This is a genomic window from Klebsiella electrica, assembly GCF_006711645.1.
GTDB classification, from domain to species: Bacteria; Pseudomonadota; Gammaproteobacteria; order Enterobacterales; family Enterobacteriaceae; genus Klebsiella; species Klebsiella electrica.
The window spans coordinates 1379602-1437272 of the sequence record NZ_CP041247.1 but is presented as its reverse complement, the minus strand read 5'-3'; the positions used below and the strand labels follow the sequence as shown (position 1 = coordinate 1437272).

Sequence of the window (57671 nt, the reverse complement as noted above, 5' to 3'; positions counted from 1 at the left end):
ACCTTCCTTATGCAACACACCTTTGAGACGGGTCTGCAGGAACTGGGCGATACGCCCGGAATCGGCGTTGAGGTATTTAGCCAGCAGTGGCAGGGAGACGTCGCTGCTGGACTCGTTGAACGGATAGCGCCCGCCAAATGCAGCGTTCCACTCAGCAACCACCGTCTGCTGCCACTGGGCATTGAGACTGTCTGCCGCCGGTGTCAGCACCTGCTGCCAGGCCTGCTCCATCGGGTTCACGAAAACGGTGCGACCAAAACCACTCCACTCCTGCCCCAGGCCGGCGGCAATCAGGCTGCCGTAGTCACGGGTTTCGGTCAGATCAACAGCCTTGCCCTGGAATACAGTCTGGGCAATGGTCTGGGTCATGGCCTGCGGGTCGGCGGCATTGGTCACCTGCTGCAGGCGCAGACGCACCTGCGTCACACGGGTCAGGAACGACTGCAGACTCTGCTCCTGTGCACCTGTACGGCTCTTGTCCATCAGTGCCAGCACCGGGGCAAAGGTCGCATCCAGCGGCCCGTGCGTACCAGCGTTCTGGTCAATGGCATCCTGGTTATCACCACCCAGCAGATTCTTCGCTGACTTGACCAGGGAATCCGAAATAGCGTCCCCGGTTTGTCCGGTGCGTCCCTGCACATTGAGGGTGTTCATCAGCGCCACCAGTGGTGACTGGCGCACGTCTGCCATCAGAGTCAACTGGTCAATGGAATCGGACAGCGTGGTGGCCTGGCGAAGCCGCAGGCTGTTGAGGAACGTCAGCCAGGCGCCGCCAAAGTCGGCGAAGTAACGCTCCGTCAGGCGCTTTTGCAGCGCTTCCGGAGACATTTCATCCTGCGTATTAGCCTGTTGCCTGCTGTCCGTGAGCACCCAGTCGAGCTCGTCCCGGCGCGCCTTCACCACCTTTTCAATGGCTGGCTGCACAGTCTGCTCCCAGGCCTGACGGGTGAACATCCCCGGCACGACCTCTGTGGTACTGAACAGGCGGGAGACATCGGTATCGCCGGTCATATCTTCCAGGCGCATATCGACATACAGGTGCGCCACCTGAGAGAGCATATTCTGGTAGAGGGTTGATTCGCTGTTACGTAAGCCCATCAGGCGAACCAGCAGGGAACGCGCCTGGCTGACCATGCTCTCATCACCTCGCAATTTCCACTCCGGGTGCGTGACCAGCTGCGCGCCATAGAAGGACAGCAGTGACGGGGCCACGCCCTGCCAGACGCCGTCTTTCACGCCATCACGCTTCGGCCAGTCGCGCAACAGTGCCGAACTGAACCAGTTGGCGTCCATATGTTCCGGACGGGTCAGCATCAGGTACAGTTTGAGCTGGTCATAGGTATTTTTTGCCATCTGCTCACGCAGCGGGCTGCCCGGCGGCAGCGCATTAAAGGCACTGACCTGTTTCTGCAGATGGTCAGCGGCCGCATCCCGCAACAGCGGCAGGGCGCTGTCCTGATAGCGTGGCCAGAGTGCGGCCAGCAGGGCATTATTCTGGCTAAGCCCGGCCTGCTCGTACCACGGTACACCATGCTCAGCGCGGTACTGCAGACGGGCCAGGGTTTTCTGCAGTTCAGACAGCGCGTGCAGGCGCTGTTCCAGCGGCTGATTCTGTCGGGCAGCAAGTGCGGCCTGGGCATTCGCACCGTCAATCTGGCTGCGGTTGGTGACATACGCGATGCTCATCCACGCCGCCCATGCCACCATCGTCAGGGCGACAGCCGATGCCATCACCCTGCGCCACGGAATGCCCGGTTTGCGCGGACGCAGTCCGGCAGGAAGCGTCCGGACGGACTCAGGCAAAACATCCCAGCGCTTATCCATGCCCCAGTGGTGCGGCACGGCACGTTCAGCATCGGCAGAAGGCTGGCTGAACACCACCCCTGCCAGCGGTAGCGGGCGGTACGGATTGAGCATCACCGACAGCGGAGCGGTCACGCTCTGTGGTTCGCGAATAAGCTGGTCGGCAAGTGTCAGTAAGAAGTGATGTTTAACCTCGCCGCAGGTCTGCTGCAGACCTTGCGAGGTCAGCCCGGACGTCAGGGCTGCAAACTGTTCAGCCAGCGTTTCAGGACTGCATCCAGCAGGCAGCAAACAGCCAGTGGCCTGCACAATCCGGCCTTCCGGCTTTCCGGAGCGTGGATGCAGGGACCAGACATACAGGGGAAGTTTCCAGCCCAGTTCATCCATACGCGCACTGATGGCATGAGACAGGGAATCCATGGTGCTTTCAGACGGTACCGGCAGCGGCTGCTTCAGTCCTGGCGCTGAGAGCTGGTCAAAAGCCGAGGTAACCCATACCAGACCATCCACTGGACGGCGGCGCAGTTTGCGCAATGCGGTCAGCCAGTCGCTGTCTGCTGGCGTATTGAGGTCACCGCCCCATAGCAACAGCGTGCCGCGATCTTCCTGCCAGAGCTGGTCTGTCAGGCCAGGGGTCAGTTGCTCAACCTCAGCGACGGTGCCGGTTATCAGCAGGATGCGTGTTTTACTGCCCCAGCGCCGACCGTAGAGGTTGCGCATGGCGAGGCGGATAGTGTCGACGGTGATATTGCGTGGTGCGGTCTGCTTGACGCGCCCCTCATCGGCAGGCAGGACACTTTTACGTTTCGCCTGAAAACGAGACCACTGTTGTTTAATTGCTAGGCTAATGGTTTTGCTATGACGGATAAGCAACAGAAGGATTATCGCTGCCACAAATCCCAGCAACTTTAGTCCATTGCTGGTAAGTCCGAATGCATCACCCTTTTTCCAGATGGCCAATCCGATCGCGGCAGTAATGAGTACGGTAATACTGAGGCGTCCCCAGTTACCACGCCACACTGAACTATCCTTCGCCATTTATCTGATTCCCTGTAGTTACGGTATTTATAAAACGCAGCTCTTTGTCACCCGAAAGCATCAGGCAATCTTCTTTTGTCAGCGCAGCAATATCGCTGACGACAGCAGCCATGATCCAGGGTGAGAAAGGGCCGCTAAGTCCGGCATACTTTTCCAGCCAGTGGCACTGTTGAGGTTTCCAATTACCTTCATATTGTTTTGCACTGGCCAGAAGAGTGGAAAAATCACCACCCCACTTCATGCTGTCGCCCACTATTGCATGCGCAGCAATAACCTGTGACTGGGTTGAGAAAAAGGTAGCGAGCTCTTCACTCAGCATTTGGGCTGATTCAAGCGACATAGGCCGAAGCAGGCGAGCGTGATGGTTTAGCTGATACTTCGTTGCTACATCATCAGAGGTCAACATTAAAGCCGAGAGCGAATCACTGTACTCATTCCCTCCCTGAGTCTGGTGAACCAACAGAAGCTCAACATCCAGAATAGGGGCTTTTAGGCGATCGCCCACCCAATCGAAGGCCCGGTCTTTAAGAATCGTCAGTAATGGTACGGGATACGCCTGTCCAACTAACTGGAGCCAGCATGCTGAAAATTCTCTCTGCAATGTCTCATCAGGATCGTGTGAATCAGTCAGTAAGGTTGCGTGGAAAGGGAGGTCAGATAAGCGCTGTAATTCTGATATATCCAGGCCCCCAATCAATACTGAAAAAACATCTTCGCCTGCAGGTAACGTTATTCCCCGACTAAAAGAACTACCCTGCTCTCGATCTTTGGGAGCCTGCAGAAATATGGATGGCGTCAATTCATCAGGCAGGATAACCCGACTATACATAACTGCCAGGTAACGTCCAGCCCAGGAAATCCATTGCTGCTGAACATAATCTGCCTCATCGGATTCAAACTGATGACGGTCCATTGCATGGTTATACATCCAGCCACGAAGACAAATCGTAATGAACCAGATTAAAATAGGACTCCCAGAAACAATCCAGAGGTTGAATTTTTGCAATTCACCCAGAAACTGATTGGCATGGAGGACAAAGAGCAGCACTCCAGCAATTACAGCAACAAGACCTGCAATCAGCCAGATGACCAGAGACGGTTCTTCTGGCTCTGTAGTAATTGTGGCTTTCTGACGCTCCCAGCTCATAACTTATCCTACTGAACAATCCGGCGCACTTGAGATAACATGGCAACCACATTCACATTCGCAGCCATCCACAACAACAGACTTGCCATCAGAGATCCATTCTGGTGATCCTTCAATAATGGCATTAACACCATGCCCTTCAACAGGGCAATTAATTTCGTCGCCAACAAGAGCTACTTTCTTTCCGTTCACAATCATGGTCGAAGATGCAGATATAACCTCACCACCGTGAGTAGTTTTATCTCCTAGCAATACAAATCCTTTGGACATAATATCCCCTAGAATATTTAACTGGTCGAAAGATCAAGCTCAAGAAGCAGAAGTTTCATTGAATTTTTTCAAAAAGAATTCGCCCTTCTTTTATTTGCCGAACATTGTCATCATTAAGCAATAGGCCGCAAATTCCTGAATCGGTTGCAAATATATTTGTATTGTATGAAATATCATCCTCCGTGTAATCAGGGAGTCCATTTTCATAATAACCATTTATCTTTAAATATTTTTTGCAATCTACGCTAAAGGCATCAGGCCTTTCAACCTTGAAAGGAATAATTTCCTTTTGGGCGGGAGAAGTGTCCCTCCCTGAAAAATCATAATTGATATAGAATTTCCCAGGTGGAACCTTACCATCAAAGAAAGTATTTGATATATTGTTTTTTATGCTGAAGACACCATCCAAAATATCGACATCACCACGACCGATTGTCACAACGCCCCCATCATCATTCACTTGCCTGTAATATATATTTACAGTATCATCCGATACTCGTAGATAAATTTCATCACCAATTATTGACGCATTATCTGGAAGTAAGTACACCCCATTTTTATCGCGATTAAATTTATTAGACAGTATTGGATACACTTTTTCCATATTGTTTTCTGAGTAAACCCATTTAGAATAATAAACTCCATTTGTTAAAATATTTGCATTAACATAAAAAGGGAACTGAGTTACAATAAAAACAAGCATGAGTCTTATATTCATTGTCTCACCTCCAAATGGAAAACGGGCTCACCGTTATAAGCATAAGGACTTATATAATAGATATCATCATTATTTTTCATGTACGCTTTAACTGCTTTATCAAAGGGTTTCGCGAGTTTATTCATCCTTGACTTGCTAATGTCGACCACATTTCTTTGCGCATATATTTCCTCACTAACGCAATGTCTTGATACTACTTGCCCGTCACTCATAAGAGTATTAATTTCATCAACCATTGCCTGAATGGCTTTATTGCGATCTTCTATGCCTGCAGCCACACCTGCCTGAATTACTTTCCAGCCAGCTGGTTTGTAATGATGCTGAGAATCCACACCTAAATTTTTAGCATTAGAATACATCGCCTGCGCTTGTTCCAAAGGTGTCCTTAGAGTACTGGTAATGTGAACCTTGTGAATCCCTGCACTTTTAGCTATGTTTATTAAAATTTCTTTAGTTTTACTGCTTACTCTGTTTTTATCACTATTGCCTTTATCAAAAATCAGTACTGGTACGAAATCAGCATTTGTTTCAATTTTTTTAGATGTTCCCTGCGTATCTGTTTGATGTTTCTCAGGCTCTTTTCCAGTTCTACTATTAACAGATTTATCGGTTGTCGTAGTTTTAATGTGAATTACATTGTCTTTTTTTTCTGAGTCCGCAGATTTACTTCCTTTAGGCAACACGATATGACTTCTTGAATACTCTATGGCCGCTTTAGCATTAGCATTTTCAACTCCAACATTTTTGAGAATCTCTTTTTTGGTTTGTTCAGAAACATAGCGGCTAACATACCCATGATTTTGATTACCTCCAGGTATTTCCCTAAGCTATAGGCACCATCATGATGCAACAAATAAAGCCATTCCCAATATTCACTTTGATCTGATGTGTAACTCTCCATTACCTTAGACTTGTTGAGTAAAAATGAATAAATTACCGCATAACATCCTTTCTCAGCATCAAAAACTTCTTCATTACGAAGATCTAGCTGAAAACCAAGAATGTCTTCAGATTGTGTCAATGCATCTTTGATAAAACCAACTGTTCCTTGTGCTAAACCAGCTGCACTAGTAGTCCCTGCTGCCGCATCGGGGTTAAACCCGGACTCGACTTTAGTTGTTAATAAAATATATGATATCTCTTTATAACTTAATCTATAGCGGGCAGCTATGGTAATAATCATATCTATAATAGCATCCTGAACATCTTTATCAGCATCTCCTGTTGTACGGCTGTTACCTCTTAGCTTTCGGGATGTATCTATATCCGGATAGAGTGAGATTAGCGAAAATGGCTTAATCTGATCATCAAAATATGCTTTTCCCTTCTTGGCATTTAAATACTCATATAAATCAGACATACCATACCTCAGCGATTGCTAATAAAGTCTATATTCGTATTGTCATATGGTTTTTTTATCTCTCGAGATCTAAGCTCAGAAAGCTTGTTACCTGTAATAAAGTTACCTGAAAGATCAATAAATGGGGCGTCAATATAGGACAACAATGAACCCTTTACGCTCTCCTCTTCATCCAACCCTAGATGGTATCCGATCACAATGTTTTCATTATCATAGCATTTCATTGTGGAGGGGACCCAATCACCAGGCTTAACTACATCATTAAAGGAATAACCCTGTCCTTCCAGGAGGACTTTTTGGCTATTCGGGATGTATGGCAAAGAAAAGTCTTTATTATTCGTGCCGTTTTTTATTTCCAACTGGTAATTTTTGCATATATTCTCCGTTGGGCTTTTCTGATTCACCTGGCATTCAGCACTGACTTTTACCAAAGCTGAGCCACATTGCATTTGTGCTGATTTAGCATTCCATGTGCCACTTGCAAAAGAAAAAAATGGAGCCGGCAACATGCATAACAATAATTTAAACTTTAAAGTCATATCACGCACTTTTATTTCCCTCACAATCACTGCATTGACAACCATCATCCTGGAATGACATATCTGAAAATGATGAACAATGTACTCTATCCACAATATTCTCACTATCGTACCAATAATCACTTTGAATCATTTCAAGTTCAAAAGGCTCATTCGGGTTTGATGAGTAAACTGGGACTGTTTCACCGTTCTCGTCTGTTCTACCAAATAATTTCTGCCCATTACTCGATGTCAACATATATGCCGCAGCTGCAACTGGAACACCTGCATCAGACGATGCCGTGAATTTCCCACTATATCCAGATGGAAACTGGGGCATAACACTACTCATGCTTACACTACCCATTTTCTGCGCATTGGCACATTTCCACAGAATATTACCTTCACAACCCAAAATAATGTTTTTACCTTGTAGCTGAATGAAAGACCCATCCAGATTTTTCAGCACAACATCTTTCGCCGCTGTGATTTCGACCCGCCCTTCCGTGCTGGTTACGGTCACATCCTTTTTGGCTATCGCATCAAGCGCATCATCCTGAGCCTGAATTTCTACTTTGCCCTTAGCAGCAAAGAGTTTCATCCCAGCCTTACGGGCCAGCATACTCACGGCTTCACCCGCAGCTACCGTAAAACGCTTAAGTGCACTGATGTCAGTGTTTTGTTGTGACATAATCCCGACGCTGGCGCTTCCCGAGGCCATACGCACTGCCTGCGGACTGGTGATACTCACGCCTTCTGGTGCATTCAACACCATGCCTGGCTGCACCAGATCTTTGAGGGCATCACTCAACTTCACCTGGCTCTGTATATCTGCAGGAAGTGCCTGCGCGGTTTCAGCTGCATCTGACATGCTTCGGGCAATACTCAGTGCATTCTCAAGCTGGGCTATCGCCTCCTGCATGGAAAGCATCTTGTCCCCGGCAAACGGCTGTTTATCTGCAGTGATAAACACCCCGGCACCACCCCGGATAGAAACGTGTCGGTCAGTACGAAGCTCAGCACCTTCGCCGCGAAGTTTCCTGGAAGCGTCTACATTGTGCCCTAAATTAAGTTGGGTCTTACCCCCATACTCTGTGCTGAGCTTAACGTGCTCTTCGCCGCGCTTGTCCTCCATCCGCAGCTTGCTCAGGCCAGCTGTGCGGATAACGTTACGCGTGCTGTTCAGTTCAGTGACATGGTCAACGTGACGGGAGTCGTGCAGGGCGTGGGCGATATACGGACGATCCGGATCGCCTTCATGGAACGCGATGGCGACTTCAGTGCCCTGTATCAACGGGAAGTGGAAGCCGTACTTGTCACCACCGTAAGGTTTGGCAAAACGTACCGGCATACTTTCCATGCCCTGTCGTTTATCGTCGCGATCAGCATCAAATTTCACCCGGTACATGCCTGATGCATCCTGCCAGGCGTAGATGTCGTTATCTTTGGCGCTGGTCACTCGTGCCGTCAGGGTGCCGCTGACCACCGGGCGCTTTTTAGCAGCAGGACGCCAGCAGCGGTTCTCGTAGTACGGCATGGCCGCCCATTCCACCTTCAGCGCGTTCTGACGGCTGGCGGAGTAACCGGCGCTGATGATGACAAGACCGTTTTCGGTTTCACGCGGCAGCGTCGGGGGGATAGCCGTTTCAGTGATAGTCAGCACCTGAGCCGGGCCCAGGGTATGGTCGGTACTGCTGCCAGTTACAGTGGTCTGAGTGGAAAGGTAGCGTTCATGCTCCAGGCGTGCCCAGAAGTTACCTGTTTCTGCCGTCGGCGTGATTTTGTCGCCACGTTCAAGGTGACGCGGGCGATAATGGTACACATCGCCGTAGGTATTCCCTTCCCCGTCACCGCGGGTCATATCCGCCGGAACGGACGTCAGGACGTTCTGGGCTTCGCGGTGGTTATAGTCGCTGGCAGTGACTGAACGTTCCACCACGTTATGCCAGACATGCACGTCCCACACCGAATCCGCCGCATTGTCATTCGCCCCTGACGGGCTGTTCAGCGGGAGCTTTTTACCAAACGTCCACGCGCTCTGCTTGTCCGCAAAGTGCACCACTTCGGTCTGGGTGTCGGGCTGCAGGGTGAAGAAGTAAAAAATCCCCACCTCCGCCAGCAGACGTTCTATGAAGGCGAGGTCGTTTTCCTGGTACTGGTTAATCTGCTCACGCTTTGGATAGTCGGCTTTGAGCGTGAACTCATACTCCCAGCCTTTCAGGCCATGCTCCGTGAGCACCTCTGCAACCACTTCTGGTACTGACTTGTTGACGAAAAAGCGGTGAGTGCGGAACTGATTGCCCAGCAGCGCCAGAAACGGCTCCAGCACAATGCAGTACTGCGCTTCATCTGCAGAACCTCCGGTACGCTCGAAATGCGTCACCACCCCGTGAACCACCTTGCGATCCGCCAGGGAAAGCAGATTGCCGGCCCCCATGGTCAGTGTCGCAGGCTTACTCATCATCTGGCGGGCATCAATGTTCTTGTCGGCACTGGTGAAGTTGATGGTGTAGCTGTAAAGCTCGCTCATCGCTTCTGAACCACTAAAGTCCTCCACGTCGATATCGGCCGTACAGGAAGGGATATCGAGGCGGTAGCGGTTCAGGGCTTTTCCGGTGACGGTGGTCACCATCGTGTTCAGGGTATCCGTCAGGCTCATGGCGTTGACTCCATTGTGTATTCGGTTATTCCGTCAGGGCTGGCGCGGGCCAGCATTTGGCACAGGAAGTGAGAAAGAGATTATTTTTTTTGGTGATTTTTCATCCAGAAAAGCAGCTTCATCAGGAGGAACGCCCCGGCAGCACACAACGATGTTTTAATCACGATGATATGCATCTCAAAGCTGTCCATCGCTTCTTCTCCGTCACCACTAATCGGGATATGGGCTTTCACAAAACCCGCAATCCATGCATCGGGAATGAAGTGGATCCCGCCCCAGAACAGCACAATAAACAGCAGGATTTTCATTCGACATTCTCCGCTCGCTTTTTCAGAGCCTGCTGTGTCCGGCGTTTCTCAGCCTCTTTTCTTTCTTCGGTCTCTTTATCGCACTGGTTGTAGTCCGGGGTGCCACGCACATCGATACGGGCATAGGCCTTCAGACCATTGCCGCCAGGAACCGGGAAGGTTCCTCTCTGCAGTAGCAGACGTCGCAGATGCTGAAAATCACTGAACCGGCGCAGGGTGATACAGCCCCAGGATTCACCTGAACCATCGCTGTTCAAAGGATGAAGACGAAATCCTGTACGGTTCAGGCCATTCACCATGATGCCGTCTCTTTTAGTTTTATCGCTGAAAAGGGCAAACCATTCGGAATGATGATTTCGGTAACCATGCCAGGCATCAATCGCCTCTGCCCGGACTCGGTTGTACAAGCTGCCGGCAGGCCGGTCGGTGACCCAGTATGTCCCCGGCGGGATAGCAGCATTTTCATGGTCGGCACAGTCAGGATTATTGATATAAAAATCCACGCCCGTCAGCACTTCAAACGTCCCGATGCCGTAGCATTTCAGGTACGCCGTTTTGCCATCCGCCGACAGGTTGCCGTAATCCATCATGCAAATCTGCATTTCAGCCTCCGTGTGCCTCATTAAACACCAGCCCAATCCCCTCTTCCTCACTCCACCCCAGCGTCAAAGATTGCGGCTTTTGCTTCGCCGCCATATGGGCCAGCAACTGCTGGCTCAGCACCGGCAGAATTTGCTGGTTGAGCAGACTGTCGACGTTACGCGCACCGGTGTCTGGCAGCAGGCAGGCGGCGGTCAGCGCATCGAACAGGCTCTCGTCGATATGCGTGGTCAGACCGTAATGACGGTGCAGACGCTTGCTGACCTGACCGAGTTTCATTTCGACGATAGTGCGCATCGCTGCTTCCGCCAGCGGGCGATAGATCACCGTCTGGAAACGCGCCAGCAGTGCAGGCTGGAAGTGGTCCCTCAGAATGGGTCGCATTAATTCGTGCAAATCGCCTTCGGTGGCGTCCGGCTGTTCATCAAGCAGCTGCATCAGAGGGGCGCTGCCGAGATTCGAGGTCATCAGAATCACGGTATTGCGGAAGTCGATTTCACGGCCTTCACCGTCGCGCATAAAGCCGCGATCGAAGACCTGATAGAACAAATTCATCACATCGCGGTGCGCTTTCTCTACTTCATCCAGCAGCACCACGCTGTACGGACGCTTGCGCACGGCTTCGGTGAGAATGCCGCCCTGACCATAACCGACATAGCCCGGCGGTGAGCCTTTCAGCTGCGACACCGTGTGCGGTTCCTGGTATTCCGACAGATTGATGGTAATCAGCGATTTTTTGCCGCCGTACATCACGTCTGCCAGCGCCAGCGCGGTTTCGGTTTTCCCGACACCACTCGGCCCGACCAGCAGGAACACACCCTGTGGGCCATTCTCGGACGTGAGGCCGGTTTTCGCTGCACGCAGGCGTTGCGCGATGGCTTCCAGCGCCACATCCTGCCCGACCACGCGCTTGCTGATTTCATTTTCCAGGGTCAGCAGCCCGGTCTGTTCATCTTTCAGCAGCGACGACAGCGGCACGCCGGTCCAGTCGGCAATCACGGTAGCCACAGTACGCACGTCGACATCAACAGAGAGCAGCGGGTTGCTTTGCTGCAAACCATTCAGTTCCTGTTGTAACGCATGAGTCTCACTCTGACGGGAGATATCCTGGCGGATTTCCAGCAGCCGTCCGGTAAGTTTCAGCGCCTGGCCGTACTGAGTTTCCAGTTCGTCAAGCTCAACGATAAGGGCGTTTTCTTCCTGCCCGATGGCGCTCAGGCGCTCACCGCGGCTCTGATTGCCGACGGCAATGTCTTCCAGCAGCGCCTGCTTCTCCATTTCAAGTGCGGTAATCTGCGAACGGATGCGAGTCAGCGGTTCCGGTACGGTGTCGAGACTCATGCGCACGCGGGCGCTGGCGGTATCCAGCAAATCGACGGCTTTATCCGGCAACTGGCGGCCCGTCAGATAACGGCGGGAGAGTGTGACGGCAGCACGCACTGCATCATCGGTAATGTGCACGTTGTGGTGCTCAGCATAGCGGGACTTCAGGCCGCGCAGCATCAGGCAGGCGGCGTCATCGTCCGGCTCGTCCACTTTGACCATCTGAAAGCGGCGCTCCAGCGCGGCGTCACGCTCGAAGTATTGTTTGTACTCAGACCAGGTGGTGGCGGCAATGGTACGCAGTTCGCCACGTGCCAGCGCGGGCTTCAGCAGGTTGGCGGCATCTGCGCCGCCCGCCTGGTTGCCCGCGCCAATAATAGTGTGTGCTTCATCGATAAACAGCAAAACTGGTACCGGTGACTGCTGCACGGCGTCAATCACGTTTTTCAGACGCTGCTCGAATTCGCCCTTCACGCCTGCGCCCGCTTGCAACAAGCCGAGGTCGAGAGTGCGCAGCACCACAGGCTTGAGGGATTCCGGGACGTTGCCTTCAGCGATGCGCAATGCAAGGCCTTCCACCAGCGCGGTTTTGCCCACGCCCGGCTCACCGACCAGAATCGGGTTGTTCTTACGGCGACGGGAGAGAATATCCACCATCTGGCGGATTTCGGTATCGCGGCCAAACACCGGGTCGATTTTGCCTTGCTTCGCTCTGGCGGTGACGTCGAGAGTGAATTTATCCAGCGCATTCTGTCGTGCCGGGCTCAGTTCGCCCTCTTTTACCTGCGCGCCGACAGGACGCCCGACAAACGCCACATCGCCGCCATGACTCTGCGCCAGTTCAGCTTCCTGCTGCACTTCCGGACGTTCGTCAGACTGTGCATCAAGCAATGGACGCAGGCGAGCCAGCTGACTCTGACTCAGCGTCAGCAGTGGCCACAGTCCGTCACAGCGGGCCAGTCCAGGCTTACCGACCAGCGCCATCAGCAGATGTACACTACGGATTTGCTCTTCACCATTCAGGGAGGCAATCAGCCAGGCTTCCTGCATCAGCGTCTGAATGCTGTCTGAAAGCTGCGGGCGACTGCGAACAGAGCGGGGAAGTGTATCAAGCCAGCCGAGCAACTCCTGCCACAGCGCATCCATATCCCACTCGTAGCGGCGCGCCAGTACCGTCAGGTCTCCCTCCCCCTGCTCAAGCAGTTTCAGTAGCCAGTGTTCTGGCAGAATTTCCGCATGCGCGCGGGTCTGGCAGAGCGAGGCCGCCCCTTCCATGGCGCGGGCACAGTAAGGGTTCAGACGTCGCAGCAGGATGGCTGGATTTTCCATGAGTCTCTCTCTTTGTCGGTTCCTGGACACGCTACCGCCCCTCGCTGTTTCCCGTGAAGGGGACCAAAGCGCATACGGTCGGCTGGCAGATTGTGAGTTCTTTGCTGAAAGCCCGTGCCAGCAGACGTTCGGCAAAAATTGCGGACAGGGATCCCTGCCCGCATCAGGTTTATGCAGTGGCGCGTTCATTCCAGGAATCGGAATGAATGATGTTGCCGTCTTTGTAGGTCCAGGTGATTTTTTCGTAGCGCAACTCGATCTGCTCGAGGTGGTTGTGCTTCTCGTAAGCAGGATCCTTGATGTCGTGCATCAGTGGGTTCACTTTCACCACTTTCACGTTTTCGAGTCTGGTGTTGAAGTACTCCACTTCCTGGCCCGCGTCGTTGATTTTGTACCACTTGAATTCCGCAGACTTGAGGGTCTGACCGGTGGTCACCGCCTTGTACAGATACGGGCTGGACGAATCGATTTCCTTGGTGAACAGGAACGGCGTATGGATACGGGTACCGGTCAGCTTGCCGGTGTTGTTATCGGTCGGGATGTACAGGTTATGCTTCTGCGCCACCACTTCGATGCTGCCTTCACGGTCCTGAACGTCGACAGACCCTTTGATGTCCGCGCCGCCGTCATCTTTCAGCCAAAGATAAACAGGAATTGCCATAGCATTACTCTCCATTGTGTAGTGATGCGCCATCATCCTGCGATGACGCCTGGGTTTTGCCCGGTATCTGGCAGGCACTGGCCTGCGGTACCAGACTGATTTCGACACGGCGGTTGAGCGCGCGCCCCTCCGGGGTGTCGTTGGTTGCAGCAGGACGGCTTGCGCCATAACCCTGAACCGCAAAACAGCTTTCCGGCACGTCGCCGGTGTCCCGCATCCAGTCGCGCACCGCCTCGGCACGTTTCTGAGAAAGCGGCTGGTTCAGTTGCGGGGTGCCTGTGTTATCCGTATGGCCGGCGACCACAATCAGCCAGCCCGGCTTTGCCTTGACGCCCACCAGTGAGTTGACCAGCATTCTGGTAGAGCCGGTTTTCAGCACGGACTGCCCGGAGTCGAACAGCGACATGCTGTCGAGACGGAGTGTCTTCGGCCCCTGTACGATTTTTTTGATAACCGGCGGTGGCGGCAATGGCGGAGCCCAGTCATTCACGGCCGCTTCAACAGCAGGCACCAGACGCAGCCCCTGATACAGCCCGAGGCGATAGCGCACAGGCTCACCCCGACGCTGCCAGCCATCCAGCAGTGCGCCGTCGGCGCGCAGCCGCTGCTGAGCACGGAGTTTCGGCTCAACCGGTGTCCCGGTAAGATGGTGGTACAAGGCAAGATGGTCGCCGACATTGCGGATCAAACGCTGGTTGTTCATCCATGACGCCAGCATGGCGAGTGCCAGGAAAATCCCCCCCAGCAGCCCGACATAACGCCAGAACACCATCCGGCGGCTGACGCCGCGACGGCGTGGCAACGCTGGCAGAAGGAGCTCAGGCAGCGGCAAAGGCCCCCCGTTATCAGTCGCATCGGGCGGCAGCACAGTGACAGTGGCGATGTGCTGCTGCCAGAGGTTACCGGCAACCCCCTTCACAGGTACCATGCACAACCCCTGCACGCAGGTTTTCAGGGCAGGTAATTCCCCCTGACGTACTGACAGCAAGCTGTTGACAGCGTTGTTCAGCCAGGTGAGTCCACTGTCAAGCCACAGCCCCTGGCTCAGGCGGGAAAGTCGCTCGCCCGCCGCCGTTTCCCGGATCCAGTCCATGAGTGACAGATTGCCCTGACCGGGCTGATACACCTGGATCCCTGCCCGCTGACTGACCGTGGTAAACCAGACCGGCTCCGCATCAGCACAGGCGGCTGGCGGTGACACCCAGGTCACAATCCACAGCGGCGGAAGTCGGCCAGAAGCGGTACGACTCTGCACCACCGCACGCTGCCAGACGCGCAGGCTCTGGGTAAAGTCGACGTCGGAGGTATGTCGTTCAGGCAATACCGCCAGCAACACCGAGATTTGTGACACCAGCGCCGGGCGGATCTGACTAAGATGTTGGGCGAGCAAGGGCAGATGTTCTGCGTCTTTTATCCGCAAATACCAGCCCTGACGGGTTTCACGATGCTGTGCAGACTCAGCGAACAGCGCGCTGTTATCACCACACACCAGAATGACCGCCCCCTGAAAATCTTCCGGAGGCAGACTCTCGTCCACAATCTCTCTGAGCGCCTGAGCCCACAGCTGTAATGCCCGGTGCTGACGCCAGAGCATCGCCCCGCACACCAGAACAACCAGCAGGACGAGCGCCACGCGGCTCCCGACCGACAGCGGCCAGAAACCCAGGATGAGCCACAGCGCCAGTATGCCCGTCAGGACAATTAACAGACTCCGGTAAACATCACGCATCCTTTACCCCGGTCTGACCGTCTGGCTCACCAGTTCGGTGAGGGAGGAAGAGAGAAAGAACCACAGCGCAGCCAGTACTGCCGCCCCGAGGATCCAGGAAATCCAGTACAGACGACGGCCGCTGCGCAAGCGAGACGCTCTGATAACGAGCGGCGCATCCTGGGCAAGCGTAAAAGCGGGCACCCGTTCACCCAGCGCACGTACCACGTCTTCACGGCGCTCGTCATCCTGCGCCCGGTACTGGCCGACAAATCCCAGCTGCAGGGTCCGGTACATGCAGGTCAGTACGGCCGTGTCCGGTGCGGACTCTTTCAGCAGGTTGCGGATACGCTCCCACAGTTCCTCCCCGGCGTTCAGGGTACCGAAGAAATGCGCCTGCAGCGGGTCGCGGCGCCAGGTCAGATAGCCATCGTCGGTGGTACCCCGGTTCAGGACACTCTCATCCAGCAGAGCACACAGGGCGTAAACCATGTGATCCCGGCTGATTTCGCTGTAACCTGCATCCGAGAGCAACGTACGCGCTTCCTGAACCAGACGGCAGGCCCGGCGATAGAGCACTTCTCCGTCCCGGACTACCTGTCCGCCGCGCAGCTGGCTGGCCATCAACCAGCCCGGATAAAAAATCTGTTCGATTTGACTGTGACCGGATTTATTCATGAGCGCAGCACCGCAAAGAGTTCAAGTTTCACATCCCCCAGTGAGCGCGGGGTGTAGAAGGTGCAGCTTCCCATTTCCAGCATGCTACGGGCCGCTTCCGAGCTCAGATCCAGGGAGAAGTACTGGTTCTCAAGACGCAAAGGGATCGCCGCCGGCACATGCGTCAGCGGTTTGATCACCATTCCGCTCAGGGCCACGTTCACCACATCCGAGACATCTTCAAAGCTACCCGCCTTACACAACAGCGGGAATTTCGTTTGCAGCTCGTGATTCGGCATGGAAGAGCGCACGGAGAGGTAGAAATCGGCCCCTTCACGCAGGCGCGCATCGTGAAGGGCGCCTTTCCAGATCTGTTCCTGCCGCTCAAGCTGAATGCTGACCACGCGTGATGGCAGGCTGGCTTCCAGCAGCTTATCAAGCAGCGTCAGCAACGGCGGGAACACATGTTCAGGCACATCATGCTGATAAGCAGGAATCTCCCCGGCATCGTGCTCCAGTGAAAACGTCAGCAGGCTGCCCGCCAGGCGAGCCAGTTCACGGTAGAGCAACTCAGGGTGACGCCCCGGGGTCTGCAGCAGTTCGGCCAGCACAGGCTCCGCGCTGTTGATGGCATTGAGCAACCAGAACAGGGAGACATCCGCCACAGCAAAATCCGCCATACGCTCGTTGCTTTCACGGCGCATCGCCATCAGACGCTTACGTCGTGCCTGCAGGCGCACCAGCAGGTCACCCAGTTCAGTCACAAGCAAAGGGCTTGCCGCAACCGAGAGCATCGGTGGGATAAAGGACGTATCACGACTCCACAGCCCCTGCGCATTACGTGCCAGGCGGGCCACAGGGCAGGTCAGGTAAGCGGTATTTTCCTGCGTGGACAAACGAAGGGTGATGGCATTACGCAGAATGGCCAGCTCACCGCTTTCATACCCGGCCAGCTCCTGAACCACCACGCGCTCGGCTTTCCAGCGCTTAGGACGCTCGCTGTCCTGACCGTTATCCAGATTGCCGCCACTGGCACTCAGCAGCGGCAGTGCCACAACCACGTCGACGGACTCTCTGCCAGCGGCAGAGGATAAATCACAGACCGGCGGAAGATTATCAGCCAGGCTCGTATCAACCAGAGTACCATCCTGAAAGCGCACCACCAGACGGGTGGCATTCAGGCGCGACAACGCCAGAGCGGCGTCATCAAATTCGGCACTCGCCACGCCCCAGAGATGGGAAATCCCCATCCCCGCGACCGTATCGGCAATGTGTGCATTCCAGCGGGCTTGCTGCTGGAACTGTTGCGGGGCCAGAACTGCCCCGTCCTCCCAAAGTGGGCGAAAAATTTTCATCCCTGATTTCCCCTGACCTTACGCTTTGGCCTTCGGCATACGGGAGACCAGCGACAGGTTGACGTCCATCCCTTCCACCTGGAAGTGCGGGATCGCGTACAGCTTCACGCGGAAGAAGCCCGGATTATCCTCGATGTCTTCCACCACCACTTTCGCATCGCGCAGCGGGTGTGATGCCTGCAGCTCATCGCCCGGATCGGTCATTTCGGTGACCAGGCCACGCACCCAGGTGTTCAGCTCCAGCTCCAGCAGACGGCGGTCTTTGGTGGTGCCGATATTTTCGCGCTGAATCAGCTTCAGGTAGTGGGCGATGCGCGACAGCAGGAAAATGTACGGCAAACGTGAGTTAATGCGGCTGTTGGCCGTGGCATCGGCTGTGTCATACAGGGCGGGTTTCTGGGCGGAGTTCGCAGAGAAGAAGCACGCGTAGTCGCGGTTTTTGTAGTATGACAGCGGAATGAAGCCGAGGCTGGAGAACTCAAACTCGCGGGTTTCCGGGATCATCACTTCGGACGGAATTTTCACCTGATTGCCGGTACCGAGGTCATACAGATGGATCGGCAGGTCTTTCACTGCGCCACCGGCCTGCGGGCCGCGAATTTGCACGCACCAGCCATTATTGATGAAGCTTTTCACCATATTGGCCGCAAAGGCGAAAGACGCATGAGTCCACAGGTATTTATTGTGATCCGGGCCTTTCACTTCTTCAACATAGTTGAAACTGCGTACCGGTACGGTGTCCGGACCATACGGCAGGCGACCGAGCACGCGCGGCATCACCAGGCCGATATAGCGTGAATCGTCCGTCTCGCGGAAGGATTTCCACTTGATGTACTCGGCGCGGTCGAAGTAGTTGCTGATATCTTTGATGGCCGCCACCTCTTCCATCGACTCTTTGAGGAAGAATTTCGGCCCCGCAGAGCCAATAAAAGGCATGTGCGCGGCGGCGGAGACTTTTGCAATATTACGCATCAGCGCCACGTCCTGCGCGGTGGCATCAAACTCATAAGCTGAAATCACCGCCGCAATCGGCTCACCGCCCGGGGTGTCGTATTCAGCGATGTAGGTCTGTTTGTACAGGCCGCTCTGGACAATTTCCGGAGAATCTTCGAAATCCTGCCGCAATTCTTCTTTGGACAGATCGAGGATTTCCAGCTTCACGTTCTGGCGAAAGTCAGTCTTGCTCACCAGGGACTGAAGGCCACGCCACACGGACTCCACTTTCTGGAACGCGTCATGGTGCATGACTTCATCAAGCTGACGGCTGATCTGGAAATCCAGTTCAGCGATATGGTGGTCCAGTAATGTCTTATCGAGCTTCTCGACCTTCTGACCAGACTTGTGCAGACACTGCATGAAAACCTGAACAGCGGCGGTAACACGTTCATCGGCGGAGGTTTCCGCCATTACGGTATTATCTTCAAATCCATTCAGGTCACCCATTTCAGCGACCGGAGTTAAATTAATTTTGTCGAACAGTGAGGCATATACACCGTTCTGCGGCAGCATTTTTTCAACTGTCGCTGCCCTTCCCTCATTCTGGATTTCGTTATTTACTGACATCAGCATTTTTCTCGTTAATATTCCGTTAAAGTTCCAGACATTAATCCTGGGCCGGAGCAAGCGCATTCAATTCACTGCGCAGCTCATCGGAAAGAGCAGGGTCTTTTAAAATGATTTCCAGTTCTTTCCTGAAAGTAACGTTGTCCAGCAGATTGGATTTCAAATCACGTAACAAATTACGCATAGCAAGCATCACACGCAGCTGTGGAATTTGCCGCGCTACCGCCTCAGGTTCAAAATCCTTCATATCCTGAAAGGCCAGTTTCACATTCTCTTCGGACCCATCGTTGGCGAGGGTATTTTTAACAGTGAGACAAACTTCGGGATGGAGATCCGCGAGGACGCTGTTGAAATTACTCATAGTGATATTGATTTTTTCGCGCTCTGAAAGCGTCCCTTGCGCCTTGCCATTGCTGAAGTCACCAACGCTCAGGAGCTTCAACGGCAGCTCAATTTTCTTCTTATCGCCACCCGTCACCAGATCCAGTTTTATATTTACACGTGCACGAGGTATCTCATTCTGAAATGATTCAGACATATATATTTATCTCCTGAATAAATTAGTCCCTTTTCCGGACAGAGCATTGCCATATAAAAGACAGGGTTTTTATTTTAACCAGTAATTTGCGTTAAGGTAAAGCAGGCAAAAAAAGAGTGATACATTCAGGGCCATCGTAAAATATTTAACAATGGTGTAAACACCGCGCCATTACTGTATTTTCAGATTAAATCGCTCAACTATTCGAAAAATTCAAAACAACAATCTCATCAAAATAAGAATATCCTTCATATATTGAGAGAAAAAATCTTACTTTTAAAAAACTGAGTTATATAAAACCGGCTATATCTTTGTCATAATACAATTCATAAAATGAATAAGTTGTATTATGACACCGCTGACATACGATAATAATCATTCGAGTTTATGGAAGGCGTCATATATATCAAGGAGCCTGCTATGGTCTACCCTGTTCCAGGAGGTCATCGAAAGGTCAATGCCGTCAGCGTGTTGAACTGGCCACGCGATATAGCGCCTGATGAAACCGAAAAACAGTGTGCGCCGGCCAGGGGAATGGATACAATGCGGCGACCGGGTTTCTGCCACACAGTGCAGAGCTCATCTACGGTAGCGAAACCATTCGCAATCTCAGACCTCACGTCAGGCGGCTAAATGAAATACATCACTTTCAGTGACATGCAACAGCAGAGCGAAGCGGCAGCGCGTTCACCTCGTTTACGCGCTCATCGTAATTTTCACCCGGAATTAACCGATCCCGTACAACGTCTGGCGATCGCGATGGAACCGGGAACCTATATTCGCCCTCACCGTCATCCGCACACCTTTGAACTGCTGCTGGCTCTCAGCGGCCGTTTTGTGGTGCTGACTTTTGATGACCTCGGTTTCGTCACTCGCCGCATCGTATTAGGTGAAGAGTGTACGGCGTTAGAGATGGATGCCGGGACCTGGCATGCGGTTCTGTCGCTGGATGCCGGCGGCGTCATTTTTGAGGTCAAACACGGCGGTTATCAGCCTGTTGCTGCCGGAGATTATGTGTCGTGGGCGCCAGCGGAGGGTGAAGAAGGAACGCTGGAACTGATGGAATGGTATCGTCACGCCGAAGTGGGCGATGGTGGACACATTCGCTCACTCTGACCTGATCGCGGCGGTTAAAACGAGCCCGCCGCAAGGAAGCGGCCGGTAACAGCATACATGCCAAAATCAAGCCGCTATCGCCGAAAGGCCGCTACGGCGAAAACCGTCGCCAGAATGGAATTTATTACCGAATGAAATTAATGTGTCGCCGAATCACGACACTCGTAAGTAGCTAAAAATTAATAAAAAAATGCCTCTTGTTTCCCTCATTTTTTAGGCGTACATTAGCGCCATCTGGAGCAGTTATCGCACAGAATTTCGACCTGCCGCGGCCGTTATAATCATCAGCTTTTACTGCGACAGATCAGAATCAACAATGAAGATTAAATTCATTTAGGCGTTTCGCCGAGAACGCGGAGTGATGAGTCGTGAAATACTTTATTATGGGCGTATCTTTTATGGTCATCGTTTGGGCCGGTACTTTTGCCCTGATGATTTAAGCACCGCCAGAGTCAAAAAAACGGGAGCCAGCGGCTCCCGTTTTTTGTTGGTGCTGTTCCTGGCTTCGCCGTTATTCGAGGCTTTCCCCGGCTGACTTACCCAATGCAGGCAACAGCCCGTCGGCGCGAAACATCGATTTGATCCCGCGAATGGCCTGGCGGATACGATCGCGGTTTTCGATAAGCGCAAAGCGCACGTGGGTATCACCGTAATCGCCGAAGCCGATACCCGGCGAAACGCATACTTTCGCATCCTGCAGCAGCTTTTTCGCAAACTCCAGCGAGCCCAGCGCCGCATACTGATCGGGGATCTTCGCCCAAACGTACATCGATGCCTTCGGACACTCGACCATCCAGCCCGCTTCATGCAGCCCTTTAACCAGCACATCGCGACGGCGCTTGTACTGTTCGGCGATATCACGAACGCACTGCTGGTCGCCTTCCAGCGCCGCAATTGCCGCGACCTGCAAGGGGGTGAAGGTGCCATAATCGTGATAGCTTTTAATACGCGCCAATGCATTGACCAGCGTTTTATTACCGACCATAAAGCCGATACGCCAGCCGGCCATGTTGTAGCTTTTGGAGAGGGTAAAGAACTCCACGGCCACATCACGCGCGCCGGGAACTTCCATAATTGAAGGGGCCTTCCAGCCATCATAAACGATGTCGGCGTAGGCCAGATCGTGTACCACCAGCACATCGTAACGCTTCGCCAGCGCGACCACTTTTTCAAAAAATTCCAGTTCGACGCACTGTGCGGTCGGGTTGGACGGGAAACCGAGGATCATCATTTTCGGTTTTGGGTAGCTTTCGCGAATCGCCCGCTCCAGCTCGTTGAAGAAATCAACGCCTTCCACCAGCGGCACGGAACGCACCTGCGCACCGGCAATCACCGCGCCGTAGATGTGGATCGGGTAGCTGGGGTTAGGCACCAGCACCGTGTCGCCATGATCCAGCGTCGCCAGCATCAGATGCGCCAGCCCCTCTTTTGAACCAATGGTGACAATCGCTTCCGATTCCGGATCGATCTCAACGTTGTAGCGATCCTGATACCAGCGCGAAATGGCGCGGCGCAGGCGAGGAATACCGCGGGAGGTGGAGTAACCGTGCGTATCAGGACGCTGGGCAACGGTGCAAAGTTTTTCAACGATATGCGGCGGCGTCGCGCCGTCCGGGTTGCCCATGCTGAAATCGATAATATCTTCACCGCGCCGACGCGCAGCCATTTTCAGCTCAGCTGTAATATTAAAAACGTAAGGGGGCAGACGATCGATACGTGTAAAACGGCGTTCAGGACTGGATGCAGTCATAGATTCCTCAGAGTAACGTTAGCGCCCGGACCGTCCGAGCGACGCTGTCGCGTTTGCGACGAGCTTAGAAAATAACCCGAAAAAAATGATGCTGTCGAGAGGGTGAGAAAAAAATAATCGCCGGCGAAAAATGCGGGCATCAGGCTAATGACATCCGACGGTGGACATCCTCGATTTAGCCGCCACGAAAATTAGGTGCAACATATTAATATCTATTAATTTACCTGTTTTTATCATTTATCTCCCGCTCATCATGTCGGCGCTGGCCCGGCTATCAATCCCCTTTTTTTCGTGTGACTTTTCTCTGTTCGACGCTTCGCTGGCCTTCTGTCGCCAGGTTTTTTATGATGTTGCTTTCCCGCGATAGACACGGCGCACCCATGCACGAAATATTTACAATGCTGCTGGCGGTTTTCGACCGCGCGGCACTCATGCTGATTTGCCTTTTTTTCCTAATCCGTCTGCGCCTGTTTCGCGAGCTACTGCATAAATCTGCGCATACACCGAAAGAGCTGCTGGCGGTTATCGCCATTTTTTCCCTGTTTGCCCTGTTCAGCACCTGGTCTGGCGTGCCGGTAGAGGGTTCTCTGGTCAACGTGCGGATTATCGCAGTGATGTCCGGGGGGATTTTGTTTGGCCCCTGGGTCGGAGCTATCGTTGGGGCCATTGCCGGTGTACATCGCTACCTTATTGATATTGATGGTGTAACCGCTATCCCCTGCTTTATCACCAGCATTGTTGCCGGGTTGCTGTCAGGGCTGATTAATCGCAAAGTGCCGAAGGCTCAGCGCTGGAAGATCGGGATTCTCGCCGGGATGCTCTGCGAAACGTTAACCATGATCCTCGTGGTCTTTTGGGCGCCGTCGTTTTCGCTGGGCCTCGATATCGTCTCCAAAATCGGGATCCCGATGATCCTTGGCAGCGTCTGTATCGGTTTTATCGTGCTGCTGGTCCAGAGCGTCGAGGGTGAAAAGGAGGCCAGCGCCGCGCGCCAGGCAAAACTGGCGCTAGATATCGCCAACAAAACGCTGCCGCTCTTCCGTCATGTCAACAGCGAATCCCTGCGCCAGGTGTGCGACATCATTCGCCGCGATATCAACGCCGACGCGGTGGCCATCACCACCACCGATCGGGTTCTGGCCTACGTCGGATTTGGCGAAAGCAACTATCACGATAGTGATAATGACATCAGTCCCACCACGCGCCAGGCGATCGAAAGCGGAAAAATCATTATTAAAAACAATGATGAAGCTTACAGAACGCCGGAGATTCACTCCATGCTGGTCATTCCGCTACGGGAGAAAGGCGTGGTGACCGGCACGCTGAAAATTTATTACTGCCACGCCCACCGCATCACCTCGTCCCTGCAGGAGATGGCCGTCGGTCTGTCGCAAATCATCTCCACTCAGCTGGAGGTCTCACGGGCGGAACAGCTGCGGGAAATGGCCAACAAAGCCGAACTGCGCGCCCTCCAGAGCAAAATCAACCCGCACTTTCTCTTTAACGCCCTCAATGCGATTTCATCCTCGATCCGCATGAATCCGGATACCGCCCGTCAGCTTATTTTTAATTTGTCGCGCTATTTACGCTATAACATTGAATTAAAAGACGACGAACAGATTGATATCAAAAGAGAGCTGTACCAAATCAAGGATTATATTGCCATCGAACAGGCGCGCTTCGGCGATAAGCTCACCGTTATCTACGACATCGACGATGAGGTCAGCTGCGTGATACCGAGCCTGCTGATTCAGCCGCTGGTGGAAAATGCCATTGTCCACGGGATCCAGCCGTGCAAAGGCAAAGGCGTCGTCACCCTCGGCATCAACGAGTGCGGTAATCGGGTGCGGATTAGCGTTCGCGATACCGGAAATGGCATCGATCCTGCCGTGGTCGCGCGGGTAGAGGCGGATGAAATGCCGGGGAATAAAATCGGTCTGCTCAACGTGCACCATCGGGTAAAATTACTGTATGGCGAAGGGCTGCACATCCGCCGCATGAATCCGGGAACCGAGATTGCGTTCTACGTGCCTAACAAGCTTGTCTCCCAGACCACTGCGGTGTCTCTGTTGCCATGAACGGAGAAAAAATGAAAGTCATCATAGTTGAAGACGAGTTCCCGGCGCAGCAGGAGCTCACGTGGTTAATTAACACCCACAGCCAGATGGAGATTGTCGGGACGTTCGACGACGGGCTGGACGTGCTGAAGTTCCTGCAGCACAACAAGGTTGATGCCATTTTTCTCGACATCAACATCCCTTCGCTGGACGGCGTCCTGCTGGCGCAGAATATCAGCCAGTTCGCGCATAAACCGTTTATTGTGTTTATCACCGCCTGGAAAGAGCACGCGGTGGAGGCCTTTGAACTGGAAGCGTTCGACTACATTCTGAAGCCGTACCAGGAATCACGCATCATTAACATGCTGCAAAAGCTGACCAGCGCCTGGCAGCTACAGCAGCAGACAGGCAGCCAGACCGGGACGACGACCAATCCGCAGCGGGAAAATGACACGATCAATCTCATAAAAGATGAGCGAATTATCGTGACCAGTATTCACGATATTTACTATGCGGAAGCCCACGAAAAAATGACCTTTGTCTATACCCGGCGGGAATCATTCGTGATGCCAATGAACATTACGGAGTTTTGCGGCAAGCTGCCGCCAGCGCACTTCTTCCGCTGCCACCGCTCATACTGCGTGAACCTGAATAAAATTCGCGAAATTGAGCCCTGGTTCAACAATACCTATATTCTGCGCTTACGCGATCTGGAGTTTCAGGTGCCGGTCAGCCGCAGCAAGGTCAAAGAATTTCGCCAGCTTATGCATCTGTAGCAGGGGTATGCAGAAGAGAGTCGCCCGCGCACGGCTACGCCGGAACGGGCTGACGATGACAAGGTTAGAGAATCTGCCCAAGCGTCTGGCGCAGATGCGCCCCGGAACCCAGCAGGCCCGGATTATCGTGCACGATCAGGTAGACCGGAATATCCTGGACGAAGGCTTTAAAGCGCCCTTTGTCTTCAAACCCGCCGCGGAAACCGGAAGCTTTAAAGAACTCCAGGAAACGCGGGACGATGCCGCCAGCAATATACACGCCGCCGAAGGTGGCCAACGTCAGCGCCAGGTTGCCGCCAAAGCGCCCCATAATCACGCAGAACAACGACAGCGCGCGACGGCAATCGATGCAGCTGTCGGCGAGCGCGCGTTCGGTCACATCTTTCGGCTGGAGATTTTCCGGCAGGCGGCCATCTGATTTCACTATCGCCCGATACAGATAAACCAGCCCCGGACCGGATAGCACGCGCTCGGCAGAGACATGCCCCAGCTCTGCGCGCAGCTCTTCGAGGATAATCCCCTCTTCTTCGCTGTTCGGCGCGAAATCAACGTGTCCCCCTTCGCCCGGCAGACTCACCCAGCGTTTGTCGACATGCACCAGGTGCGCAACGCCCAGGCCGGTTCCTGCGCCGTAAACGGCGATAGGTTTTCCTTCCACCGGCGTTGTACCACCAAACTGAATCAGGTGCTCAGCCTTCAGCATCGGGATCGCCATCGATACTGCGGTAAAATCGTTGATGATCTCCAGATGGGAAAAACCGAGGTTCTTTTTCATCTCGGCGATGGAAAAGGCCCACGTGTGGTTGGTCATCGCCACCCAGTCACCGGTGATCGGACAGGCAATCGCGATGCAACCGTCTTCAACCTCAACGCCCTGCTCGTCAAGGTAGACGCGGACAACGGCTTCAAGACTGGGGTAATCGAGCCCGGAATAGGTTTTTGCCCGGGAAATCTCCCCGTTTGCAATATCGCATAATGCCAGGCGGGCATTGGTTCCGCCGACGTCTCCTACTAAAGCAAATTTTGTCATTCCGTTACGGCTCCACTAAAGTCAAAATGATTCTTTTGGCACACTGTAAATTCATGATGCCTTAACAACAACGACCAACATATAAGTGCCCACAATTTAGCGACCTATATCACATTTGAGTTGTAACCTGTGCAAAATGATGCTCAACGCACGGTAAGATCGTCAGGCATAACCGTCCGTTTCTCGTTTCAGCATCATTTGCATCGACGCCCCGCAGGGGTACAGACAAAATCGGGCTTCACGACCTTTAAAAGGAAATATTTCATGCTGCATCCGCGCGCCAGAACGATGCTGTTGTTATCGATACCCGCCGTGATTATCGGTATCGCTTCCAGTCTGGTATTGATTGTGACGATGAAGATTGCAGCCATATTGCAGCATGTTATCTGGTCCAGCGTGCCGACGGGTTTAGGCATTGAAGCCAGCGGGCCGTTATGGACTATCGCCGTACTCACGCTGACCGGTATTGCCGTGGGTCTGGTGGTCCGTTTTAGCCCCGGGCATGCCGGGCCGGACCCGGCCACCGAATCGTTAATTGGCGCCCCCATCAGCACCGGCGCGCTACCGGGCCTGGTCGCCGCGCTGGTATTAGGTCTCGCTGGCGGAGTCAGCCTCGGGCCTGAGCATCCGGTCATGGTAATGAATATCGCCCTTGCCGTCGCGATCGGCTCTCACCTGTTCCCCCGCGTCAGTTCGCTGGACTGGACCATTCTTGCCGCCTCCGGTACTATCGGCGCGCTGTTTGGCACCCCGGTGGCCGCCGCGTTAATTTTTTCGCAAACCCTCAACGGCAGTCACGATGTGCCGCTGTGGGACCGGTTGTTCGCTCCCCTGCTGGCGGCGGCGGCGGGCGCCCTGACCACCGATCTGTTCTTCCATCCCCGTTTCTCGCTGCCCATCCCCGTTTATCCGCAAATGCACGTCGTTGATATCTTCAGCGGCGCTATCGTGACGCTTATCGCCATTGCCGTAGGAATGGTGGCCGTCTGGTGCCTGCCGCGACTGCATGCGTTGATGAACCGCCTGAAAAATCCGGTGCTGACGTTAGGCCTCGGTGGCCTGCTGCTGGGGATTCTCGGCGCCGCAGGCGGACATATTACGTTGTTTAAAGGGCTGGAGGAGATGCAGCAAATCGCCGTGGACCAGACCCTGACGGCCGGCGACTTTTTGCTGATAGCGCTGGTGAAGCTGGCAGCGCTGGTCATCGCCGCCGCCAGTGGTTTTCGCGGCGGGCGCATTTTCCCCGCGGTTTTCGTCGGCGTGGCGCTCGGTTTAATGCTGCACGCGCACGTTGATACGGTTCCGGCCGCCATCACGGTCTCTTGCGCCATTCTGGGCATGATGCTGGTCGTCACCCGCGATGGCTGGCTCAGCCTGTTTATGGCGGCGGTCGTCGTCCCGGATACGACGCTGCTGCCGCTGCTGTGTATTGTGATGCTCCCGGCCTGGCTGCTGTTGGCCGGAAAGCCGATGATGATAGCCAGGCGACGAAACGACTAAACGCGGCTGTTTCGCTCCTCCAGAGCCTGGGTTACCGCGCGCAGGAAGTCGGGTATATCCATTTTGGGCAGCATGACCTCCACCAGCGTCAGCTTATCGGATCCAATACTGCTGGCCATCGCCTCCGCAAGCTCTTCCGTGTGCGTCACGCGCCAGCATCGGGAAGGGACATCAGGGGCGAAGGCTCCCGGCAAGCGGTTCCAGTCCCACAGCGCAATATCGTTATACCGCTGCTCGGGGCCGTGAATCGCTCGTTCAACCGTATAACCTTCGTTATTAAGCAACAGGATCAGCGGGTGCTGTTTATCGCGTAGCATCGACCCCAGCTCCTGAATCGTCAGCTGGGCTGCCCCGTCGCCCACGATCAGCACCACCCGTCTGCCCGGCGCTGCGGTTTGTGCGCCATAGGCCGCCGGTAAGGTAAATCCTATCGATCCCCACAGCGGCTGGACCAGCAGGGTGGCGTCTGAGGGAAGCCTGAGCGCCGCAACGCCAAAAGCCGCGGTTCCCTGATCGGCAAGAATGATATCCCCGGGACGCAGCTGCTCTTGTACGGTACTCCAGAAACTCCCCTGCGTGAGGTTGCCGCCCGTCATGCTTTCCACCTTCGGCGCAGAGCAGTCTGGCAGCTTCCACTCTGCTGACAGGCTGGCGGACAGAATCATTAACTCATTAAGGGCTTGATCCATCGGGATGCGGCTAAACCAGTGGTCGCCCACTCTGACGGCAAAGGGCTGAATTTCAATCGTGCGTTCAAGGGGTAAATGTTGGGTAAATCCGGCGGTAATGGTGTCGGTGAAGCGGGTTCCTACACAGATGATGGTATCGGCATTTTCAATGGCCGCACGCGTTTGCGGCGCGCTGGCGATCCCGCTATAGGTGCCGACAAAACCAGGCTGCTGCTCATCAAATAACCCTTTTCCCATCAGCATCGTGGCACAGGCAATCGGCGTTTTCGCCACCCACATCCGTAGCGTATTCTGCAGGCCATAGCGCTGGGCGAGGAAATCCGCCAGCAACGATACCTGACGGCTGCTGCGCAGCATCTGCCCGGCATGTTCACGAAACCCGGCCAGCTGATTCTCATCGGCAGGCGGCCCTTCGATCGCCAGACGACGAGCGGGCGGCGTCGCTTTTGCTTTCGCTACATCGGCGGGTAACATCAAATAACCGGGACGATGGTGGGTGAGCATCTCGCTCAGCACGCGATCGATTTCGTGGCAAGCATTCCCCGCCGTCAGCGTAGCCTGGGTGCAGGTGATCTGTTCGCTCATCCGCGCAAAGTGCGTGAAGTCGCCATCTCCCAGCGTATGGTGCAGGAGTTCTCCGCGCTGCTGGGCCCCGGAGCCAGGCGCCCCGACAATATGTAGTACCGGAATATGTTCCGCATAGCTGCCGGCCACGCCGTTAAGCGCACTCAGCTCACCGACGCCGTAGGTCGTCAACAGCGCCCCGGCGCCTTTGATGCGCGCATACCCGTCGGCGGCATAGGCCGCATTCAGCTCATTCGCGCAGCCAACCCATCCCAACGCCTGGTGCGCGATAACACGGTCGAGGAATTGTAAATTGTAATCGCCAGGTACGCCAAACAAGCGGTCTATGCCGCAATCTACCAGACGATCCAGCAGATAATCGCCAATGGTGTAAGTCGGTTGCATCTCCATACTCCTCTTCCCGTTGCAGGTGATCTGAGTATTGAATAAGCGATCCAACTGTCCAGATAGCGGTCGATAATCGGGGTGGAAAGCAAAATTTACGCCTTTGAAGTGTGTACTCCGCGCTGAATATTCTTTAGTGTAACCGTATACACAACCTGTCCTGTCTGCGGAGGAAGTATGGTTTATCAGGCAAATGCGGCACGATATCAGACGATGGAATACCGCCGTTGTGGCCGGAGCGGATTAAAGCTACCGGCCATTTCCCTCGGCCTCTGGCACAATTTTGGCGACGAAACGCGGGTGGAAACCAGCCGTCAACTGCTGCGACACGCCTTCGATCTTGGCATAACCCATTTTGATTTAGCCAACAATTACGGGCCGCCTCCGGGCTCGGCGGAAAGCCATTTTGGCCGGATCCTGCGGGAGGACTTTTTACCCTGGCGCGATGAACTGATTATCTCCAGTAAAGCCGGTTACACCATGTGGGACGGCCCCTATGGCGACTGGGGATCGCGTAAATACCTGGTAGCCAGCCTCGATCAAAGCCTGAAGCGTATGGGGCTGGAGTACGTTGATATCTTCTATCATCACCGCCCGGATCCCGAAACACCGTTACAGGAAACCATGCGCGCGCTGGACCATCTCGTGCGCCAGGGCAAAGCGCTGTATGTCGGGCTTTCCAACTATCCGCTCGCGCAGGCAGCCGAAGCGGTGCGCATTCTCAATGACCTAGGGACGCCGTGTCTGATTCATCAGCCTAAATATTCCATGCTCGAACGCTGGGTTGAGGATGGACTACTCGATTTTCTGCAGGCTGAAGGCGTGGGCAGCATCGCGTTTTCACCGCTGGCTGGCGGTCAACTCACCGACCGCTATCTGCACGGCATTCCGGCAGACTCCCGCGCCGCCAGCAGCAGCCGTTTCCTGCAAGCGGAACAGTTAACCGAGGCGAAGCTCGAGAAGGTTCGTCGGCTGAACGCGCTGGCTGAGGCCCGTGGGCAAAAGCTCTCCCAGATGGCGCTGGCCTGGGTTTTACGCGCGGAGAAAGTGACTTCAGTTCTGATTGGTGCCAGCAAAACCGCACAGCTTGATGATGCCGTGGGCATGCTCGCTCATCGTCATTTCAGCGCAGAAGAGTGTGCGGCAATCGACGCAATCCTTGCGGCGTAAACACCATTTCGCTTTAGCAAAAAGTGCTCTTATCCGCGATTTAGGAGTCCATCCAATGCGGCGGGGCTTTACCGCCTCGTAATATCACGTTAACAGGCCCAATGAGCGCCACTATCATCCGGCGCTCAGGTCCCGATCGTGAAGGAGAAGAGTATGTTCAGGTCACTGATTCTGGCTGCGGTGCTTATGGTCTCAGCACCACTGGTCGCAAATGCCAGAGAGATCACCCTGCTGCCATCTGTAAAATTACAAATAGGCGATCGTGATAATTACGGTAACTACTGGGACGGTGGCGGCTGGCGCGACCGTGATTACTGGCGTCGTCACTATGAATGGCGTGATAACCGCTGGCGACGTCACGATAACGGCTGGCATCGCGGCTGGGATAAACGTAAAGCCTACGAACGCGGCTATCGCGAAGGCTGGAATGACCGCGACGACCGACGCGGCGACTGGGGTCGCGGACCGGGTGGTTGGGAACGTGGACCGGGCGGTTGGGGACGCGGGCCGGGCGGCGGTCCCGGCCACGGTCATGGCCATCATTAATCAAATCGGGGAGCCAGTTGGCTCCCCTTTTTCATGGCTGTCGACGTGATTACAGCCCGAAGATCGTGCCGACCAGTAGCCAGCCATTGAGCAATACCACGATGCCGACAATCACCCACCCCGTGCGCTTCACCCACGGGGTATTGACCAAATCCCCCATCAGTTGTGAATTACTGGTGAAAATCAGCAGCGGGACCAGCGCCAGGGCGATACCAAAACTCAGCAGCACCTGGCTCATCACCAGAATTCTCGTCGGGTCCAGCCCCATCATAATGACAATAAACGAAGGCAGCATCGTGACCGCACGACGAAACCACAGCGGAATATGGAAGCGAATAAAGCCCTGCATAACGACCTGTCCTGCCAGCGTTCCCACCACCGTCGATGACAAACCAGCGGCCACCAGACTCAGGCCAAAGATAGTCGCAGCCGCGTGACTTAACAGCGGTTCCAGCGTCAAATATGCCTGATCGAGGTCGGCAATCCCGGTGTGGCCGTTAAAGTGAAATGCCGCAGCGGCGGTGGCCATCATCGCCAGGTTAACAAACCCGGCAATGGTCATCGCAATCGCAACGTCCCAACGGGTGGCGTGATAACGCTCTTTGCGCGTACCATCGTGCAGATTCTGCGTTAACGACGAGTGTAAATAGATGACGTGTGGCATGATCGTCGCGCCAAGCACACCGGCGGCCAGGAACACGGCTTCACCGTTCGGCAAACTCGGGATAATCATCCCTTTCGTCAGCGGCGCCAGCGCCGGTTGGGAGAAAATCAGTTCCACAATATAGGCGACGGCAACAAACAACAGTAAACCGCCGATCGCTTTTTCCAGCGGCTTTTGCCCGCGACGCTGCAACATCAGGATCAAGAAGGTGGCAATCCCGGTTAATACCGCTCCCTGCAGTAACGACACGCCAAGAATCAGCTTAAAGCCAATGGCTGCGCCAATAAATTCGGCGAGGTCGGTCGCCATGGCGATAATTTCCGCCTGTACCCAGTAAAACCACACCACCGGACGCGGATAGTGATCGCGAATCTGTTCCGCCAGATTCTTACCCGTAGCAATACCGAGCTTTGCCGATAGCACCTGAATCAGCATCGCCATCAGATTTGCCCATACCACCACCCACAGCAGTTGATAGCCAAAGCTGGCGCCCGCCTGAATATTGGTGGCGAAGTTGCCGGGATCGATATATCCAATGGCAGCAATGAACGCAGGCCCCATCAATGCGAGCTTCATCTTGCGCGCTGCGCGACCGCTGCTATTCTCAACGCGACTGCTAGTCATTTTCTGCCTCTGAAATATAGCCTTTGCTATGTTTCATGTTATCAAAATGCGAATGATTATCAAGTTCGTTTAGAAAGATGATCATTATTGCTTTGATAGGCGGGAACGATAGCGGCTAACAACGAAAAAAGTGGCATTGATGAATTCGCATCTCGCCGATTCACAGATTAGTACAATCTAAGCAACTTTTAAAACCTTTACGCTACATAACAAAAATGTATGTTTGATCACTAATTTGGCGATTGGTCACAGTTCATTGCAATAGTGTGGATTTGATCTCGTTTTCTTTGGTCTTGTTACATAGAATGTGCACAGAAATCTAACCTGCCTCATATTTGGAGCAAATATGGACCGCGTCTTGCATTTTATCCTCGCGATCGTAGTGGTGGCTATACTGGCTCTTCTGGTCAGTCATAACCGTAACCAAATTCGCATTCGTTATGTTATTCAATTACTTGTCATTGAAGTTTTGCTGGCATGGTTCTTCCTGAACTCTGATATCGGTCTGGGTTTTGTGAAAGGCTTCTCCGAGATGTTCGAAAAACTTCTCGGCTTTGCCAACGAAGGGACCAACTTCGTTTTCGGTAATATGAATGACAAAGGCCTGGCTTTCTTCTTCCTGAAAGTTCTGTGCCCTATCGTCTTTATCTCTGCGCTGATCGGTATTTTGCAGCATATTCGCGTCCTGCCAGTCGTCATTCGCGCCATTGGTACCGTGCTGTCCAAAATTAACGGCATGGGCAAACTGGAATCATTCAACGCCGTCAGTTCCCTGATTCTGGGCCAGTCAGAAAACTTTATTGCCTATAAAGATATTCTGGGCAAAATGTCGCGCAACCGGATGTACACCATGGCTGCGACCGCGATGTCGACCGTTTCCATGTCTATCGTCGGTGCATACATGACGATGCTGCAGCCTAAATATGTCGTGGCTGCGCTGGTGCTCAACATGTTCAGCACCTTTATTGTCCTGTCGCTGATTAACCCGTACCGCGTTGAAGAAAAAGAAGAAAACCTGCAGATGTCCAACCTGCATGAAGGTCAGAGCTTCTTTGAAATGCTGGGTGAATACATTCTGGCGGGCTTTAAAGTTGCCATTATCGTTGCCGCCATGCTGATCGGCTTCATCGCCTTGATCTCCGCGCTGAACGCCCTGTTTGCTACCGTTACCGGCTGGTTTGGCTACAGCATCTCCTTCCAGGGGATCCTTGGCTACATCTTCTATCCGGTTGCCTGGGTCATGGGCGTACCGGCAGGGGAGGCGCTGCAGGTGGGCAGTATTATGGCCACCAAACTGGTTTCGAACGAGTTTGTGGCGATGATGGATCTGCAGAAAATTGCCAGCACGCTCTCTCCGCGCGCTGAAGGCATTATTTCTGTCTTCCTGGTCTCCTTCGCCAACTTCTCCTCTATCGGGATTATTGCCGGGGCGATCAAAGGCCTCAACGAAGAACAGGGTAATGTGGTTTCCCGCTTTGGGCTGAAGCTGGTTTACGGTTCGACGCTGGTGAGCGTGCTCTCAGCATCTATCGCCGCACTGGTTCTGTAAGCGCACAAGATGATGAAAAAGCCGGGCTCGCCCGGCTTTTTTACGTCCGCAGATCGCTGAGCGGCCGCGGTTTGCCGATTAAATATCCCTGCAAATAGTCGACGCCTAATGCCAGCAGTCTCTCTTTTTGCTCTTCCGTCTCGACGTACTCCGCCACCACCGTCAGGTTTTTAACCTTCGCGACTTCAATAATGGATTTAATCATAATCACATCCAGCGGCTCGTTCTCGAGATCGCGGACAAAACAGCCGTCTATCTTGACGATATCCGCCTGTAGGCGCTTCAGACGTTCATAGTTGGCATAGCCCGTACCAAAATCATCAATGGCGATAGCGCAGCCAAAATCCCGCAGCTGCTGAATGTTATGCATACTCTCTCCCGCATCGCTGAACGCCTGCTCTTCGGTAATCTCGATAGTGAGGGTCTCCGGCGACAGCTGATAGAGTTTAAACAAGGCGATAATCTGCCCGGCGCTATCATTTTGCATCAACGTGTAAGGCAGCAAATTAACGGAAAAATGGTGCCCTGGATACCGGTGCAACATACTGAAGAGCGTTTCCAGCACCAGCATGTCAAAACGCTGACTCAGGTTGAACTGAACAATCAGCGGAATAAACTGGTCCGGCATCATCATTGACTTGCCACACCGCATCCGCGTCAGGATTTCATGATACCCCTCACCCGCCGAATTCTGGATAGGCTGGGCATACAGCACCAGATCGCGTTCATTCAGCGCCCGCTTCACCTGGGTCAACATCCGAACCTGCTCGCTGGTCTGGTCAGAAACCTGCTCTTGCGCAGCATCCAGTGCCAGCACCTGGCGACCATTCCCCGCCTGCTCTGACAGCCAGCTCAGTTGGCCCAGCATTGGGTGAAGCTCTTCTTCGCTGCCGCGGTGTCTTGCCCAGGCCGCACCAAATTCCAGATCCAGCGTTTGATTGTGCCAGCTAAATTTCTTGTGATTCAGCATCGCCACCATATGACCCAGTCGCGCGCAAGGATCGGGCCCGTCTAAAACCAGTAACAACTCGCTCCCCGGTAGCTGGAAGAGTTCATCCCTTTCCCCCAGCAGCGGCCGTAATTTGCTGGCAATTTGCTGTTTGCAATGCACCCGCATCATCATGCCGTAATGACGGCTGAGGAAGTCGAGGTTAGCGATCCGTAAGCTGCTGATGACGAAGTCAGCATCCTGGCGCAGATAGCATTCCAGCGCGCGCAGGTTCGGCAGCCCGGTTAACGGGTCTTCCTGGGCCTGATCCCGCCATCTGAGCTTAATTCGTTCATTCTGGCTGTAAATATCAACCATATAAAACAAACAGATGGTGAATGAGATCAGTACGGAAAGAACAAATGACAGGGAGTATTCGGTCTGTACCCCCTGGAGAAAATTTCGATTATAGGCAACGAGTAAAAATGCCGAAACAGACCAGGAAATACGAATTAATACATGGCCTAGTCGACTAATACCAATAAAACACACAATGAAAATAAGTGGTACTAAATAACCTGCAATATAATCAGAATTATAGGGGGCGCACAGCACCAGCAATATGGCGCCCAGAGCCATAAACCAGTACAGGGTAAATGCCCGCCGCTCGCGGGTAAACCATGGCTGGCAATGGCGTCGCCAGAATAATTTTGCGTAACGCGGACTGATAACCATCCGCATTGGATAATAAAAGAAAGTGGTAAATATTAATGCAGCGCTGATCAGGCTTTGTATATCAATAATGGTATACACGGCTGGCATCTCTTTGAAATAGCTAGAGATAGCTAACGGGAACGCGAAAAACACGCCAACCAGATACATCGTCAGTTTCATTAACACCGGTGCAAAAAAACCGCCCCAGAAAATCCATGTCCCCATATACCTGGCCGTCAGCCCGCTGCGCCAGGTTCTGCCAGTCAGCATTCTGACAATCGCGCAGGATACCAGCACTGAAAATAGCTGGCAAAATAGCAGCAGCACCGACTGTAGTGCCGTCAGGGGAAGGATGAGATGATTAGTAATCGCAAAAGAAACGATTAATGGGGCGATTGCGTAGCGGCCAAAAATAAAGATAACCGCATACATCATACTTAACGGCAACCAGGCGAGAAAAACCTGATTCCCGTCGACAAGAGTCAGAGGTGAAATAAACCTGGCTAATGGGTTCGAAATTAAACAAACAACCAACGCGAGTAACGTTTTTCTGATATTAATGTTAAAGTTAAAGTTAGCAATCATTATTGTTAAGGAAAACTCCGGCGCTGGGCAATACTGCTTTATATACAAGAAATACTAAAGGGGATAATAAATCCAGGCAAGGAAATAACCTGGGGAAGAATCTTAAATTACGCAGAATACTGATAGCAGCAAGTTTTCTGACTTAACCAGAAAGTACTTTACATTCGCGATGATAAAAAAAACCCCCGCCGTAGCGAGGGTTCTGAATTTGGTGGAGCTAAGCGGGATCGAACCGCTGACCTCTTGCATGCCATGCAAGCGCTCTCCCAGCTGAGCTATAGCCCCACAAAGTGTTTTACGAACCAAACCTGATGGGAACAGTGTTTGGTGGAGCTAAGCGGGATCGAACCGCTGACCTCTTGCATGCCATGCAAGCGCTCTCCCAGCTGAGCTATAGCCCCACAAAGTGTTTTACGAACCAAACCTGATGGGAACAGTGTTTGGTGGAGCTAAGCGGGATCGAACCGCTGACCTCTTGCATGCCATGCAAGCGCTCTCCCAGCTGAGCTATAGCCCCGAACCGTAAAACGTGTCGTGTTGACGGGCGGCATAATATGAATTCCTTCGTCAGGTGTCAACGGCAAAATGAATCCTCACCATTTGATCGCTGAAAAAGCAGGCAACTTGCTGACATTGCGAGCCTTATCGCAGGTAGACGTTAAACATGTCACTCTTTCATGTAAAAGGATGCTATAACATGAGCAACTAATTCCCACATTTTTACTCAGGAAATAGTATGCTCAAGGAACGAATGACACCTGAAGAAATTGCGCATCTTACCGGGTTCAGCCGGCAGACGATCAATAAATGGGTACGTAAAGAGGGATGGCAAACATCACCTCGTCCCGGCGTGCAGGGCGGTAAGGCGCGTCTCGTCCACGTTAATGACCAGGTTAAAGAATTTATTCGCAGCGCACAGCGCGTGGCGGAACCCTCCCCTTCTTATTCCCCGGCAGAAAACGACCTTGAACCCTTGCTGCTGACGCTCAGTAAAGAGATGACGCCCGGGGAACAAAAACAGTTGATGTCGCTGCTACTGCGCGAAGGCATTCGCGGGTTACTCCAGCGGCTGGATATTCGTGACCAGTAATATAATGATGAAACTAAAAGATAAAATGACGCCGGCAGAGCTGGCAGATTGCCTTGGGCTGGCCAGACAAACGATTAATCGCTGGGTCAGAGAACAACAATGGCGCACGGAGAGCATTCCCGGCGTCAAAGGTGGCCGCGCTCGTCTCATCATTATTGATAAGACAGTCCTCGATTTTCTGGCCAATATTCCGGCACTCCGCCATCTGCTAACGGAACATCAGTTGGCCGAACCGTCCAGCCACTATTTTGTTAACGATGCGGGCGCTATCTGGCGGCAAATTGCCGAAACGCTGCATCTTATGACGATAGAAGAGCAACAGCACCTGCGGGACCTTCTCGCCCGTGAAGGAATCAGCGGATTCTTGTCGCGTCTCGGAATTGCCAGTCAGAAATAAGTAAAAAACGGCAGGATATAACCTGCCGTTTCGTTAAGCTTCGACGAGCAAACCTGAATCAGGATTGCTGGTTTTCGCGTTCTGCAATAAAAATCAGCGCTTTATTGATACGTTCTACGCTGCGGGATTTACCGATAGCGTGGACCGTAACGTCAAGCGCCGGCGACTGACCAGCCCCGGTTACCGCAACGCGCAGCGGCATCCCGACTTTACCCATCCCCACCTCCAGCTCATCTGCCGTCGCCTGAATAGCGTGGTGAACATTTTCTGCTGTCCAGTCTGTGATAGCAGACAGTTTGTCACGCACGACTTCCAGCGGCTGACGAGCCACCGGACGCAGGTGTTTCTTCGCGGCGTCAGCATCAAACGCGTCAAATTCTTCGTAGAAATAACGGCAGCTTGCCGCCATCTCTTTCAGCGTTTTGCAACGTTCACCCAGCAGAGTGACCAGCTCAGCCAGCTGCGGACCGTTGCGGGTGTCGATATTTTCCTGCTCAATATGCCACTGCAGATAGGTCGCCACGTATTCCGGCGCCATCGAATTAATATAGTGATGGTTCAACCACAGCAGTTTATCCGTATTGAATGCGCTGGCCGATTTGCTGACCGCGCCGAGGGAGAACAGCTTGATCATCTCTTCGCGGCTGAAGATCTCCTGGTCGCCGCTGGACCAGCCCAGACGCACCAGGTAGTTCAGTAGCGCTTCCGGCAGGTAGCCGTCATCACGATACTGCATCACGCTCACGGCACCATGGCGTTTGGAGAGTTTCTTACCGTCATCACCATTAATCATGGAAACGTGGGCATATACCGGGACCGGCGCGTTCAGCGCTTTCAGGATGTTGATCTGACGCGGGGTGTTGTTGATATGGTCTTCACCGCGGATCACGTGGGTGATCTCCATATCCCAGTCATCCACAACCACACAGAAGTTGTAGGTCGGAGAACCATCGGTACGACGGATAATCAGATCGTCAAGTTCCTGGTTGCTGAATTCGATTGGCCCACGGATCTGGTCGTCAAAAATAACAGATCCGTCTTGCGGGTTAGCAAAACGCACCACGCAAGGTTCATTATCGGCATGATGTTCATGGCCGTGGCGGCAGCGCCCGTCATAACGCGGCTTTTCACCCTTCGCCATCTGCTCTTCACGCAGCGCATCCAGACGCTCTTTGGAGCAATAGCATTTATACGCGGTACCCGCTTCCAGCATTTCATCAATGACGGCGTTATAGCGGTCAAAACGTTTGGTCTGGAAGTACGGACCTTCATCCCATTCCAGGTTCAGCCAGTTCATCCCATCCATGATGGCTTCAATTGCTTCCGGCGTTGAGCGTTCAAGATCGGTGTCTTCAATACGCAGAACAAACTCACCGTCGTTATGACGAGCAAAAAGCCAGGAATAGAGAGCAGTACGCGCACCGCCAACGTGCAGATAGCCTGTCGGGCTGGGCGCGAAGCGAGTTTTGATTTTCATGAAATGGCCTTACGTTTAATAAAGATGCCGACAACCGGCAGAGTCCGTGGGTATTTATGGGTGAATATTCTAACACCGTGGGCTGATTCCTCAATGTTGTTCAGGTCTGAACGTCACGCTTTGCTATTTTTGTTTATAAATCATGCTCCGCGGATGCTTTTGCGATCGTTTTGGCTAATTTTACGACGAACAAACAAATTATTTAGAAAAGGCGTTGACTCATTTTCAACTCTCCCTATAATGCGACTCCACACAGCGGGGGTGATTAGCTCAGCTGGGAGAGCACCTCCCTTACAAGGAGGGGGTCGGCGGTTCGAACCCGTCATCACCCACCACTACTTAGGTAGTCTCCGCCGTGTAGCAAGAAATTGAGAAGTGGGTGATTAGCTCAGCTGGGAGAGCACCTCCCTTACAAGGAGGGGGTCGGCGGTTCGATCCCGTCATCACCCACCACTTTCTCGCCAGCTGGATTTCTTGTCAAAATGTGAAGTACCGAAGTGGGTGATTAGCTCAGCTGGGAGAGCACCTCCCTTACAAGGAGGGGGTCGGCGGTTCGATCCCGTCATCACCCACCACTTCGGGTCGTTAGCTCAGTTGGTAGAGCAGTTGACTTTTAATCAATTGGTCGCAGGTTCGAATCCTGCACGACCCACCAATGTAAAAAGGCGCCCTAAAGGCGCATTTTTGCTATGCGCAGAATTTAACGATTCGAATCTGCGGCAGGTTCGACAAAATCGTCGGGAACGATTTTGCATCGCCGCCTGCGGCGACCCGTAGGGCGAGTCTCAGGATGAGACGAGTGATATCCTGCACGACCCACCCGCTCTCCCCTCACTTTTCTGTTATTTCTTAGCGCCACACCGACCTCACCGCTGATACAGCGGATCGTCGGTTCTGCCTGCGGTCAGCGTATTTCCCTCTTCACGCACGACTTCCCACAGCGCCTGCGCGGCGGTAGAGAGTGAGCGGTTTTTACGCTGCGCCAGCATCAGCTGACGCTCAACAACCGGGGTGAGTCGCTTGACCCGCAAATGGCTGCCTTGAGGCAACGGCAGCGCCAACGCCGGTAGAATGCTGATGCCAATGCCTGACTCCACCATTGGAAACAGCGTAGCCGGATGCCCAATCTCCTGCACAATACTGGCGTCAATGCCAAAATGCGCCAGGGCGGCATCAATCAACGGTCGGCTACCAGAGGCATAATCCTGCAATACCAGTCGCTGGTGGTGAAGCTCCTGCCAGCTCACCGATGCCCTTTCGGCAAAAGGATGATCCTCCCGACATAAAAGCAAAAAAGGTTCCGCCAGCACCGTTTCACATTGCAGATCGGTCGCCGCACCGGGATCGATAACAATACCGAAATCCACCTCCCCCTGGCGAATGCTTTCCAGCACCCACTGCTGCGGACGATCGTGCAGAACAAAGTCGATCTGCGGATAACGTTGATTACTGTGCGCAATACATTGTGGGATCAGGTGCGCTGAAATCGTCTGGCTGGCGGCTACCCGTACGGTTCCGGTTAACTGCTGTCCGACCCGTCCGGCATCACGCAGCGTACTGTTCAGTTCGTCCAGCAGCCGCTCAAGACGACCGGCCAGCTGCTGTCCCGCCTCCGTCAGCACCACCTCCCGGGTCGTACGGTCGAGCAGACGAACGCCGGTCTGGTGTTCCAGCTCTTTTACGCTATGGCTGACCGCAGACTGACTAAGACCAATCATCTCCCCTGCCCGGCTGAAGCTTTTTGCTCTGGCGACGGTGACGAAGACCTTTAACTGGCGAAGCGAATAATTCATCTTTTTTATTCATGAATGGATGCAATAAATTAATTTTATTTCTCAAAATAGAAAAAGCACAATAGCGATATCGATTTTCAGGAGCGTTTATGAAACTTTTCCGCATTCTTGATCCCTTTACTCTGACTCTTGTCACCGTGGTGCTGCTGGCCTCTTTTTTCCCGGCCCGCGGCGAGTTTGTTCCCTTCTTTGAAAATTTAACCACCGCCGCCATTGCGCTGCTGTTTTTTATGCACGGGGCAAAACTCTCCCGCGAGGCCATCATCGCCGGTGGCGGCCACTGGCGCTTGCATCTGTGGGTTATGTGCAGCACGTTTGTGGTGTTCCCGGTTTTAGGCGTGCTGTTTGCCTGGTGGGCGCCGATTAATGTCGACCCTGCGCTGTATACCGGATTTGTCTATCTCTGCATTCTGCCTGCAACCGTTCAGTCGGCTATTGCCTTTACCTCGCTGGCGGGAGGTAACGTCGCGGCAGCCGTCTGCTCTGCATCGGCTTCGAGTCTGCTGGGGATATTTATTTCGCCGCTATTGGTCGGTGTGCTGATGAATCTGCACGGCGCTGGCGGCAGCCTGGAACAGGTCGGCAAGATTATGCTGCAACTTCTGCTGCCGTTCGTTCTTGGCCACCTCTCTCGCCCATGGATTGGCGATTGGGTTGCCCGGCATAAAAAGTGGATCTCAAAAACCGACCAGACTTCGATTCTGCTGGTGGTCTATTCCGCATTCAGCGAAGCGGTTGTGAACGGTATCTGGCACAAAGTCGGCGTCGGCTCGTTGCTCTTCATCGTCGCCGTCAGCGTGGTTCTGCTGGCTATCGTGATTGCCATCAATATCTTCGTCGCACGCAAATGTGGCTTTAACAAAGCTGATGAAATCACGATTGTTTTCTGCGGTTCGAAAAAGAGTCTGGCAAACGGCATACCGATGGCCAACATTCTCTTCCCGACTTCGATTCTGGGGATCATGGTGCTGCCGCTGATGATTTTCCACCAGATCCAGCTGATGGTATGCGCCGTACTGGCCCGACGCTACAAACGGCAGGCTGAAGCACGGCTGGCGCAGGAGAAAACCCGCGCCTCTGAGGCCTAACGCGGCTGCTTCAAGGGCTGAACCAACTGGGTCAGCCCTTCCGTTTTAATCAACAAGGTTAATGCCATCAGCTCGCCAAGATGGCCGGCAGGAAACTGGTCTTTACGGGCAAACCACAGCAAATACTCTTCCGGCACATCAATCAGGCGACGGCCTTTGTATTTGCCAAACGGCATTTCCGTATTGGCAATCTCTATGAGCTGAGCTTTATCCACGTTATTCTCCCAGCAGCCGTAGCATTTCGGCTTCGTCAATGACGGCAATGCCCAGTTCCTGAGCTTTAGCAAGCTTAGAGCCCGCCGCTTCGCCGGCAATCACCAGATCCGTTTTCTTCGAGACGCTGCCGGCGACTTTCGCCCCCAGCGCCATCAGCCGCGCCTTCGCATCATCGCGAGAAAGCTGGCTGAGACTGCCGGTCAGGACAACCGTTTTACCGGCAAACGGGCTATCAATCTCCTCGGCATTGACCACCACCGGCGCAGGCCAGTTGACCCCTTCGGCGCGAAGCTGCGCGATCACATCGCGGTTGTTCTCTTCAGCAAAGAAGTGAAAGACGTGCGTGGCCACGACAATTCCCACATCCGGCACTTTTTGCAGCTCCTCAATAGTAGCCTGCTCCAGCGCTTCAATCGTGGCGAAACAGGACGCCAGCCCGGCGGCCGTTGCTTCGCCGACTTCGCGAATGCCTAATGCGTAGAGAAAACGAGCAAAGGTGGTTGCTTTCGATTTTTCCAGGGCATTAACCACGTTTTGTGCTGATTTAGGCCCCATACGATCCAGGCCGGTGAGCTTCCCGGCGGTTAAGCGAAACAGATCCGCCGGGGTGTGGACGTACTCTTTTTCAACCAGCTGGTCGATAATTTTGTCCCCCATGCCCTCCACATCTAACGCGCGGCGGGAGACGAAATGTTTTAATGCTTCCTTGCGCTGGGCGCCGCAAATCAATCCGCCGGTACAGCGCGTTACCGCCTCGCCTTCGACCCGCTCGACATCAGAGTTGCACACCGGACAATGGGTCGGGAAGACGATTTCTCGCGTCTCCTCCGGGCGCTCTGAAAGTACGACGTTGACGACCTGCGGAATCACGTCCCCCGCGCGGCGAATCACCACTTTATCGCCAATTCGCAGCCCCAGACGCTCTATTTCATCGGCATTGTGCAAAGTAGCATTACTCACCAGAACACCGGCCACATGCACCGGCTCCAGGCGAGCCACCGGCGTGATGGCTCCGGTACGCCCCACCTGAAACTCTACGTCGCGCACGAACGTCATTTGCTCCTGCGCCGGGAACTTAAACGCCACCGCCCAACGTGGCGCACGGGCCACAAAGCCAAGCTGTTCCTGAAGCACCAGGGAATCGACTTTGATGACCACGCCATCAATATCAAAACCTAAATTCGGACGGTCCTCTTCAACTTTACGATAGTAAGTGAGCACTTCCTCTGGGGTATGGCAAAGTTTCACCCGGTCGCTCACCGGCAGCCCCCATGCTTTAAACTGCCGCAGACGGCCGGAATGACTCTCCGGCAGCTCACCGCCATTCAGCGCGCCTACGCCGTAGCAAAAGAAAGTAAGCGGTCGCTTCGCCGTAATTCGCGGATCGAGCTGACGCAGAGAGCCTGCCGCCGCGTTGCGTGGGTTAGCAAACACTTTCCCTCCGCTACGGCGGGCCTCCTCGTTAATTTTTTCGAAGCCGGCCTGCGGTAAGAAGACCTCGCCGCGAACCTCCAGCCGCAGTGGAATATTATCGCCACGCAGTTTCAGCGGAATCGCGCGAATGGTCCGGACATTGGCGGTGATATCTTCGCCGGTGGTACCGTCGCCACGGGTTGCCGCCTGAATCAGCACGCCGTTTTCATACAAAATGCTGACCGCCAGCCCGTCCAGCTTTAACTCGCAGCAATAAATCAGGTCATCACTGCTCTTCAGTCGATCCTGAACGCGCTTATTGAAGGCAAGGAAGCTCTCTTCATCAAAGACGTTGTCCAGCGACAGCATCGGAACCTCATGGCGAACCTGGCTGAATGACGCCAGCGGCGCCGCGCCCACGCGTTGGGTTGGTGAGTCAGAGGTAATCAGTTCCGGATGCAGGGCTTCAAGCTCGCGCAGTTCGCGCATTAAGCGGTCATATTCCGCATCGGCAATCTCCGGGGTATCCATAACGTGGTACAGATATTCATGATGGCGAAGCGTGGTTCGCAGTTCAGTTAGCTTTTGTTCGATCGGTTCCATATCACACCATCAATGATAAAAAACCCCCGGCAGGCGGGGGTTCTGGATTGGTAGACGAAACGCCGGGGAATAAATCAGGCGTTAGCCTCTTTAACTTCACGAATACGGTCCTGATATTCGCGCAGTTTTTGCGGGGTCATCATCCGACGCTGATCGTCCAGCACCACACCACCGACTTCATCGGCAATATACTGTGCGGATTGCAGCATCAGTTTAAAGTTCTGTAGCTCATCACCAAACGACGGCACCTGCATAAAGATCGTGACCCCAGGCGTGGTCATATCGGCCATACCGTCAGGGTTGAAGGTACCCGGTTTAACCATATTTGCCAGGCTGAACAGAACCTGACCGCTGCCGTCCGGGCTGAGATGGCGATGAAAGATATTCATATCACCAAATTTAAAGCCCGCCTGCTGAATGCTGTTAATCAGCACTTCGCCGTTAATCTGCGAGCCCTGATGCGCAGAAACGTTCATGACGATAACCGTTTCTTTGCGTTCTTTTGGCTGCGGCGCTGGCTGCTGAGGCTCGGAGACCTGCGGTTCAGTTGTCGGCTGAGGCTGTGCGGCGACAGGCTGCGGCGCCGGCTGCTGTACCTGAGCAGGCTGCGGCGGCGCACTCTGAACAACCGGCTGCCGAGGCGCTTGCTGAGGCTGATATTGCGGCGGCACAGGTTGCTGCGGCGCAACAGGTTGCGGTGGCTGTTGCACCTGAGGAGACGGCACATGAGGCTGTGGCGCCTGATGCTGAGCGGGCTGCTGCCGTACCGGTTCTTCCGCACGCACAGGCTGCTGAACCTGACGCTCGTAAGGAGGCTGATATTGGTGTTGCGGCGGCGCCTGACGAGGTGCTTCTTGCTCCCCATGCACGCCATTTGGGGCGTGGTTAACCCGGTGAACGCGAACTTCACCTACGCCTTCAACATCGTCATCAAAGTCATCGTTCTCAGACTCTTCGTCATCGCGAGACTTCATACGTTTCAGTGGGCGATCGCGAAACATCGAGGAACGTTCTTTACGGCTGGTCCAGAAACCGTGTACCAGTAAAGCGAGTATGGCGATCGCGCCAACAATGATTAATATCAGACGCAAATCCTGCATCATTATATTCTCTGTTGTTCTAACACCTTGCCACCACGGCAAAAATTTACTCACTAAGAGTATTTGCCGATTACGTCGAGTGCAAGTGTGTCTACCGCTTTCACTACATAAAGATGAACTAAATCGTGCTTTTTGCTGTTTTTTCGAACATTTCCTAACTGGTTATTGTCTGGCAACCCGATAAAATAAGCGCGCATTCAGTTAGGATGTCAAAAGAGGAGCATCGCCTGACCATGGTTTCAACATCCGCATCTACCCCGCGTAGCGGCGTCTACTATTTTTCGCAGGGCTGGAAACTGATCGGGCTGCCGGGGATTCGTCGTTACGTTTTTTTGCCTTTGTTAGTTAACATCATTCTGATGGGCGGCGCCTTCTGGTGGCTGTTCACCCGCCTGGATAGCTGGATCCCATCCTTAATGAACCATGTCCCGGACTGGCTACAGTGGCTGAACTATCTGCTGTGGCCCATCGTGGTCATCTCTATTCTGTTAGTGTTCGGTTACTTCTTCTCCACCATCGCCAACTGGATTGCCGCGCCGTTTAGCGGCCTGCTCGCTGAGCAGCTCGAAGCCCGTCTGACCGGCGCCACGCCGCCGGACGTGGGCATTTTTGGCATCATGAAAGACGTGCCGCGCATTATGAAGCGTGAGTGGCAGAAGTTTGCCTGGTACCTGCCGCGCGCTATCGTACTGCTGATACTCTATTTCATTCCTGGGATTGGACAGACTCTGGCACCGGTACTGTGGTTTCTGTTTAGTGCGTGGATGCTGGCCATTCAGTATTGCGATTATCCGTTTGATAATCACAAGGTCCCTTTTAAAACTATGCGCGAGGCGCTGCGTACCCGTAAGGTCACCAATATGCAGTTTGGCGCTCTGACCAGCTTATTTACGATGATCCCGGTGTTAAACCTGGTCATTCTGCCGGTCGCCATTTGCGGCGCAACGGCCATGTGGGTCGATTGCTATCGCGATAAACACGCCATGTGGAAATAGCCGTCCTCTCCTTGCGTCTCAATGCTTCAGGCCAACAAAAGCGCGGCCTGAAGCACAGCGGCTATATACCGCGCCTTATTCCTTCTGGCTTACCATTATTTCCCTTCCGAATATAGATATGCTAAATCCTTACTTCCGCATATTCTTTAAGCGGGTATGCTGAAGCCGTACTCCCAAATTTCATACAGTTAAGGACGGGCCATGAGTAAGATTTTTGAAGACAACTCCCTGACTATCGGCCACACGCCGTTAGTACGACTGAACCGAATCGGTAACGGGCGCATCCTGGCAAAGGTTGAATCACGCAACCCGAGCTTCAGCGTAAAATGCCGAATCGGTGCCAATATGATTTGGGATGCCGAAAAACGCGGTGTACTGAAAGCAGGCGTTGAACTGGTTGAACCGACCAGCGGCAACACCGGTATCGCTCTCGCCTACGTTGCGGCAGCGCGCGGTTATAAGCTGACGCTGACCATGCCGGAAACCATGAGTATTGAACGTCGTAAATTGCTGAAAGCACTCGGCGCGAATCTGGTGCTGACCGAAGGCGCGAAGGGCATGAAAGGCGCCATTCAGAAAGCAGAAGAGATTGTCGCCAGCGACCCGGAAAAATATCTGCTGCTGCAGCAATTCAGCAATCCGGCAAACCCGGAAATTCATGAAAAGACCACCGGTCCGGAGATCTGGGAAGATACGGACGGCCAGGTGGATGTCTTTATCTCTGGCGTCGGCACCGGCGGTACGCTGACCGGCGTGAGTCGCTATATCAAAGGCACTAAAGGCAAAAAAGATCTGATCACCGTGGCGGTTGAGCCGACCGACTCCCCGGTTATCGCGCAGGCGCTGGCAGGCGTTGAGCTAAAGCCAGGTCCGCATAAAATTCAGGGTATCGGCGCCGGCTTTATTCCGGGCAACCTTGATCTGAAACTGGTTGATAAAGTGGTGGCTATCACCAACGAAGAAGCCATCTCTACCGCACGTCGTCTGATGGATGAAGAAGGCATTCTGGCCGGTATCTCATCCGGCGCGGCCGTCGCTGCCGCACTTAAGCTCCAGGAAGATGAGGCCTTTACCAATAAGAATATTGTGGTTATCCTACCGTCCTCGGGTGAGCGTTATTTAAGCACCGCGCTGTTTGCCGATCTCTTCACCGAGAAAGAACTGCAACAGTGATGCCAGCTCGTTAATATTGTGTAAAAAAGCACCTTTCCAGGTGCTTTTTTGTGGCATACGTCAAAGTTTTACCCCTCCTGGCATTGATTCACCGCGTAGGGTCTGGTATTTAACCAACACATTTATTTTGATGCGCGAAATTATTCATAATTGGATTTCCATAAGCTGAATCGATTTTATGATTTGGTTCAAGACTTCCTTTCGCTGCATAATGTTTAATGACGTGCCAGACGTCCACGGCCAGATGGTCTGCACAGCGAATATGCTGCTGACAACTTAGCCAGACACGTAGTGCCGACGCTAACAATACAGGCTAAAGCCTTGCCGTTAGGCTAGACTTTAGGTCCACAACACTAAACCTATAAGTTGGGGAAATATAATGTTCCAGCAAGAAGTTACCATTACCGCTCCGAACGGTCTGCACACCCGCCCTGCTGCTCAGTTTGTTAAAGAAGCAAAAGGCTTCACTTCTGAGATCACTGTAACCTCCAACGGCAAAAGCGCCAGCGCCAAAAGCCTGTTCAAACTGCAGACTCTGGGTCTGACTCAGGGTACCGTCGTCACCATCTCCGCTGAAGGCGAAGATGAGCAGAAAGCAGTTGAGCATCTGGTAAAACTGATGGCTGAACTCGAATAAGTTCACGGGTTCTTTTTAATATCAGTCACAAGTAAGGTAAGGTTATGATTTCAGGCATTTTAGCATCCCCGGGTATCGCTTTCGGTAAGGCTCTCCTGCTGAAAGAAGACGAAATTGTCATCGACCGGAAGAAAATTTCTGCCGATAAGGTTGATCAGGAAGTCGAACGTTTCCTGAGCGGCCGCGCCAAGGCCTCCGCCCAGCTGGAGGTCATCAAAACCAAAGCTGGTGAAACTTTCGGTGAAGAAAAAGAAGCCATCTTCGAAGGGCACATCATGCTGCTGGAAGATGAGGAGCTTGAGCAGGAAATCATAGCCCTGATTAAAGATAAGCAGATGACTGCCGATGCGGCAGCAAATGAGATTATCGAAGGTCAGGCCACTGCCCTGGAAGAGCTGGATGATGAATACCTGAAAGAACGTGCGGCTGACGTACGTGACATCGGTAAGCGCCTGCTGCGCAACATCCTTGGTCTGGCTATCATCGATCTGAGCGCGATTCAGGAAGAAGTTATTCTGGTTGCCGCCGATCTGACTCCGTCAGAAACCGCACAGCTGAACCTGAACAAGGTGCTGGGCTTCATCACCGACGCCGGCGGCCGTACCTCCCACACCTCTATCATGGCGCGCTCCCTTGAACTGCCTGCCATCGTGGGCACCGGTAGCGTCACCACCCAGGTGAAAAACGGCGATTATCTGGTCCTTGATGCGGTGAATAACCAGGTTCTGGTTAACCCGACCAACGAACAAATCGAAGAACTGCGTAAACTGCAGGTCCAGGTCGCTGAAGAGAAAGCGGAGCTGGCCAAACTGAAAGATCTGCCGGCGATTACGCTGGACGGACATCAGGTTGAAGTCTGCGCCAACATTGGTACCGTCCGTGACGTCGATGGCGCAGAGCGCAACGGCGCGGAAGGCGTAGGTCTGTACCGTACCGAATTCCTGTTCATGGACCGCGATGCGCTGCCGACTGAAGAAGAGCAGTTTGCCGCCTATAAAGCGGTTGCCGAAGCGTGCGGTTCGCAGGCCGTTATCGTTCGTACCATGGACATTGGCGGCGATAAAGAGCTGCCGTACATGAACTTCCCGAAAGAAGAGAACCCGTTCCTGGGCTGGCGTGCCGTGCGTATCGCGATGGATCGTAAAGAGATCCTGCGTGACCAGGTACGCGCCATCCTGCGCGCCTCTGCGTTCGGTAAGCTGCGCATCATGTTCCCGATGATCATCTCTGTTGAAGAAGTGCGCGCGCTGAAGAAAGAGATTGAGATCTACAAACAGGAACTGCGTGACGAAGGTAAAGCATTCGACGAAAAAATCGAAGTCGGCGTGATGGTTGAAACACCGGCAGCGGCAACGATTGCCCGTCATTTAGCGAAAGAAGTGGATTTCTTTAGTATCGGAACCAATGATTTAACGCAATATACTCTGGCAGTTGACCGTGGTAATGATATGATTTCACATCTTTACCAACCAATGTCGCCATCTGTTCTGACGCTGATTAAGCAAGTTATTGATGCTTCCCATGCCGAAGGCAAATGGACTGGCATGTGTGGTGAGCTTGCGGGCGATGAACGTGCTACACTTCTGTTGCTGGGTATGGGTCTGGACGAATTCTCTATGAGCGCCATTTCCATCCCGCGTATCAAGAAGATTATTCGTAACACGAACTTCGAAGATGCGAAAGTATTAGCAGAGCAGGCTCTTGCTCAACCGACAACGGACGAGTTAATGACGCTGGTTAACAAGTTCATTGAAGAAAAAACAATCTGCTAATCCACGAGATGCGCGGCCCAAATTACTGCTTAGGAGAAGATCATGGGTTTGTTCGATAAATTGAAATCTCTGGTTTCTGATGACAAAAAAGACTCCGGAACTATTGAGATTGTTGCTCCGCTCTCTGGCGAGATCGTCAACATCGAAGACGTGCCGGATGTGGTTTTTGCGGAAAAAATTGTGGGTGATGGCATTGCCATCAAACCTACCGGCAACAAAATGGTTGCGCCGGTAGACGGTACCATCGGTAAAATCTTTGAAACCAACCATGCATTCTCTATTGAATCTGATAGCGGCATTGAGCTGTTTGTTCACTTCGGTATTGATACCGTTGAACTGAAAGGCGAAGGCTTCAAACGCATTGCCGAAGAAGGTCAGCGTGTGAAAGTCGGTGACCCGGTCATCGAATTCGATCTGCCGCTGCTGGAAGAGAAAGCCAAGTCAACTCTGACTCCGGTTGTTATCTCCAACATGGATGAGATCAAAGAACTGATCAAACTGTCCGGTAGCGTGACCGTGGGTGAAACCCCGGTTATTCGCATCAAGAAGTAATTCTTGCCGCAGAAAAAATGGCGCCTTTTGGCGCCATTTTTCTATAGGATCGATTTTACCGGCTGAAAGTATTTCTCCCGGGAGAGCACCTTCATCCCCTCCGGCCCACTTTCCAGAATCCGCCGTTCGCTATCTGAAACCAACAGTTCGCACTGGTATCCTCCTGTCACGCCAAACAGCGACCGGGCTACGCAGACATCCTCCAGGGCATCATGACCGGTGGTATCAAAATAACCGACAATACGCCCCTGCTGACGTACGACTAAACGATAGCTCTTCATGCGCTCACCTCCAGCGGTGGCAGGATCAGCTCATCGCACCCCTGCCGATCGGTCCAGGTCATGACGGCCAGCACGCGCTGCGCAGCAGCCTTCGTCGCCGTGCCCAGCGCCAGCCCCGATAGCAGGCCGCTAATCAGCTCGGCGCAAAACAGGTCGCCGGTTCCCTTCAGGTCCGTTTCAACCCGTGGATGAACCACCACCTCAACCGAATCAGCCGTCACCACCAGAACGTTAATCGTTGTGCTGTCCATCCCCGGAGCGCTGGTAATCACCACCCACTTCAGCGAGTCGGATAGCAGACTGCGTGCGGCAGCGATGGCCTCCTGCTGATGACGGCAGGGCATCCCGCTCAGCGTTTCCAGCTCGAACAAGTTAGGCGTTATCCCCTGCGCCAACGGCAGCAGATGAGTACGATAGGCATCCGGAATTTCCGCCTTCACGTAAATCCCGCTATCGACATCGCCAATGACCGGATCAACAAGAATACAGAGCTGCGGGTGAGATTCGCGGATCCGGCGTAACCACTGCGCCAGACGTTCTATCTGTACCGCGCTGCCCATATAACCCGTGGTCACCGCCCGTAATTCGCGCAGCGCGTCACGCTCTTCCAGCGCCTGCAGGTAGCCCACAAACCACGCTTCCGGAATCACGCCGCCATAGAACGTATCGTAGTGTGGCGTATTACTGAATAACACCGTCGGCACGGCCATCACCCGCAGTCCATGCTGCTTAATGGCCGGCACCGCGATACTGTTACCGACGCTGCCGTACACGACCTGCGATTGCACGGCGACGATGTCGACCTCTAGCGCCCGGCTCTTGTCGTTGAAGAGCACTGATTGTATTTCGTCTTGTTGGCCCATCCCTTCTCCCTCCGCTGGACAGCGGGTCATACTCTGATTATCATTCGTCCTATGCTAAAATCCATTTTGTCATAGGTCAATAATGATCGTTGGAAAAACCGCCGGTGAAATTTTTGATAACATCCGCCATCTGATCCAAAGCGGAGTATTAAAACCCGGAGAAACGCTGCCTCCGGTGCGTGAGCTGGCTGCTGAACTGACGGTTAACCGCAACACCGTCGCTGCGGTCTATAAACGGCTGGTCACCTCCGGACTGGCCGTCAGTCAGGGGCGCAACGGTACCGTCATTAAATCGGCGAATGCCCCCCTGGCGCAGGAAGGCGGAGATCCTTCTTCCCCCCTCAGAGACATCTCCGGCGGCAACCCGGATCCCCGCCGCCTGCCGGATCTCGCTCGCTACCTGAATCAGCTCTCGGTGACCCCACACCTGTACGGCGATGCTGCCGTGGAACCGAATCTGGCGGCCTGGGCACAGCGCTGGATGCACCAGGATCTGGGAATCCATGCGGAGATTAACCTGACCAGCGGCGCCATCGACGCGCTGGAGCGGTTGCTTTGCGCCCTGCTTCTGCCCGGCGATAACGTTGTGGTTGAAGACCCCTGCTTCCTCAGCAGTATCAATATGCTGCGCTACGCCGGATTTAATGCCTGCCCGGTAGCCGTCGACGAAGAAGGGATATTGCCTGACGGGCTGGAACAGGCTTTACGCAGCGGCGCGCGAGCCGTCATTTTGACCCCGCGTGCGCACAACCCGACCGGCTGTAGCTTCAGTGAAGCCAGAGCCGCGGCTGTTCGCGAGATTCTGACTCGCTACCCGCAGGTACTGGTGATTATTGATGACCACTTCGCATTGTTATCGGCAACGCCCTGGTACTCCCCTCTGCCCGCCACCACTCAGCGCTGGGCGCTGGTACGCTCCCTGTCAAAAACGCTTGGGCCGGACCTGCGCCTGGCGTTTGTCGCCAGCGACAGCGCCACCTCGACTGCGCTACGTCTACGGCTCAATGCCGGAAGCCAGTGGGTCAGTCATCTGCTGCAGGGTTTTGCCTTTGCCTGCCTGAATGATAGCGTCTTTAGCGCCTCGCTGACGGAGAGTCGACGCCATTATCGTCGGCAGAATGAAAAACTGGCCGCCGCCCTGGCCCAGCGCGGTTTTCCCTCTTACCCGCCGGGAGATGGCCTCAATTTCTGGCTACCGCTAACGGAGCCGAGTCAGCCAATAGCTTTGCGCTTAGCGCGCGCCGGCTGGTTAGTCCGCGAAGGGGAAGCGTTCGGTATTCGTACGCCATCGAACGGTCTTCGGCTATCGCCGGGGACGTTAAGCGATGATGAGATTGAGCGCCTGGCTGATGACTTACACCTTGTTCTACAGCTCTGACGCAAGTGGCCAGCGCTTTATCCGTTCCGCACAGGAGATGCGCTGCCAGGATTATCGCGAGATGAGCCAGAAGCGGTGGGCATTTCTCGCTAATCTGCTGACCCATTTTCTACGCTAACCCCGGAGGCATTCATGGTAAACCCGCCGCTCAAAGCCGTCATTGAAGCGTGTGACCGCGCAATATCGCAGGAAGACTACGAGACGTTAATGGACTATTACGCCGAGGATGCCCTGCTGGTGGTGACGCCGGAACAGGTTGTGAAAGGCAAGGAGAACATCCGTAAAGCCTTTCTCGCCATTGCCGACTACTTTCAGCACCGGCTGGTGGTGACGCAAGGCAGGATGGAGATACTGGAAGGCGGCGACACTGCGCTGGTGATTATGGAAACCCGGCTGGATATCCCGACGACGGAGGGGGGAACCACCCAGGTCACGCGCCGCGCCACCTATGTTTTTCGCCGCCAGGAGCAGCGCTGGCTGTGTACCGTAGATAACTCCTACGGTACCGACCTGCTGGACTCGCCTGCCCGTTAAATGCCCGCCCCCTGGCTAAAGTGCTCTTCGCCAAACACCCCGGTAGACAGGTAGCGATCGCCGCGATCGCAGACGATCGCCACCACGACCGCGCCGGGGTTTTCACGCGCGATACGTAACGCGCCGGCTACCGCGCCGCCGGAGCTGACGCCGCAAAAAATCCCTTCCCGCACTGCCAGCATACGCATGGTGTTTTCCGCGTCCTGCTGATGAATATCCAGCACCGCATCAACCAGCGCAGCATTAAAAATTCCCGGCATATACTCTGCCGGCCAGCGCCGAATCCCCGGAATGCTGCTGCCCTCTTCCGGCTGCAGTCCCACGATGCTCACCGGCTTATCCTGTTCACGCAGAAAACGGGACACGCCAGTAATCGTGCCGGTGGTGCCCATACTGGAGACAAAATGGCTGATTCGCCCGGCGGTCTGCTGCCAGATTTCCGGCCCGGTGGTGGTGTAATGCGCATAAGGGTTGTCGGGGTTATTGAACTGATCCAGCAGTTTCCCTTCGCCGCGCTGAGCCATTTCCGCCGCCAGATCGCGCGCGCCTTCCATCCCCTGCTCTTTGGTGACCAGAATCAGTTCGGCACCGTAGGCCAGCATCGCTGCGCGGCGCTCCTGGCTCATGTTGTCCGGCATCAGGAGCTTCATCTGATAGCCTTTCAGCGCGGCAATCATCGCCAGCGCGATACCGGTATTCCCGCTGGTGGCTTCTATCAGGACATCGCCGGGCTTTATTTCACCGCGTTTTTCGGCTTCAACGATCATTGAAAGCGCGGCGCGGTCCTTGACTGAACCCGCCGGGTTGTTGCCTTCCAGTTTGACCCAGATTTCACTGCCGTTGTCCGGTCCCATGCGCTGAAGCTTGACCAGAGGGGTATTGCCGATAGTGTGTTCAAGTGTATTCACGATTTTTACTCAATAAAAAAGCCGGGTTGCGCGCAGCGATCCCGGCCTACAAGACGTAGTGATAACTGTAGGCCCGGTAAGCGCAGCGTCACCGGGCGATAAACATATTCAATAAACTATCAGGCTGACTCCGCCAGAGCAATATCCTCGCGCGGCTCTATCCGCTGATTGCCGTTATACAGTCGCGCATTCTGTAAGCCGACGAACAGTCGCTCACCGCGATACGGCGCGACATCGCCCGGCAGCACGACGGTCAGCGGTTCGTCATACCACCCCAATGGCTGAACAACTAATTGGGTGTAGTGCCCTTTCGGGCTGGCTTCCAGTACCTGGACCGGCAGCGGTGAATCGAGGCTGGTACGGCGACTGATATCCACTTCCCACGGGCGCAGGAACAGATCCACCGGCCCTTGATAAGCCGGGGTATACCCCAGCGGCCAACGATGGGCGCCGACATGGAACTGACTGCCGCGCACAATCCCTTTCAGGCGGTTAACCTCGCCCATAAACTCCAGGACAAAGCGGGTGGACGGTTCACGCCAGACCTGTTCCGGCGCATCGGCCTGCTCGATATTGCCCTGGCTCATGACCACCACGCGATCGGCTACTTCCATCGCTTCCTCCTGGTCATGGGTCACAAATACGCTGGTAAACTTCAGCTCTTCATGCAGTTGACGCAGCCAGCGACGGAGCTCTTTACGCACCTGAGCGTCCAGCGCGCCGAAGGGTTCATCGAGCAGCAGAATTTGCGGCTCCACGGCCAGCGCACGTGCTAACGCCACGCGCTGCTTCTGACCGCCGGAAAGCTGCGCCGGGTAGCGATCGGCAAGATGAGCCAGCTGCACCATTTCCAGCAGCCGGGTGACTTTCGCTTTGATCCCGGCGGCGTTCGGACGTTCACGGCGCGGCAACACCGTCAGCCCAAAAGCGATGTTCTCAAAGACCGTCATATGACGGAACAGCGCATAGTGCTGGAAAACAAAGCCCACTTTACGGTCACGGGCGTGAACGCGGCTCACGTCGGTGCCATGAAAACGAATATGGCCGCTGGATTGATTCTCCAGGCCGGCAATAATACGCAGCAGCGTGGTTTTGCCGGAGCCGGATGGCCCCAGCAGCGCGACCATCTGTCCGGAAGGGATATCCAGAGAGATATCATTCAGCACCTGAGTGCGTCCAAAAGATTTCTTAATATTGACAATCTCAATGCTCATGATTCCCCTCCAGTTGCGCGCGTTTTTCCTGATTGGCCAGACGCCATTGCAACATACTCTTTAAAAACAAGGTCAAAATAGCCATTAACGTCAGCAGAGCGGCGGCGGTAAAGGAACCGACGGTGTTGTAATCCTGCTCCAGCAATTCAATCTGCAGCGGCAGCGACAGGGTTTCACCGCGAATCGAGCCCGAAACCACTGAAACGGCGCCGAACTCCCCGATAGCGCGCGCGTTGGTCAACACCACGCCATACAACAGCGCCCAGCGGATATTCGGCAAAGTCACCCGGCGGAACATCTGCCAGCCGGAGGCGCCGAGCAGAATCGCCGCTTCATCTTCGTTACTCCCCTGACTCATCATCACCGGAACCAGCTCACGTACCACAAACGGGCAGGTAACGAAGATGGTGGCCAGCACCATGCCCGGCCAGGCGAACATAATTTGCAGGTTATGCGCATCCAGCCAGCCGCCGAGCGGGCCGTTGGAACCGTAGAACAGCAGATAGACCAGACCCGCCACCACCGGCGAGACGGCAAAAGGAATATCCAGCAGCGTCAGCAGCAGCTGGCGGCCTGGGAAGTTAAAACGCGTCACCAGCCATGCCAGCAGCGTACCGAAAACCAGGTTAACCGGTACGGTAATCAGCGCAATCATCACCGTCAGCCAGATTGCATGCAGCATGTCCGGGTTAGCCAGATTTTGCAGCACCGGCATCAGCCCTTTGCTGAAGGCCTGGACGAAGATGTAGACCATCGGCACGATCAGAATGAAGGCGGAAACCAACATTCCGGTGCCAATCAGAAACCATTTCCCCCAGTTGATGCGGGGAGCATCATAACGCTTCAATTGAGTAACTTCCGCCATTAGTGACCTACCACACGTCGACCGAAGCGACTTTGCAGGGTGTTGATGGAAAACAGCAGCAGCAGCGAAGCCGCCAGGATCACCGATGCAATCGCGCTCGCCGCCGGGTAATCAAACTCCTGCAAACGAATAAAAATCATCAGCGAGGTGACTTCGGTTTTCCATGCGATGTTGCCGGCGATAAAAATCACCGCGCCGAATTCGCCCAGGCTGCGGGTAAACGATAGCGCAATCCCGGCCAACAGCGCCGGAGAGAGCTCAGGCAGCACCACTTTGCGGAAACTCTGCAGGCGGGTGGCGCCCAGGGTTTCCGCCGCTTCTTCATATTCCGGCCCCAGCTCTTCGAGTACCGGCTGTACGGTACGTACCACGAAGGGGATGCTGGTAAAGGCCATGGCGACCGCGATACCGAGCCAGGTATAGGTCACCTTGATATCAAACTTCGCCAGCCACTCGCCGTAAAAACCGTTAACCGAAAACAGGGAAGCCAGAGTCAGACCGGCAACCGCCGTCGGCAGGGCAAACGGCAGATCCATCAGCGCATCAAGCAGCGTACGGCCCGGAAAACGATAGCGCGTCAGAATCCACGCCATCAGCAGGCCAAATACGCCATTAAAAATTGAGGCGACAAACGCCGACAGCAGGGTCACTTTATAGGCCGCCACCACCTGCGGGTTGGTGACGACATCCCAGTATTGACTCCAGGTCATCTGCGCCAGTTGCATCACCAGCGCACTCAGGGGGAGCAGTAAAATCAGACAGACAAACAGCAGGCTGGTGCCGAGGCTCAGGGTAAACCCCGGCAGCACGCGCTTAGATGCAGCAGCAAACATTACTTACGCCCCGCCGCCAGCAGTTTGTCCAGCTCGCCGCCGCTGGCAAAGTGGGTTTTCATCACGTCTGGCCAGGCGCCAAACTGGTCTTCGACGCGGAACAGTTCGGTCTGCGGGAATTTATCTTTCAGCGAATCCATTACCTTCGGGTTATTCACGCGATAGTAATAGTCGGTGATGATGGTCTGCGCCTGCGGGCTGTAGAGCCAGTTCAGATAAGCCTTTGCCGCCTTCTCAGTCCCGTTGGCCTTGACGTTTTTGTCCACC

Annotated in this window: 52 protein-coding genes and 7 tRNA genes (2 of these 59 only partly in view); 22 read left to right on the top strand and 37 right to left on the bottom strand. The window is 54.0% G+C overall.

Features of this window, described 5'->3' with window-relative positions; translation table 11 throughout:
* The 17 genes from Electrica_RS06935 to tssB all read right to left on the bottom strand — a co-directional run.
* Positions 1-2841, bottom strand: partial view of an ImcF-related family protein gene (locus Electrica_RS06935; protein WP_141964047.1) — the 5' portion only. 573 nt of this gene lie to the left of the window's left edge; only the first 2841 of its 3414 coding nucleotides appear in the window; its start codon is at positions 2839-2841; its stop codon lies off the left edge, out of view.
* A complete protein-coding gene (locus Electrica_RS06930; protein WP_141964046.1) occupies positions 2828-3988 on the bottom strand; it encodes a hypothetical protein in 1161 nt (386 codons plus the stop codon). The genes Electrica_RS06935 and Electrica_RS06930 overlap by 14 nt, the downstream gene beginning before the upstream one ends.
* A 3-nt stretch (positions 3989-3991) precedes the next feature.
* The gene (locus tag Electrica_RS06925; RefSeq protein ID WP_100682835.1) at positions 3992-4258 is read right to left on the bottom strand and encodes a PAAR domain-containing protein; all 267 of its coding nucleotides are present in this window, start codon (positions 4256-4258) and stop codon (positions 3992-3994) included.
* 55 nt (positions 4259-4313) lie between these two features.
* Positions 4314-4976: a hypothetical protein gene (locus tag Electrica_RS06920; RefSeq protein ID WP_141964044.1), complete on the bottom strand. Its 663-nt coding sequence runs from the start codon at positions 4974-4976 to the stop codon at positions 4314-4316.
* Complete coding sequence (locus Electrica_RS28785) at positions 4973-5659, bottom strand: hypothetical protein (RefSeq protein WP_228267397.1); 687 nt, start codon at positions 5657-5659, stop codon at positions 4973-4975. The genes Electrica_RS06920 and Electrica_RS28785 overlap by 4 nt, the downstream gene beginning before the upstream one ends.
* A 20-nt stretch (positions 5660-5679) precedes the next feature.
* The gene (locus tag Electrica_RS28780) at positions 5680-6336 is read right to left on the bottom strand and encodes a hypothetical protein (RefSeq protein WP_228267396.1); all 657 of its coding nucleotides are present in this window, start codon (positions 6334-6336) and stop codon (positions 5680-5682) included.
* A gap of 8 nt (positions 6337-6344) precedes the next feature.
* Positions 6345-6875, bottom strand: coding sequence for a hypothetical protein (locus Electrica_RS06910; protein WP_227521256.1), 531 nt, complete (start codon positions 6873-6875; stop codon positions 6345-6347).
* A gap of 1 nt (position 6876) precedes the next feature.
* A complete protein-coding gene (locus Electrica_RS06905; RefSeq protein WP_100682838.1) occupies positions 6877-9513 on the bottom strand; it encodes a type VI secretion system Vgr family protein in 2637 nt (878 codons plus the stop codon).
* An 80-nt stretch (positions 9514-9593) separates the two neighbouring features.
* Positions 9594-9821 carry a hypothetical protein gene (locus Electrica_RS06900; RefSeq protein ID WP_131048835.1) on the bottom strand — a complete coding sequence of 76 codons (228 nt, stop codon included), beginning with the start codon at positions 9819-9821 and terminating at the stop codon, positions 9594-9596.
* Positions 9818-10423: a DUF2778 domain-containing protein gene (locus Electrica_RS06895; RefSeq protein ID WP_100682840.1), complete on the bottom strand. Its 606-nt coding sequence runs from the start codon at positions 10421-10423 to the stop codon at positions 9818-9820. Before Electrica_RS06895 ends, Electrica_RS06900 begins: the two co-directional genes overlap by 4 nt.
* A 1-nt stretch (position 10424) precedes the next feature.
* A complete protein-coding gene (gene tssH, locus Electrica_RS06890) occupies positions 10425-13073 on the bottom strand; it encodes a type VI secretion system ATPase TssH (RefSeq protein ID WP_141964042.1) in 2649 nt (882 codons plus the stop codon).
* A gap of 169 nt (positions 13074-13242) precedes the next feature.
* Positions 13243-13734: a type VI secretion system effector Hcp gene (gene hcp / locus Electrica_RS06885; protein ID WP_131048833.1), complete on the bottom strand. Its 492-nt coding sequence runs from the start codon at positions 13732-13734 to the stop codon at positions 13243-13245.
* Positions 13735-13738: 4 nt separating this feature from the next.
* Positions 13739-15463, bottom strand: coding sequence for an OmpA family protein (locus Electrica_RS06880; protein WP_141964040.1), 1725 nt, complete (start codon positions 15461-15463; stop codon positions 13739-13741).
* A gap of 3 nt (positions 15464-15466) precedes the next feature.
* A complete protein-coding gene (tssL, locus tag Electrica_RS06875; protein WP_141964038.1) occupies positions 15467-16120 on the bottom strand; it encodes a type VI secretion system protein TssL, short form in 654 nt (217 codons plus the stop codon).
* Complete coding sequence (gene tssK / locus Electrica_RS06870) at positions 16117-17454, bottom strand: type VI secretion system baseplate subunit TssK (protein ID WP_141964036.1); 1338 nt, start codon at positions 17452-17454, stop codon at positions 16117-16119. The genes tssL and tssK overlap by 4 nt, the downstream gene beginning before the upstream one ends.
* A gap of 18 nt (positions 17455-17472) precedes the next feature.
* A complete protein-coding gene (tssC, locus tag Electrica_RS06865) occupies positions 17473-18963 on the bottom strand; it encodes a type VI secretion system contractile sheath large subunit (protein WP_320416071.1) in 1491 nt (496 codons plus the stop codon).
* Positions 18964-19057: 94 nt separating this feature from the next.
* Positions 19058-19555 carry a type VI secretion system contractile sheath small subunit gene (gene tssB / locus Electrica_RS06860; protein WP_141964034.1) on the bottom strand — a complete coding sequence of 166 codons (498 nt, stop codon included), beginning with the start codon at positions 19553-19555 and terminating at the stop codon, positions 19058-19060.
* Positions 19556-20188: 633 nt separating this feature from the next.
* Between tssB and Electrica_RS06855 the strand changes: the two genes are divergently transcribed.
* Both Electrica_RS06855 and ypdK read left to right on the top strand, forming a co-directional pair.
* Positions 20189-20671 (top strand): WbuC family cupin fold metalloprotein, encoded by a 483-nt coding sequence (locus tag Electrica_RS06855; protein ID WP_100682848.1) that lies wholly within the window; start codon positions 20189-20191, stop codon positions 20669-20671.
* Positions 20672-21039: 368 nt separating this feature from the next.
* Positions 21040-21111, top strand: a complete 72-nt coding sequence (gene ypdK / locus Electrica_RS06850; protein WP_099130696.1) for a membrane protein YpdK — start codon at positions 21040-21042, stop codon at positions 21109-21111.
* 71 nt (positions 21112-21182) lie between these two features.
* Here the strand turns inward: ypdK and alaC are convergent, their stop codons facing one another.
* A complete protein-coding gene (alaC, locus tag Electrica_RS06845) occupies positions 21183-22421 on the bottom strand; it encodes an alanine transaminase (protein WP_141964032.1) in 1239 nt (412 codons plus the stop codon).
* A 398-nt stretch (positions 22422-22819) separates the two neighbouring features.
* Here alaC and Electrica_RS06840 point away from each other — a divergent pair, with 398 nt between their 5' ends.
* Complete coding sequence (locus Electrica_RS06840; RefSeq protein ID WP_160703313.1) at positions 22820-24499, top strand: sensor histidine kinase; 1680 nt, start codon at positions 22820-22822, stop codon at positions 24497-24499.
* A gap of 11 nt (positions 24500-24510) precedes the next feature.
* Positions 24511-25254: a LytR/AlgR family response regulator transcription factor gene (locus tag Electrica_RS06835; RefSeq protein ID WP_100686538.1), complete on the top strand. Its 744-nt coding sequence runs from the start codon at positions 24511-24513 to the stop codon at positions 25252-25254.
* A 64-nt stretch (positions 25255-25318) separates the two neighbouring features.
* Here the strand turns inward: Electrica_RS06835 and glk are convergent, their stop codons facing one another.
* Entirely contained in the window at positions 25319-26284 is a 966-nt protein-coding gene (glk, locus tag Electrica_RS06830) for a glucokinase (protein WP_100686537.1), read from the bottom strand.
* A 264-nt stretch (positions 26285-26548) separates the two neighbouring features.
* Here glk and Electrica_RS06825 point away from each other — a divergent pair, with 264 nt between their 5' ends.
* On the top strand, positions 26549-27784 hold the full coding sequence (locus Electrica_RS06825) for an ion channel protein (protein ID WP_100686536.1): 1236 nt from the start codon (positions 26549-26551) through the stop codon (positions 27782-27784).
* Here Electrica_RS06825 and Electrica_RS06820 read toward each other — a convergent pair.
* On the bottom strand, positions 27781-29442 hold the full coding sequence (locus Electrica_RS06820) for an alpha-keto acid decarboxylase family protein (RefSeq protein ID WP_141964029.1): 1662 nt from the start codon (positions 29440-29442) through the stop codon (positions 27781-27783). The genes Electrica_RS06825 and Electrica_RS06820 overlap by 4 nt on opposite strands.
* Before the next feature lie 177 nt (positions 29443-29619).
* On the opposite strand from Electrica_RS06820, the gene mgrA reads away from it, so the two are divergent.
* Complete coding sequence (gene mgrA / locus Electrica_RS06815) at positions 29620-30612, top strand: L-glyceraldehyde 3-phosphate reductase (protein ID WP_100686534.1); 993 nt, start codon at positions 29620-29622, stop codon at positions 30610-30612.
* A gap of 153 nt (positions 30613-30765) precedes the next feature.
* Entirely contained in the window at positions 30766-31158 is a 393-nt protein-coding gene (locus Electrica_RS06810) for a DUF2502 domain-containing protein (RefSeq protein ID WP_141964027.1), read from the top strand.
* Between the two features lie 49 nt (positions 31159-31207).
* Here Electrica_RS06810 and Electrica_RS06805 read toward each other — a convergent pair whose 3' ends face one another.
* Complete coding sequence (locus tag Electrica_RS06805; protein WP_131048821.1) at positions 31208-32446, bottom strand: Nramp family divalent metal transporter; 1239 nt, start codon at positions 32444-32446, stop codon at positions 31208-31210.
* Positions 32447-32792: 346 nt separating this feature from the next.
* Between Electrica_RS06805 and Electrica_RS06800 the strand changes: the two genes are divergently transcribed.
* A complete protein-coding gene (locus tag Electrica_RS06800; protein ID WP_100686531.1) occupies positions 32793-33995 on the top strand; it encodes a NupC/NupG family nucleoside CNT transporter in 1203 nt (400 codons plus the stop codon).
* A gap of 40 nt (positions 33996-34035) precedes the next feature.
* Here the strand turns inward: Electrica_RS06800 and Electrica_RS06795 are convergent, their stop codons facing one another.
* The 4 genes from Electrica_RS06795 to Electrica_RS06780 form a co-directional block, all read right to left on the bottom strand.
* A complete protein-coding gene (locus Electrica_RS06795; protein ID WP_141964025.1) occupies positions 34036-36222 on the bottom strand; it encodes a sensor domain-containing phosphodiesterase in 2187 nt (728 codons plus the stop codon).
* A gap of 209 nt (positions 36223-36431) precedes the next feature.
* A tRNA-Ala gene (locus tag Electrica_RS06790) sits at positions 36432-36507 on the bottom strand.
* Positions 36508-36547: 40 nt separating this feature from the next.
* Positions 36548-36623: transfer RNA gene (locus Electrica_RS06785), tRNA-Ala, on the bottom strand.
* 40 nt (positions 36624-36663) lie between these two features.
* A tRNA-Ala gene (locus tag Electrica_RS06780) sits at positions 36664-36739 on the bottom strand.
* A gap of 219 nt (positions 36740-36958) precedes the next feature.
* Here Electrica_RS06780 and Electrica_RS06775 point away from each other — a divergent pair.
* Both Electrica_RS06775 and Electrica_RS06770 read left to right on the top strand, forming a co-directional pair.
* Positions 36959-37312, top strand: coding sequence for a YfeC-like transcriptional regulator (locus Electrica_RS06775; protein WP_100686529.1), 354 nt, complete (start codon positions 36959-36961; stop codon positions 37310-37312).
* 4 nt (positions 37313-37316) lie between these two features.
* Positions 37317-37709, top strand: a complete 393-nt coding sequence (locus tag Electrica_RS06770; RefSeq protein WP_100686528.1) for a YfeC-like transcriptional regulator — start codon at positions 37317-37319, stop codon at positions 37707-37709.
* Between the two features lie 58 nt (positions 37710-37767).
* Here Electrica_RS06770 and gltX read toward each other — a convergent pair whose 3' ends face one another.
* A complete protein-coding gene (gltX, locus tag Electrica_RS06765; RefSeq protein WP_141964023.1) occupies positions 37768-39186 on the bottom strand; it encodes a glutamate--tRNA ligase in 1419 nt (472 codons plus the stop codon).
* A gap of 259 nt (positions 39187-39445) precedes the next feature.
* Between gltX and Electrica_RS06760 the strand changes: the two genes are divergently transcribed.
* The 4 genes from Electrica_RS06760 to Electrica_RS06745 all read left to right on the top strand — a co-directional run bounded on the left by Electrica_RS06760 (position 39446) and on the right by Electrica_RS06745 (position 39841).
* Positions 39446-39521: transfer RNA gene (locus tag Electrica_RS06760), tRNA-Val, on the top strand.
* Between the two features lie 42 nt (positions 39522-39563).
* Positions 39564-39639: transfer RNA gene (locus Electrica_RS06755), tRNA-Val, on the top strand.
* A gap of 46 nt (positions 39640-39685) precedes the next feature.
* A tRNA-Val gene (locus Electrica_RS06750) sits at positions 39686-39761 on the top strand.
* A gap of 4 nt (positions 39762-39765) precedes the next feature.
* Positions 39766-39841 (top strand) — tRNA-Lys (locus tag Electrica_RS06745).
* 211 nt (positions 39842-40052) lie between these two features.
* On the opposite strand, the gene Electrica_RS06740 is transcribed toward Electrica_RS06745, so the two are convergent.
* Entirely contained in the window at positions 40053-40979 is a 927-nt protein-coding gene (locus tag Electrica_RS06740) for a LysR family transcriptional regulator (RefSeq protein WP_100683213.1), read from the bottom strand.
* 89 nt (positions 40980-41068) lie between these two features.
* Here Electrica_RS06740 and Electrica_RS06735 point away from each other — a divergent pair, with 89 nt between their 5' ends.
* Positions 41069-42067, top strand: coding sequence for a bile acid:sodium symporter family protein (locus Electrica_RS06735; RefSeq protein WP_100683214.1), 999 nt, complete (start codon positions 41069-41071; stop codon positions 42065-42067).
* On the opposite strand, the gene Electrica_RS06730 is transcribed toward Electrica_RS06735, so the two are convergent.
* The 3 genes from Electrica_RS06730 to zipA form a co-directional block, all read right to left on the bottom strand.
* The gene (locus Electrica_RS06730; RefSeq protein ID WP_013878164.1) at positions 42064-42282 is read right to left on the bottom strand and encodes a DUF3820 family protein; all 219 of its coding nucleotides are present in this window, start codon (positions 42280-42282) and stop codon (positions 42064-42066) included. The two genes, Electrica_RS06735 and Electrica_RS06730, sit on opposite strands and share 4 nt — an antisense overlap.
* Before the next feature lies 1 nt (position 42283).
* Entirely contained in the window at positions 42284-44299 is a 2016-nt protein-coding gene (ligA, locus tag Electrica_RS06725; RefSeq protein ID WP_141964021.1) for an NAD-dependent DNA ligase LigA, read from the bottom strand.
* 74 nt (positions 44300-44373) lie between these two features.
* Positions 44374-45402, bottom strand: coding sequence for a cell division protein ZipA (gene zipA, locus Electrica_RS06720; protein ID WP_167686223.1), 1029 nt, complete (start codon positions 45400-45402; stop codon positions 44374-44376).
* A gap of 230 nt (positions 45403-45632) precedes the next feature.
* On the opposite strand from zipA, the gene cysZ reads away from it, so the two are divergent.
* The 5 genes from cysZ to crr all read left to right on the top strand — a co-directional run bounded on the left by cysZ (position 45633) and on the right by crr (position 50528).
* Positions 45633-46394 (top strand): sulfate transporter CysZ, encoded by a 762-nt coding sequence (cysZ, locus tag Electrica_RS06715; RefSeq protein ID WP_131048817.1) that lies wholly within the window; start codon positions 45633-45635, stop codon positions 46392-46394.
* A gap of 201 nt (positions 46395-46595) precedes the next feature.
* Complete coding sequence (cysK, locus tag Electrica_RS06710) at positions 46596-47567, top strand: cysteine synthase A (RefSeq protein ID WP_095100420.1); 972 nt, start codon at positions 46596-46598, stop codon at positions 47565-47567.
* Between the two features lie 379 nt (positions 47568-47946).
* Positions 47947-48204 (top strand): phosphocarrier protein Hpr, encoded by a 258-nt coding sequence (ptsH, locus tag Electrica_RS06695; protein WP_000487600.1) that lies wholly within the window; start codon positions 47947-47949, stop codon positions 48202-48204.
* A 44-nt stretch (positions 48205-48248) separates the two neighbouring features.
* A complete protein-coding gene (ptsI, locus tag Electrica_RS06690; RefSeq protein WP_100683219.1) occupies positions 48249-49976 on the top strand; it encodes a phosphoenolpyruvate-protein phosphotransferase PtsI in 1728 nt (575 codons plus the stop codon).
* A 42-nt stretch (positions 49977-50018) separates the two neighbouring features.
* On the top strand, positions 50019-50528 hold the full coding sequence (gene crr, locus Electrica_RS06685) for a PTS glucose transporter subunit IIA (protein WP_003861316.1): 510 nt from the start codon (positions 50019-50021) through the stop codon (positions 50526-50528).
* A 41-nt stretch (positions 50529-50569) separates the two neighbouring features.
* Here crr and Electrica_RS06680 read toward each other — a convergent pair whose 3' ends face one another.
* Positions 50570-50809: a cytoplasmic protein gene (locus Electrica_RS06680; RefSeq protein WP_100683220.1), complete on the bottom strand. Its 240-nt coding sequence runs from the start codon at positions 50807-50809 to the stop codon at positions 50570-50572.
* Entirely contained in the window at positions 50806-51672 is an 867-nt protein-coding gene (gene pdxK / locus Electrica_RS06675; protein WP_141964019.1) for a pyridoxine/pyridoxal/pyridoxamine kinase, read from the bottom strand. Before pdxK ends, Electrica_RS06680 begins: the two co-directional genes overlap by 4 nt.
* An 82-nt stretch (positions 51673-51754) precedes the next feature.
* Between pdxK and ptsJ the strand changes: the two genes are divergently transcribed.
* Complete coding sequence (ptsJ, locus tag Electrica_RS06670) at positions 51755-53050, top strand: MocR-like B6 salvage transcription factor PtsJ (RefSeq protein WP_141964017.1); 1296 nt, start codon at positions 51755-51757, stop codon at positions 53048-53050.
* A 132-nt stretch (positions 53051-53182) separates the two neighbouring features.
* Entirely contained in the window at positions 53183-53584 is a 402-nt protein-coding gene (locus Electrica_RS06660; protein WP_141964015.1) for a YybH family protein, read from the top strand.
* On the opposite strand, the gene cysM is transcribed toward Electrica_RS06660, so the two are convergent.
* The 5 genes from cysM to Electrica_RS06635 all read right to left on the bottom strand — a co-directional run.
* On the bottom strand, positions 53581-54492 hold the full coding sequence (cysM, locus tag Electrica_RS06655; RefSeq protein ID WP_131048808.1) for a cysteine synthase CysM: 912 nt from the start codon (positions 54490-54492) through the stop codon (positions 53581-53583). The genes Electrica_RS06660 and cysM overlap by 4 nt on opposite strands.
* A gap of 119 nt (positions 54493-54611) precedes the next feature.
* Positions 54612-55706 carry a sulfate/thiosulfate ABC transporter ATP-binding protein CysA gene (cysA, locus tag Electrica_RS06650; protein WP_141964013.1) on the bottom strand — a complete coding sequence of 365 codons (1095 nt, stop codon included), beginning with the start codon at positions 55704-55706 and terminating at the stop codon, positions 54612-54614.
* On the bottom strand, positions 55696-56571 hold the full coding sequence (gene cysW, locus Electrica_RS06645) for a sulfate/thiosulfate ABC transporter permease CysW (RefSeq protein WP_131048807.1): 876 nt from the start codon (positions 56569-56571) through the stop codon (positions 55696-55698). Before cysW ends, cysA begins: the two co-directional genes overlap by 11 nt.
* On the bottom strand, positions 56571-57404 hold the full coding sequence (gene cysT / locus Electrica_RS06640; RefSeq protein ID WP_100683231.1) for a sulfate/thiosulfate ABC transporter permease CysT: 834 nt from the start codon (positions 57402-57404) through the stop codon (positions 56571-56573). The genes cysW and cysT overlap by 1 nt, the downstream gene beginning before the upstream one ends.
* Positions 57404-57671: the end of a sulfate ABC transporter substrate-binding protein gene (locus Electrica_RS06635; RefSeq protein WP_141964011.1), read on the bottom strand. Its footprint extends 749 nt past the window's final position; only the last 268 of its 1017 coding nucleotides appear in the window; its start codon lies beyond the right edge, outside the window — the gene reads right to left on this strand; the stop codon is at positions 57404-57406. The genes cysT and Electrica_RS06635 overlap by 1 nt, the downstream gene beginning before the upstream one ends.

Coding starts and splice junctions, on each gene's coding strand:
- tssC (WP_320416071.1), bottom strand. CDS start 18,963: ATGCTGCCGCAGAACGGTGTATATGCCTCACTGTTCGACAAAATTAAT.
- Electrica_RS06770 (WP_100686528.1), top strand. CDS start 37,317: ATGATGAAACTAAAAGATAAAATGACGCCGGCAGAGCTGGCAGATTGC.
- Electrica_RS06805 (WP_131048821.1), bottom strand. CDS start 32,446: ATGACTAGCAGTCGCGTTGAGAATAGCAGCGGTCGCGCAGCGCGCAAG.
- Electrica_RS06900 (WP_131048835.1), bottom strand. CDS start 9,821: ATGAAAATCCTGCTGTTTATTGTGCTGTTCTGGGGCGGGATCCACTTC.
- Electrica_RS06840 (WP_160703313.1), top strand. CDS start 22,820: ATGCTGCTGGCGGTTTTCGACCGCGCGGCACTCATGCTGATTTGCCTT.
- pdxK (WP_141964019.1), bottom strand. CDS start 51,672: ATGGGCCAACAAGACGAAATACAATCAGTGCTCTTCAACGACAAGAGC.
- Electrica_RS06735 (WP_100683214.1), top strand. CDS start 41,069: ATGAAACTTTTCCGCATTCTTGATCCCTTTACTCTGACTCTTGTCACC.
- Electrica_RS06910 (WP_227521256.1), bottom strand. CDS start 6,875: ATGACTTTAAAGTTTAAATTATTGTTATGCATGTTGCCGGCTCCATTT.
- tssK (WP_141964036.1), bottom strand. CDS start 17,454: ATGAAAATTTTTCGCCCACTTTGGGAGGACGGGGCAGTTCTGGCCCCG.
- Electrica_RS06740 (WP_100683213.1), bottom strand. CDS start 40,979: ATGAATTATTCGCTTCGCCAGTTAAAGGTCTTCGTCACCGTCGCCAGA.
- zipA (WP_167686223.1), bottom strand. CDS start 45,402: ATGATGCAGGATTTGCGTCTGATATTAATCATTGTTGGCGCGATCGCC.
- Electrica_RS06880 (WP_141964040.1), bottom strand. CDS start 15,463: ATGCGTGATGTTTACCGGAGTCTGTTAATTGTCCTGACGGGCATACTG.
- Electrica_RS06810 (WP_141964027.1), top strand. CDS start 30,766: ATGTTCAGGTCACTGATTCTGGCTGCGGTGCTTATGGTCTCAGCACCA.
- Electrica_RS06895 (WP_100682840.1), bottom strand. CDS start 10,423: ATGCAGATTTGCATGATGGATTACGGCAACCTGTCGGCGGATGGCAAA.
- Electrica_RS06905 (WP_100682838.1), bottom strand. CDS start 9,513: ATGAGCCTGACGGATACCCTGAACACGATGGTGACCACCGTCACCGGA.
- Electrica_RS06920 (WP_141964044.1), bottom strand. CDS start 4,976: ATGAATATAAGACTCATGCTTGTTTTTATTGTAACTCAGTTCCCTTTT.
- Electrica_RS06835 (WP_100686538.1), top strand. CDS start 24,511: ATGAAAGTCATCATAGTTGAAGACGAGTTCCCGGCGCAGCAGGAGCTC.
- cysT (WP_100683231.1), bottom strand. CDS start 57,404: ATGTTTGCTGCTGCATCTAAGCGCGTGCTGCCGGGGTTTACCCTGAGC.
- gltX (WP_141964023.1), bottom strand. CDS start 39,186: ATGAAAATCAAAACTCGCTTCGCGCCCAGCCCGACAGGCTATCTGCAC.
- Electrica_RS06855 (WP_100682848.1), top strand. CDS start 20,189: ATGAAATACATCACTTTCAGTGACATGCAACAGCAGAGCGAAGCGGCA.
- Electrica_RS06775 (WP_100686529.1), top strand. CDS start 36,959: ATGCTCAAGGAACGAATGACACCTGAAGAAATTGCGCATCTTACCGGG.
- alaC (WP_141964032.1), bottom strand. CDS start 22,421: ATGACTGCATCCAGTCCTGAACGCCGTTTTACACGTATCGATCGTCTG.
- Electrica_RS28780 (WP_228267396.1), bottom strand. CDS start 6,336: ATGTCTGATTTATATGAGTATTTAAATGCCAAGAAGGGAAAAGCATAT.
- mgrA (WP_100686534.1), top strand. CDS start 29,620: ATGGTTTATCAGGCAAATGCGGCACGATATCAGACGATGGAATACCGC.
- Electrica_RS06660 (WP_141964015.1), top strand. CDS start 53,183: ATGGTAAACCCGCCGCTCAAAGCCGTCATTGAAGCGTGTGACCGCGCA.
- tssL (WP_141964038.1), bottom strand. CDS start 16,120: ATGAATAAATCCGGTCACAGTCAAATCGAACAGATTTTTTATCCGGGC.
- Electrica_RS06925 (WP_100682835.1), bottom strand. CDS start 4,258: ATGTCCAAAGGATTTGTATTGCTAGGAGATAAAACTACTCACGGTGGT.
- Electrica_RS06820 (WP_141964029.1), bottom strand. CDS start 29,442: ATGCAACCGACTTACACCATTGGCGATTATCTGCTGGATCGTCTGGTA.
- crr (WP_003861316.1), top strand. CDS start 50,019: ATGGGTTTGTTCGATAAATTGAAATCTCTGGTTTCTGATGACAAAAAA.
- cysA (WP_141964013.1), bottom strand. CDS start 55,706: ATGAGCATTGAGATTGTCAATATTAAGAAATCTTTTGGACGCACTCAG.
- Electrica_RS06825 (WP_100686536.1), top strand. CDS start 26,549: ATGCTGCATCCGCGCGCCAGAACGATGCTGTTGTTATCGATACCCGCC.
- Electrica_RS06800 (WP_100686531.1), top strand. CDS start 32,793: ATGGACCGCGTCTTGCATTTTATCCTCGCGATCGTAGTGGTGGCTATA.
- Electrica_RS06680 (WP_100683220.1), bottom strand. CDS start 50,809: ATGAAGAGCTATCGTTTAGTCGTACGTCAGCAGGGGCGTATTGTCGGT.
- cysZ (WP_131048817.1), top strand. CDS start 45,633: ATGGTTTCAACATCCGCATCTACCCCGCGTAGCGGCGTCTACTATTTT.
- cysK (WP_095100420.1), top strand. CDS start 46,596: ATGAGTAAGATTTTTGAAGACAACTCCCTGACTATCGGCCACACGCCG.
- ptsH (WP_000487600.1), top strand. CDS start 47,947: ATGTTCCAGCAAGAAGTTACCATTACCGCTCCGAACGGTCTGCACACC.
- ptsJ (WP_141964017.1), top strand. CDS start 51,755: ATGATCGTTGGAAAAACCGCCGGTGAAATTTTTGATAACATCCGCCAT.
- tssB (WP_141964034.1), bottom strand. CDS start 19,555: ATGTCTGAATCATTTCAGAATGAGATACCTCGTGCACGTGTAAATATA.
- tssH (WP_141964042.1), bottom strand. CDS start 13,073: ATGGAAAATCCAGCCATCCTGCTGCGACGTCTGAACCCTTACTGTGCC.
- cysW (WP_131048807.1), bottom strand. CDS start 56,571: ATGGCGGAAGTTACTCAATTGAAGCGTTATGATGCTCCCCGCATCAAC.
- ligA (WP_141964021.1), bottom strand. CDS start 44,299: ATGGAACCGATCGAACAAAAGCTAACTGAACTGCGAACCACGCTTCGC.
- glk (WP_100686537.1), bottom strand. CDS start 26,284: ATGACAAAATTTGCTTTAGTAGGAGACGTCGGCGGAACCAATGCCCGC.
- Electrica_RS06795 (WP_141964025.1), bottom strand. CDS start 36,222: ATGATTGCTAACTTTAACTTTAACATTAATATCAGAAAAACGTTACTC.
- hcp (WP_131048833.1), bottom strand. CDS start 13,734: ATGGCAATTCCTGTTTATCTTTGGCTGAAAGATGACGGCGGCGCGGAC.
- Electrica_RS06930 (WP_141964046.1), bottom strand. CDS start 3,988: ATGAGCTGGGAGCGTCAGAAAGCCACAATTACTACAGAGCCAGAAGAA.
- ptsI (WP_100683219.1), top strand. CDS start 48,249: ATGATTTCAGGCATTTTAGCATCCCCGGGTATCGCTTTCGGTAAGGCT.